Annotated in this window: 53 protein-coding genes, 4 tRNA genes, 2 rRNA genes and 4 pseudogenes (1 of these 63 only partly in view); 49 read left to right on the forward strand and 14 right to left on the reverse strand. The window is 56.5% G+C overall.

The window, feature by feature from the left end; genetic code table 11:
- The 6 genes from HMPREF9334_RS00005 to typA all read left to right on the forward strand — a co-directional run.
- A 23S ribosomal RNA gene (locus tag HMPREF9334_RS00005) occupies positions 1-501 on the forward strand; the annotation flags it as partial.
- Between the two features lie 80 nt (positions 502-581).
- Positions 582-698 (forward strand): 5S ribosomal RNA (gene rrf, locus HMPREF9334_RS00010).
- Between the two features lie 52 nt (positions 699-750).
- Positions 751-826: transfer RNA gene (locus tag HMPREF9334_RS00015), tRNA-His, on the forward strand.
- A 1-nt stretch (position 827) separates the two neighbouring features.
- Positions 828-903 (forward strand) — tRNA-Trp (locus HMPREF9334_RS00020).
- 140 nt (positions 904-1,043) lie between these two features.
- Positions 1,044-1,601 carry a hypothetical protein gene (locus HMPREF9334_RS00025; RefSeq protein ID WP_006691456.1) on the forward strand — a complete coding sequence of 186 codons (558 nt, stop codon included), beginning with the start codon at positions 1,044-1,046 and terminating at the stop codon, positions 1,599-1,601.
- Between the two features lie 151 nt (positions 1,602-1,752).
- A complete protein-coding gene (typA, locus tag HMPREF9334_RS00030) occupies positions 1,753-3,570 on the forward strand; it encodes a translational GTPase TypA (protein WP_006691457.1) in 1,818 nt (605 codons plus the stop codon).
- Here typA and HMPREF9334_RS12395 read toward each other — a convergent pair.
- Positions 3,571-3,696: pseudogene (locus tag HMPREF9334_RS12395) on the reverse strand (secretion protein HlyD); the annotation flags it as partial. It lies immediately after the preceding gene.
- Positions 3,697-3,891: 195 nt separating this feature from the next.
- Here HMPREF9334_RS12395 and sepF point away from each other — a divergent pair.
- On the forward strand, positions 3,892-4,434 hold the full coding sequence (gene sepF / locus HMPREF9334_RS00035; RefSeq protein WP_006691458.1) for a cell division protein SepF: 543 nt from the start codon (positions 3,892-3,894) through the stop codon (positions 4,432-4,434).
- A gap of 98 nt (positions 4,435-4,532) precedes the next feature.
- Here sepF and HMPREF9334_RS12400 read toward each other — a convergent pair.
- A pseudogene (locus HMPREF9334_RS12400) lies at positions 4,533-4,675 on the reverse strand (secretion protein HlyD).
- A 137-nt stretch (positions 4,676-4,812) separates the two neighbouring features.
- On the opposite strand from HMPREF9334_RS12400, the gene rpsB reads away from it, so the two are divergent.
- The 21 genes from rpsB to HMPREF9334_RS00140 all read left to right on the forward strand — a co-directional run bounded on the left by rpsB (position 4,813) and on the right by HMPREF9334_RS00140 (position 26,212).
- Positions 4,813-5,523 carry a 30S ribosomal protein S2 gene (rpsB, locus tag HMPREF9334_RS00040; RefSeq protein WP_006691460.1) on the forward strand — a complete coding sequence of 237 codons (711 nt, stop codon included), beginning with the start codon at positions 4,813-4,815 and terminating at the stop codon, positions 5,521-5,523.
- Between the two features lie 69 nt (positions 5,524-5,592).
- Positions 5,593-6,459 carry a translation elongation factor Ts gene (tsf, locus tag HMPREF9334_RS00045; protein WP_006691461.1) on the forward strand — a complete coding sequence of 289 codons (867 nt, stop codon included), beginning with the start codon at positions 5,593-5,595 and terminating at the stop codon, positions 6,457-6,459.
- A gap of 121 nt (positions 6,460-6,580) precedes the next feature.
- On the forward strand, positions 6,581-7,306 hold the full coding sequence (gene pyrH, locus HMPREF9334_RS00050) for a UMP kinase (protein ID WP_006691462.1): 726 nt from the start codon (positions 6,581-6,583) through the stop codon (positions 7,304-7,306).
- The gene (frr, locus tag HMPREF9334_RS00055; protein WP_006691463.1) at positions 7,303-7,860 is read left to right on the forward strand and encodes a ribosome recycling factor; all 558 of its coding nucleotides are present in this window, start codon (positions 7,303-7,305) and stop codon (positions 7,858-7,860) included. The genes pyrH and frr overlap by 4 nt, the downstream gene beginning before the upstream one ends.
- A 296-nt stretch (positions 7,861-8,156) precedes the next feature.
- Entirely contained in the window at positions 8,157-8,969 is an 813-nt protein-coding gene (locus HMPREF9334_RS00060) for an undecaprenyl pyrophosphate synthase (protein WP_006691464.1), read from the forward strand.
- Entirely contained in the window at positions 8,966-9,787 is an 822-nt protein-coding gene (locus HMPREF9334_RS00065; protein ID WP_006691465.1) for a phosphatidate cytidylyltransferase, read from the forward strand. The genes HMPREF9334_RS00060 and HMPREF9334_RS00065 overlap by 4 nt, the downstream gene beginning before the upstream one ends.
- Positions 9,788-9,814: 27 nt before the next feature.
- The gene (rseP, locus tag HMPREF9334_RS00070) at positions 9,815-10,855 is read left to right on the forward strand and encodes an RIP metalloprotease RseP (protein WP_006691466.1); all 1,041 of its coding nucleotides are present in this window, start codon (positions 9,815-9,817) and stop codon (positions 10,853-10,855) included.
- Positions 10,856-10,862: 7 nt separating this feature from the next.
- Positions 10,863-11,942 (forward strand): flavodoxin-dependent (E)-4-hydroxy-3-methylbut-2-enyl-diphosphate synthase, encoded by a 1,080-nt coding sequence (gene ispG, locus HMPREF9334_RS00075; RefSeq protein ID WP_006691467.1) that lies wholly within the window; start codon positions 10,863-10,865, stop codon positions 11,940-11,942.
- On the forward strand, positions 11,939-13,651 hold the full coding sequence (locus tag HMPREF9334_RS00080; protein ID WP_006691468.1) for a proline--tRNA ligase: 1,713 nt from the start codon (positions 11,939-11,941) through the stop codon (positions 13,649-13,651). The genes ispG and HMPREF9334_RS00080 overlap by 4 nt, the downstream gene beginning before the upstream one ends.
- A 114-nt stretch (positions 13,652-13,765) precedes the next feature.
- Entirely contained in the window at positions 13,766-14,212 is a 447-nt protein-coding gene (locus HMPREF9334_RS00085) for an Hsp20 family protein (RefSeq protein ID WP_006691469.1), read from the forward strand.
- A 39-nt stretch (positions 14,213-14,251) separates the two neighbouring features.
- Positions 14,252-15,040: a CheR family methyltransferase gene (locus tag HMPREF9334_RS00090; RefSeq protein ID WP_006691470.1), complete on the forward strand. Its 789-nt coding sequence runs from the start codon at positions 14,252-14,254 to the stop codon at positions 15,038-15,040.
- Positions 15,037-15,951 (forward strand): phenylacetate--CoA ligase family protein, encoded by a 915-nt coding sequence (locus HMPREF9334_RS00095; RefSeq protein ID WP_006691471.1) that lies wholly within the window; start codon positions 15,037-15,039, stop codon positions 15,949-15,951. The genes HMPREF9334_RS00090 and HMPREF9334_RS00095 overlap by 4 nt, the downstream gene beginning before the upstream one ends.
- Positions 15,952-15,955: 4 nt before the next feature.
- Entirely contained in the window at positions 15,956-16,669 is a 714-nt protein-coding gene (pyrF, locus tag HMPREF9334_RS00100; RefSeq protein ID WP_006691472.1) for an orotidine-5'-phosphate decarboxylase, read from the forward strand.
- Positions 16,669-17,244, forward strand: coding sequence for an orotate phosphoribosyltransferase (gene pyrE, locus HMPREF9334_RS00105; protein ID WP_039957183.1), 576 nt, complete (start codon positions 16,669-16,671; stop codon positions 17,242-17,244). Before pyrF ends, pyrE begins: the two co-directional genes overlap by 1 nt.
- 5 nt (positions 17,245-17,249) lie before the next feature.
- On the forward strand, positions 17,250-17,945 hold the full coding sequence (locus tag HMPREF9334_RS00110) for a hypothetical protein (protein ID WP_006691474.1): 696 nt from the start codon (positions 17,250-17,252) through the stop codon (positions 17,943-17,945).
- 7 nt (positions 17,946-17,952) lie between these two features.
- Positions 17,953-19,185 carry a methionine gamma-lyase family protein gene (locus tag HMPREF9334_RS00115; protein ID WP_039957184.1) on the forward strand — a complete coding sequence of 411 codons (1,233 nt, stop codon included), beginning with the start codon at positions 17,953-17,955 and terminating at the stop codon, positions 19,183-19,185.
- A 401-nt stretch (positions 19,186-19,586) separates the two neighbouring features.
- A complete protein-coding gene (locus HMPREF9334_RS00120) occupies positions 19,587-20,705 on the forward strand; it encodes an ABC transporter ATP-binding protein (RefSeq protein WP_006691476.1) in 1,119 nt (372 codons plus the stop codon).
- The gene (locus HMPREF9334_RS00125) at positions 20,698-22,353 is read left to right on the forward strand and encodes an ABC transporter permease (protein WP_006691477.1); all 1,656 of its coding nucleotides are present in this window, start codon (positions 20,698-20,700) and stop codon (positions 22,351-22,353) included. Before HMPREF9334_RS00120 ends, HMPREF9334_RS00125 begins: the two co-directional genes overlap by 8 nt.
- Before the next feature lie 219 nt (positions 22,354-22,572).
- Positions 22,573-23,610 carry an ABC transporter substrate-binding protein gene (locus tag HMPREF9334_RS00130; protein WP_006691478.1) on the forward strand — a complete coding sequence of 346 codons (1,038 nt, stop codon included), beginning with the start codon at positions 22,573-22,575 and terminating at the stop codon, positions 23,608-23,610.
- A gap of 111 nt (positions 23,611-23,721) precedes the next feature.
- The gene (locus HMPREF9334_RS00135) at positions 23,722-25,452 is read left to right on the forward strand and encodes a sensor histidine kinase (protein WP_006691479.1); all 1,731 of its coding nucleotides are present in this window, start codon (positions 23,722-23,724) and stop codon (positions 25,450-25,452) included.
- Positions 25,430-26,212 carry a response regulator transcription factor gene (locus HMPREF9334_RS00140; protein ID WP_006691480.1) on the forward strand — a complete coding sequence of 261 codons (783 nt, stop codon included), beginning with the start codon at positions 25,430-25,432 and terminating at the stop codon, positions 26,210-26,212. Before HMPREF9334_RS00135 ends, HMPREF9334_RS00140 begins: the two co-directional genes overlap by 23 nt.
- Positions 26,213-26,281: 69 nt before the next feature.
- Here the strand turns inward: HMPREF9334_RS00140 and HMPREF9334_RS00145 are convergent, their stop codons facing one another.
- Positions 26,282-26,626 carry a cupin domain-containing protein gene (locus tag HMPREF9334_RS00145; RefSeq protein WP_006691481.1) on the reverse strand — a complete coding sequence of 115 codons (345 nt, stop codon included), beginning with the start codon at positions 26,624-26,626 and terminating at the stop codon, positions 26,282-26,284.
- Positions 26,627-26,799: 173 nt separating this feature from the next.
- Positions 26,800-26,925 carry a secretion protein HlyD gene (locus tag HMPREF9334_RS12405; protein WP_071985964.1) on the reverse strand — a complete coding sequence of 42 codons (126 nt, stop codon included), beginning with the start codon at positions 26,923-26,925 and terminating at the stop codon, positions 26,800-26,802.
- A 67-nt stretch (positions 26,926-26,992) separates the two neighbouring features.
- Here HMPREF9334_RS12405 and HMPREF9334_RS00150 point away from each other — a divergent pair, with 67 nt between their 5' ends.
- From HMPREF9334_RS00150 to HMPREF9334_RS00190, 9 genes are all read left to right on the forward strand, one after another.
- Entirely contained in the window at positions 26,993-27,349 is a 357-nt protein-coding gene (locus tag HMPREF9334_RS00150; RefSeq protein ID WP_006691482.1) for a hypothetical protein, read from the forward strand.
- A 73-nt stretch (positions 27,350-27,422) separates the two neighbouring features.
- Complete coding sequence (priA, locus tag HMPREF9334_RS00155; protein ID WP_039957038.1) at positions 27,423-29,837, forward strand: replication restart helicase PriA; 2,415 nt, start codon at positions 27,423-27,425, stop codon at positions 29,835-29,837.
- 125 nt (positions 29,838-29,962) lie between these two features.
- Positions 29,963-30,826: a 4-(cytidine 5'-diphospho)-2-C-methyl-D-erythritol kinase gene (gene ispE / locus HMPREF9334_RS00160; protein ID WP_006691484.1), complete on the forward strand. Its 864-nt coding sequence runs from the start codon at positions 29,963-29,965 to the stop codon at positions 30,824-30,826.
- Between the two features lie 15 nt (positions 30,827-30,841).
- Entirely contained in the window at positions 30,842-31,579 is a 738-nt protein-coding gene (locus HMPREF9334_RS00165) for a GntR family transcriptional regulator (protein ID WP_006691485.1), read from the forward strand.
- A gap of 27 nt (positions 31,580-31,606) precedes the next feature.
- Entirely contained in the window at positions 31,607-32,971 is a 1,365-nt protein-coding gene (gene glmU / locus HMPREF9334_RS00170; RefSeq protein WP_006691486.1) for a bifunctional UDP-N-acetylglucosamine diphosphorylase/glucosamine-1-phosphate N-acetyltransferase GlmU, read from the forward strand.
- A 205-nt stretch (positions 32,972-33,176) separates the two neighbouring features.
- Complete coding sequence (locus HMPREF9334_RS00175) at positions 33,177-34,130, forward strand: ribose-phosphate diphosphokinase (protein ID WP_006691487.1); 954 nt, start codon at positions 33,177-33,179, stop codon at positions 34,128-34,130.
- Positions 34,131-34,199: 69 nt separating this feature from the next.
- The gene (locus HMPREF9334_RS00180) at positions 34,200-35,063 is read left to right on the forward strand and encodes an NAD(P)/FAD-dependent oxidoreductase (protein WP_006691488.1); all 864 of its coding nucleotides are present in this window, start codon (positions 34,200-34,202) and stop codon (positions 35,061-35,063) included.
- 33 nt (positions 35,064-35,096) lie between these two features.
- On the forward strand, positions 35,097-35,789 hold the full coding sequence (locus HMPREF9334_RS00185) for a Crp/Fnr family transcriptional regulator (RefSeq protein WP_006691489.1): 693 nt from the start codon (positions 35,097-35,099) through the stop codon (positions 35,787-35,789).
- 22 nt (positions 35,790-35,811) lie between these two features.
- Positions 35,812-36,513: a hypothetical protein gene (locus tag HMPREF9334_RS00190; RefSeq protein WP_039957041.1), complete on the forward strand. Its 702-nt coding sequence runs from the start codon at positions 35,812-35,814 to the stop codon at positions 36,511-36,513.
- A 107-nt stretch (positions 36,514-36,620) separates the two neighbouring features.
- On the opposite strand, the gene trpA is transcribed toward HMPREF9334_RS00190, so the two are convergent.
- The 4 genes and pseudogenes from trpA to HMPREF9334_RS00205 form a co-directional block, all read right to left on the reverse strand.
- Positions 36,621-37,406 carry a tryptophan synthase subunit alpha gene (trpA, locus tag HMPREF9334_RS00195; protein WP_006691491.1) on the reverse strand — a complete coding sequence of 262 codons (786 nt, stop codon included), beginning with the start codon at positions 37,404-37,406 and terminating at the stop codon, positions 36,621-36,623.
- The gene (gene trpB / locus HMPREF9334_RS12350) at positions 37,403-38,590 is read right to left on the reverse strand and encodes a tryptophan synthase subunit beta (RefSeq protein ID WP_039957185.1); all 1,188 of its coding nucleotides are present in this window, start codon (positions 38,588-38,590) and stop codon (positions 37,403-37,405) included. Before trpB ends, trpA begins: the two co-directional genes overlap by 4 nt.
- A gap of 6 nt (positions 38,591-38,596) precedes the next feature.
- Positions 38,597-39,373, reverse strand: a pseudogene (trpC, locus tag HMPREF9334_RS12355) (indole-3-glycerol phosphate synthase TrpC); the annotation flags it as partial.
- A gap of 116 nt (positions 39,374-39,489) precedes the next feature.
- The gene (locus HMPREF9334_RS00205; protein ID WP_006691493.1) at positions 39,490-40,101 is read right to left on the reverse strand and encodes a phosphoribosylanthranilate isomerase; all 612 of its coding nucleotides are present in this window, start codon (positions 40,099-40,101) and stop codon (positions 39,490-39,492) included.
- 115 nt (positions 40,102-40,216) lie between these two features.
- Between HMPREF9334_RS00205 and HMPREF9334_RS00210 the strand changes: the two genes are divergently transcribed.
- The 9 genes from HMPREF9334_RS00210 to HMPREF9334_RS00250 all read left to right on the forward strand — a co-directional run bounded on the left by HMPREF9334_RS00210 (position 40,217) and on the right by HMPREF9334_RS00250 (position 48,257).
- Positions 40,217-40,291 (forward strand) — tRNA-Arg (locus HMPREF9334_RS00210).
- Between the two features lie 125 nt (positions 40,292-40,416).
- Positions 40,417-43,086 (forward strand): acetate and sugar kinases/Hsc70/actin family protein, encoded by a 2,670-nt coding sequence (locus HMPREF9334_RS00215; protein ID WP_006691494.1) that lies wholly within the window; start codon positions 40,417-40,419, stop codon positions 43,084-43,086.
- Positions 43,087-43,112: 26 nt separating this feature from the next.
- Positions 43,113-43,406 (forward strand): late competence development ComFB family protein, encoded by a 294-nt coding sequence (locus tag HMPREF9334_RS00220; RefSeq protein WP_006691495.1) that lies wholly within the window; start codon positions 43,113-43,115, stop codon positions 43,404-43,406.
- Positions 43,407-43,564: 158 nt separating this feature from the next.
- Positions 43,565-44,284: a serine O-acetyltransferase gene (gene cysE / locus HMPREF9334_RS00225; protein WP_039957043.1), complete on the forward strand. Its 720-nt coding sequence runs from the start codon at positions 43,565-43,567 to the stop codon at positions 44,282-44,284.
- Positions 44,285-44,293: 9 nt separating this feature from the next.
- On the forward strand, positions 44,294-45,721 hold the full coding sequence (gene cysS, locus HMPREF9334_RS00230) for a cysteine--tRNA ligase (protein ID WP_006691497.1): 1,428 nt from the start codon (positions 44,294-44,296) through the stop codon (positions 45,719-45,721).
- A gap of 6 nt (positions 45,722-45,727) precedes the next feature.
- The gene (locus HMPREF9334_RS00235; protein WP_006691498.1) at positions 45,728-46,225 is read left to right on the forward strand and encodes a Mini-ribonuclease 3; all 498 of its coding nucleotides are present in this window, start codon (positions 45,728-45,730) and stop codon (positions 46,223-46,225) included.
- A complete protein-coding gene (gene thyX / locus HMPREF9334_RS00240) occupies positions 46,215-46,853 on the forward strand; it encodes an FAD-dependent thymidylate synthase (protein ID WP_006691499.1) in 639 nt (212 codons plus the stop codon). The genes HMPREF9334_RS00235 and thyX overlap by 11 nt, the downstream gene beginning before the upstream one ends.
- Before the next feature lie 14 nt (positions 46,854-46,867).
- Positions 46,868-47,731, forward strand: a complete 864-nt coding sequence (gene rlmB / locus HMPREF9334_RS00245; protein ID WP_006691500.1) for a 23S rRNA (guanosine(2251)-2'-O)-methyltransferase RlmB — start codon at positions 46,868-46,870, stop codon at positions 47,729-47,731.
- On the forward strand, positions 47,724-48,257 hold the full coding sequence (locus tag HMPREF9334_RS00250; protein WP_006691501.1) for an NYN domain-containing protein: 534 nt from the start codon (positions 47,724-47,726) through the stop codon (positions 48,255-48,257). The genes rlmB and HMPREF9334_RS00250 overlap by 8 nt, the downstream gene beginning before the upstream one ends.
- 57 nt (positions 48,258-48,314) lie before the next feature.
- Here HMPREF9334_RS00250 and HMPREF9334_RS00255 read toward each other — a convergent pair whose 3' ends face one another.
- From HMPREF9334_RS00255 to HMPREF9334_RS00275, 6 genes and pseudogenes are all read right to left on the reverse strand, one after another.
- Positions 48,315-49,763 (reverse strand): TrkH family potassium uptake protein, encoded by a 1,449-nt coding sequence (locus HMPREF9334_RS00255; protein WP_006691502.1) that lies wholly within the window; start codon positions 49,761-49,763, stop codon positions 48,315-48,317.
- Positions 49,764-49,769: 6 nt separating this feature from the next.
- A complete protein-coding gene (locus HMPREF9334_RS00260; protein ID WP_006691503.1) occupies positions 49,770-51,209 on the reverse strand; it encodes a TrkH family potassium uptake protein in 1,440 nt (479 codons plus the stop codon).
- Positions 51,209-52,558, reverse strand: a complete 1,350-nt coding sequence (gene trkA, locus HMPREF9334_RS00265) for a Trk system potassium transporter TrkA (RefSeq protein WP_006691504.1) — start codon at positions 52,556-52,558, stop codon at positions 51,209-51,211. The genes HMPREF9334_RS00260 and trkA overlap by 1 nt, the downstream gene beginning before the upstream one ends.
- Before the next feature lie 66 nt (positions 52,559-52,624).
- Positions 52,625-52,760 (reverse strand): annotated as a pseudogene (locus HMPREF9334_RS12410) (secretion protein HlyD).
- Between the two features lie 61 nt (positions 52,761-52,821).
- Positions 52,822-53,031, reverse strand: coding sequence for a hypothetical protein (locus HMPREF9334_RS00270; protein WP_006691505.1), 210 nt, complete (start codon positions 53,029-53,031; stop codon positions 52,822-52,824).
- Between the two features lie 16 nt (positions 53,032-53,047).
- Positions 53,048-54,571, reverse strand: coding sequence for a Y-family DNA polymerase (locus HMPREF9334_RS00275; protein WP_006691506.1), 1,524 nt, complete (start codon positions 54,569-54,571; stop codon positions 53,048-53,050).
- 115 nt (positions 54,572-54,686) lie between these two features.
- On the opposite strand from HMPREF9334_RS00275, the gene rfbB reads away from it, so the two are divergent.
- From rfbB to HMPREF9334_RS00290, 3 genes are all read left to right on the forward strand, one after another.
- The gene (gene rfbB / locus HMPREF9334_RS00280; RefSeq protein WP_039957047.1) at positions 54,687-55,694 is read left to right on the forward strand and encodes a dTDP-glucose 4,6-dehydratase; all 1,008 of its coding nucleotides are present in this window, start codon (positions 54,687-54,689) and stop codon (positions 55,692-55,694) included.
- A gap of 75 nt (positions 55,695-55,769) precedes the next feature.
- A tRNA-Ala gene (locus HMPREF9334_RS00285) sits at positions 55,770-55,845 on the forward strand.
- A 110-nt stretch (positions 55,846-55,955) separates the two neighbouring features.
- Positions 55,956-56,295 carry the start of an ABC transporter ATP-binding protein gene (locus HMPREF9334_RS00290; RefSeq protein WP_006691508.1) on the forward strand. It continues 431 nt past the right edge of the window, so only the first 340 of its 771 coding nucleotides appear in the window; its start codon is at positions 55,956-55,958; its stop codon lies off the right edge, out of view.

A 56,295-nucleotide genomic window follows, 5' to 3' on the forward strand; every position in this document is an offset into this window, starting at 1 on the left:
AAAGAGAGTGGAATTGCCATCGCTCAACGGATAAAAGCTACCCTGGGGATAACAGGCTAATCTCTCCCAAGAGTCCATATCGACGGGGAGGTTTGGCACCTCGATGTCGGCTCATCACATCCTGGGGCTGAAGCAGGTCCCAAGGGTTGGGCTGTTCGCCCATTAAAGTGGTACGTGAGCTGGGTTCAGAACGTCGTGAGACAGTTCGGTCCATATCCATCGCGGGCGTAAGATACATGAGGGAGGCTGCTCCTAGTACGAGAGGACCGGAGTGGACGGACCAACGGTGTACCGGTTGTCCTGCCAAGGGCACGGCCGGGTAGCTGCGTCCGGAAGGGATAAACGCTGAAAGCATCTAAGCGTGAAGCCCGTCCCGAGATGAAGTATCTCATTCCTATAAGGAAGTAAGACCCCTTGAAGAAGACAAGGTAGATAGGCTGGGTGTGGAAGCACAGCAATGTGTGCAGCTGACCAGCACTAATCGGTCGAGGGCTTGACTACATTCTAAGGTAGTTTTACCCAATACATTTGCAAGGAAGTTTCTTCTGTGAAGTTTTGAGTGAGCAAGACTCATTCAAGCATGCGGTGATGATGCCTGAACGGTTCCACCTGTTCCCATTCCGAACACAGTAGTTAAGCGTTCAAAGGCCAATGGTACTTCGTTGGAGACGACGTGGGAGAGTAGGTAGTTGCCGCAAAGGGACTCGTGAATCACGCGCGGTTCACGAGTTTCTTTATAAAATTTATATGGCGGCTTTGGTGAAGCGGTTAACACACTGGATTGTGGCTCCAGCATGCATGGGTTCGATCCCCATAAGTCGCCCCATAGGGGTATAGCTCAATTGGTAGAGCAACGGTCTCCAAAACCGTAGGTTGTGAGTTCAAGTCTTACTGCCCCTGCCACTTTGATTTTAACCGTACCGTTTATGATGCGGTTTTTTTGTGCTCTCATCTACTTTTTCTTGTCAAAGATATGATAATAGTGTAGAATGACAAAAAGCAAAATGTGTGTTTTGCTGTGAGTTGAAGGAGGAGATAAATCTATGAAGAGATTCGTACAGATGGCACTTGTTCTGTGCCTGACACTTTTTGCTGTGCAGGCAGGGGCATCCCCTTACTCGGATAAGGTGACACTGCCAGAGGGGGCTGTCATCACGAATGTAAACCGCTTGGCGATTGGTGCTCCTCTCTATGTGCAGGTGGAGGATACGTCTCCCTCGCTTGAGATTCTGACACAGGTGGTTTCGGATGCCGGACGCATTACGCGTGCGAATGTTGTGAGCTATGATGCTATAGCAAATGCGCTTCAGGCGGATAAGAGCATTGATCTCAAAGTCCTCCCGCGTCGTGAGGCGGCAAAGGTCTTTAAGGAAAACGTAGCGTCCTATGCGGATGCCTATGTCATCCTGACGGTTGCAAACAACAGCCGTACGACGTTCTTCTTCGATGTCTATCGCTCCGGTTCGAACGAGCTGCTTTATACCTACGAGGTGCGTGCGAACAAGTCGGATGGAGACACGGTGGCTGTTTTCACATCCCTCTCTGAGCAGTTCTACAAGAACTGGCAGCGTTCGGTGGAAGCGCAGAATAAGGGGAAATAATAGATACTGTCCAAGCTCCCATTCATTTGGGGGCTTTTCTTTTGTGAAAATTATAGCAGCAGATCATAAATGTGTTGACAAACTCTCACAGCTATAATAAGATAGACAAGCTATCTTTTGTACGGAAATTTTGGGGAGGCACATTTTATATATGGCGACGAATGAAAAGCTGCGCAACATTGCAATTATCGCACACGTCGATCACGGTAAGACGACGCTGGTCGATGCAATGCTGCGTCAAAGTCACGTCTTTCGCTCGAACGAGCAGGTCAATGAGCGCGTGATGGACTCGGGAGATATCGAACGTGAACGCGGAATCACGATCCTCTCGAAGAATACGGCGATTCTTTACGATGACATCAAGATCAACATTGTGGATACGCCGGGACACGCGGACTTTGGCGGTGAGGTGGAACGTGTTCTCAATATGGTGGACGGCGTTCTGCTGCTTGTCGATGCATTTGAAGGCCCGATGCCGCAGACAAAGTATGTGCTGCGTAAGGCACTTGAGCAGAAACTGAAGCCGATTGTGGTCATCAATAAGATTGATCGTCCTGACCAGCGCGTGAATGATGTCTACGACGAAGTGCTTGAACTGTTCATGGAACTGGACGCGGACGACGATCAGCTGGACTTCCCTGTGATCTATGCAACGGCACGCGACGGTATTGCAAAGTTCAAGATGGAGGATGAGAGCGATAATCTGGAACCGTTGATGCAGACGATTGTGAAGGAGATTCCGGCACCGCAGGGCGATGCAGAAGGTCCTCTGCAGATGATGGTGACAACGCTTGAGGCGGATGATTATGTGGGACGCGTGGCGATTGGTCGGATCATCCGCGGTACCGTGCGCCCCAATCAGAATGTCGTTATCATCAGCGGCGATCATGAGACGAAGGCAAAGGTCGGCAAGGTCTATGTCTATCAGGGGCTCAAGCGTGTCGATGTGAATGAAGCGAGTATGGGCGAGATTGTCGCTCTGACGGGTCTTGGCGATGTCAGCATTGGCTATACGGTAGCGGATGCGGAGAATCCGGAGGCCCTGCCGACAATCAACATTGATGAACCGACCCTCTCGATGACGTTCGGTGTCAATACGAGTCCGTTTGCGGGACGCGAGGGGCAGTTTGTCACCTCGCGCCACATTCGCGATCGCCTCTTTAAGGAGGTCGAGACAAATGTTGCAATGCGCGTCGAAGAGACAGATTCGGCGGATGTGTTCAAGGTCTCGGGGCGCGGTGAACTGCACCTCTCCATTCTGATCGAGCAGATGCGCCGCGAGGGGTACGAGCTGCAGGTCGGCAAGCCCGAGGTTGTCTACAAAACGATCAACGGACAGAAATGCGAGCCGATGGAGAATCTGACGGTCGAGGTGCCGCAGGAATACATGGGCTCGGTTATGGAGGCCCTTGGCACGCGCAAGGCGGAGCTGTCGAACATGACGGAGCTGTCGGGCTATATCCGCATGGAGTTCTTCATCCCTGCGCGTGGTCTAATCGGTTTCCGCTCGGAGCTGCTGACAAGTACAAAGGGCAATGGCATCATGAACCATATCTTCCACGGATATGTGCCATACAAGGGAGATATGAGCGGCCGTTCGCACGGTTCATTGGTGGCGTTTGAGCAGGGAGAGACGACGGGTTACGGTATTTTCTCACTGCAGGATCGTGGGACGATGTTCATTTCGCCGGGGCAGCAGGTCTATGAGGGCATGATTGTCGGCGAGAATGCGCGTGATATCGACATGGACATCAATCCATGCAAGAAGAAAAACGTTACGAATATGCGCACGTCCGCCTCGGATGAGGCGATTCGTCTCACACCGCCGCGCATCCTGAGTCTTGAACAGGCGCTTGAATACATCAACGACGATGAGCTGGTTGAGGTGACGCCGGAGAACATTCGTCTGCGCAAGGCGATTTTGGATCGCACGGCACGAGGGCGAGCAGCAAAGAATGCACGCAAGTAAAGGAAGCACTGATAAATTCAGTCGCGCCATCTTGACGTATCTTTTTTGCCCGCACTGTGTCGACAAATCCTCCACATAGCCCTTGCTATGCGTCCGGTTTGTCTCCTTGTTCGGACGAAAAAATCTACGCCAATCTGTCGAACTTCATTTTATCAGCGATTCCTAAAATGATATAAAAGTCCTGGTGTATACGGGAAAAAATCATTTTTAGACAATAACCTTGCATTTCTGAAAGAAATGTGATAGTATGTCTCCGTTAGTAGAATGCATAGTTGTCTCTCATTGCATTTGAATTCATATCTACGAGGAAGGAAGAGGTAAATGAGTGCGAGTTCGTTGATATCACGTGTGAAGGATATGGCTTCGCACGTCGTGGACACTTTTTTCCCTTCCGATTCGTATGAGGATGAGGAAGATGTGATGGAGTCCAATGCAGAACCCACTGCACAGATACATCAGGCGGAATATGCTATGGAGCAGCGTCGAGTTGTCAACGGCGGTACGGTCTCTTTTTCGGGAGCATCCTATGGAGCATCTACATCGACTCCACGAACACCGTCGACGGGGGATGGAGGCGGTACACCGCTGACCGTACATACAACAAAGGTCGCAGAGCTCAAAGTACGCATTCATCGTCCACGTCGTTATGATGATGTTGGGGCGGCGGTAAAGCAGCTCAAACAGGGGATAGCTGTGACGGTCAATTTTGACTGCCTGAACGGGCCCGAGCGTCGGCGTGTCTGTGACTTTTTGAATGGTGCGTGCTATGTCCTTCACGGAACAGCACGCGTGATATCGAGTACGATTATCCTCTATGCTCCGAAGGGCGTGGATGTGACTGAGATGGTTGCCAAGCCTCTTTAATTTGTTTTATATGAATTTTATAGGGATGGGGAGCTGTGTGCTCTCCATTTTTTTGTAAAAAAATACCACTAGGGCGTTGTCACGCTGTGTTTCTTATGCTATAATGTTCCGCAGTGTTTAGGAAGCACTGATAAATTCAACACCGTCATCTTGGCACGTTTTTTCGCCCTACCTGTGTCGAAAAATCCTCCACATAGCCCTTGTTATGTGTCCGGTTTGTCTTCTTGGCAGGACAAAAAATTAGCGCTCATCTGACGAACTTCATTTTATCAGCGATTCCTTAAAAATCACGCGTTTCCGATAGTTGCTCTGTGCCGCGCCAGTCGCGGTGGTGCAGCGGATGAGGGGCGCGGAAGGAACAACAGGAGGTATACTCACATGGCAGTAATTTCTATGAAGCAGCTTCTGGAGGCAGGTGTCCACTTCGGACATCAGACCCGCCGCTGGAATCCGAAGATGGCGCGTTACATCTTCACGGAGCGCAACGGGATCTACATTATTGATCTGCAGAAAACGGTGCGTAAGGTGGATGAGGCATACAACTTCCTCCGCAGCGTTGCGCAGGAAGGCAAGTCCGTTCTTTTCATTGGCACGAAGAAGCAGGCGCAGGAGGCAATCCGCGAGGAGGCTCTGCGTGCAAATATGTTCTATGTCAACGAGCGTTGGCTCGGCGGCATGATGACGAACTTCCAGACGATCCAGCGTCGTATCCACCGCCTCAAGACGCTTGAGGAGATGGAGGAGAACGGTACGTTCGAGCTGCTGACGAAGAAGGAAGTACAGGGCCTTCGTCATGAAAAGGAGAAGCTCGAGCGCTATCTGGGCGGCATCAAGGATATGAATCGTCTGCCGGGTGCGCTCTTCGTTGTCGATCCGCGCAAGGAGCGCATTGCGGTTGCTGAGGCACGCAAGCTGAACATTCCCATCGTTGCCATCGTCGACACAAACTGCGACCCGGACGAGATTGACTACGTGATTCCGGGCAATGATGATGCGATCCGTGCGGTGAAGCTTCTCACGGGCTGCATGGCAGATGCTGTGCTTGAGGGCAATCAGGGCGGTGCACCGGAGACGGCTGCGGCTGAGTAAAGAATGAAACGAGGGGTAAGGGAGTTTATCCCTTACCCCTTTTTTGTGAATGTATTGGGAGGACCTACAATGGCAATTAGTGCTGCAATGGTAAAGGAGCTGCGTGAGCGTACGGGCGCAGGGATGATGGACTGCAAGAAGGCGCTTGCCGAGACCGACGGCGATATGCAGAAGGCGATTGACTATCTGCGTGAGAAGGGCATTGCAAAGGCGGAGAAGAAGGCCGGACGCATCGCGGCAGAGGGGGCTGTGACGGCATACCTTACGGCGGATGCGAAGGTTGGCGCGATCGTCGAGATCAACTGTGAGACGGACTTTGCGGCGGGCAACGAGCAGTTCCGTGAGCTGAGCGCGAAGGTCGCAAAGCATATCGCAGAGACGAACCCCGCGGATCTCGACGCACTGAATGCGAGCCAGCTCGACGGCAAGGATGTCGCCGCCCTCATCACCGAGGCAACGGCGACGATTGGCGAGAAGATCTCGCTGCGCCGTTTTGCACGCTATGAGAGTGCGGGCCGCGTCGCGACGTACATCCACATGGGCGGAAAGATTGGCGTTCTCGTGGAGCTTTCGGGTGGCGACGAGCAGCTCGGCAAGGATATCGCAATGCAGATTGCAGCGGCATCGCCGCTCGCGATTGACCGTTCCGGGGTAACGGCAGACCACATTGAGCATGAGAAGGAAGTGCTCCGCAAGCAGGCGCTTGAAGAGGGCAAGCCGGAGAAGATCATTGAAAAGATGGTCGAGGGGCGCATCAACAAGTTCTATGAGGAAGTCTGTCTGCTTGAGCAGAAGTTTGTAAAGGATCCCGAACAGAAGGTTTCGGCGGTGCTCGGCAGTGTGGAGGTCAAGGCATTCACGCGCTTCCAGCTCGGTGAGGGCATTGAGAAGAAGCAGGAAGATTTTGCTGCGGAGGTTGCTGCACAAATGCAGTAAGATCATGAAGTGAAGGGGCTGTTGTGCAAAACGCATTTTGCGTCGCACAGCGCCCCTTTTTTGCAGACATCCAGGGGAAAATATGCTATAATGGCGCAAAGAACAGACAGGAGGAGTCATCGTGGAAGCGAAATATCGCCGTGTCGTCTTGAAACTTAGTGGAGAGGCTCTGGCAGGAGATCAGGGCTTTGGAATCAACCCTGCCGTTGTCGAGGAGATTGCTGCACAGATTAAAAGGGTGCGTGATCATGGCATCGATGTTGCCATTGTGGTCGGCGGCGGAAATATCTGGCGCGGGCTTGCGGGCAGTGCAAAGGGCATGGATCGCACAACGGCGGACTACATGGGCATGATGGCGACGGTGATGAATGCACTCGCGCTGCAGGATGCACTCGAAAAGCAGGATGTCGACACGCGTGTCCAGAGCGCGATTGAGATGCGCCAGGTGGCAGAACCGTACATCCGTCGTCGCGCGATTCGTCACATGGAGAAGGGGCGTGTGGTGATCTTCGGCGCGGGGACAGGCAATCCGTATTTCTCGACCGATACGACGGCGGCGCTGCGTGCGGCTGAGATTGAGGCAGATGTGATTCTCATGGCGAAGAAGGGGACGGACGGAATCTATGACTCCGACCCGAATAAGAACCCGAATGCAAAGCGTTTTGAAACGCTTGCCTACATCGATATCCTCAAGAGAGGGCTTGCGGTCATGGATGCGACAGCAACGAGCCTGTGTATGGAGAATAAGATTCCCATTGTGGTGTTTAATATTGATGAGTACGCAAATATTGCACGTGCCTCATTCGGAGAGGCGATTGGAACGACCGTAGGAGGCGAAGCCGTATGATAAAGGATATTCTCGCGAAGCATGAGGCAAGTATGAACAAGGCGATCGAGGCACTTCGCCGGGAGTTTTCGTCTCTGCGTGCGGGGCGGGCAACCCCGAATCTTCTCGATAAGGTGATGGTTCCCTATTACGGAACGCCGACATCGGTCAATCAGCTTGCGAAGGTGACGGTGCCCGAGCCTCATATGATTGTCATTACGCCGTGGGAGAAGTCTATCCTGCACGAGATTGAGATTGCAATCTCGAAATCCGATCTCGGACTTTCGCCGAATTCGGACGGTACGGTGATCCGCCTTGCGATTCCGCAGCCGACGCAGGAGCGCCGTAAGGAGCTCATCAAGACGGTCGGGAAGAAGACGGAGGAGGCGAAGGTTGCCCTGCGTAACATCCGCCGCGATGCAAACGAGGCGATCAAGAAGCTCGAAAAGGACAAGGAGATTAACGAGGACGAGTCCAAGCGTGGGCAGGACTCTGTGCAGAAGCTCGTGGACAAGTTCGTCAAGCAGATGGAAGAGATGCGTGCGGCGAAGGAAAAAGAGGTCATGGAGATCTGATGGCCGACCTCCGTTTGGCGCGTCCATGGGACGCGGTCCGATCGGTATGCGTGACAGCCGGCATATTGTATCAGATGAAAGAGACACGATCCCCACGCAATTTTTTTGCGGTGGATGAGACGGCACATTATGTCGTTCGTGTGCAAGAGCGCGACGGCAACTGTGTCTTTACACGAACCTTTGCACCAGCGCGAAGTCCCTCAGTCGCTGCGTATGAGAAAGACTTTTGCTGAACGGATCAGACTTTCGGCAATCGTCGGAGGAGGCAGAGTGCGAGCAAGTTAGAAGGGATCATGATGTGGAGAAAGATATTTGGCGGTGGAACGAAAAATTCTGTCGCCACGGGGGAATCTGTTTCGCCCGGTCTCACGGTTGAACGTGCAAGTATGCCGCGCCATATCGCGATTGTTATGGATGGAAACGGGCGTTGGGCAAAGGCACAGGGGAAATCGCGCTCGGCGGGACATGAGGAGGGGGCTCGCACGCTCAAGCGGATCGTGCGTGCTGCTTCGGATATGGGGATTGAGGTGCTCACGGTCTACGCGTTCTCCACGGAGAACTGGAAGCGTCCACAGCGCGAAGTCGATTTCCTCCTGCGGCTCTTTGACTCCTTCTTGGAGAAGGAGCTTGCGGAGATGCACGCAGAGAAGGTGCGCCTACACTTCATCGGCCGACGCGACCGCTTTTCCGAGCGCTTTCAGCGTCGGATGGCGGATGCCGAGGCACTTATGGCAGGGAATACGGGCATTCACTTCAATCTGGCGGCGAACTATGGCAGCCAGGACGAGATCGTGCGTGCCGTACGATCCATCGCCGAACGCACGGCAGCAGGAGAGCTTGCTCCGGAGGAGATTGATGAGGTCCTTTTTTCCAATGCGCTTGATACGGCGGGCGATCCGCCTGTCGACCTCTTCATCCGTACGAGCGGAGATCTTCGTCTGAGCAATTTTCTCCTCTGGCAGTCGGCGTATGCGGAGCTTTACTTTACGGATACACATTGGCCGGATTTCACGCCGGAGGAACTGGCGCGTGCCATTGCGGATTTTGCGGGGCGCAGCCGCCGCTTCGGCGGACTGGACGCCGAGGAGCAAATGGGAGGCAGGCTTTGATTACACGCATTATATCGGGAGTTATCGGTATTGCCCTCGCTGCTTATGTGATTCAGGCGGGAGGGCGTACGTTTGCGATTAGCGCGGCGGTGCTCGCCGTACTCGCATGGTTTGAGTATGTGCGTGCTTTTTCACGCCGCGGCGGAAATCCCACACTCTTTACGGGGGTACTCGGTATCGGCGGTATACTGTACGGTGCATACCTCGGGCAGCTCGATATCATCCTGCTTGCGGTGATGGCTTCTACCGTGCTTGCGCTCATTACGTCGGTACTGCTGCGCGGTGACGTATCCGTTCCGGATATAGGTATCTCCGTGGCGGGCATCGCTTATATCGGGCTTCCGTTTGCACATCTCATCATGTTGCGCGATCTCTCGGGGATGCGTTTCGTAACGCCAATCGAAACGTTCGATCTTGGAACGGCGATGATCTGGATCATGTTCATCGGAACGTGGGCGAGCGACAGTTTTGCCTACTTCGCGGGACGTGCGTTCGGCTCGCACAAACTAGCACCTGCGATCAGCCCGAACAAGACGATTGAAGGTTTTTTCGGCGGTCTTATCGGAACGATTGCAGCAATGGTGGGACTGGGGTATCTCCTCCATATGCCGCTCACGTATATGGCGGGGCTGGGTGCTGCGATTGCCGTGCTCGGTATGTTTGGCGATCTAGTGGAGTCGCTGATGAAACGGCATACGGGCATCAAGGACTCGGGCGCGATCATTCCCGGACACGGTGGCATATGGGATCGCTTTGACAGTATTCTCTTTACGGCACCGCTCGTCTACTACTATACCATGTACGTTGTCCTGCGCTGATGCGCCGGTCATCATAAAGGAGCTTGGATGTTAGAGAAAATTCTTGCGACGGTCTTTGTCTTCGGACTTCTTGTCTTTGTGCACGAGCTTGGTCATTTCATCACGGCAAAGCTGACGGGTATGCGCGTGGATGAGTTCGCCATTGGATTTGGCCCGCGTCTTGTGCGGTTTCGCTATGGCGAAACTGTTTACTCGATCCGTATCGTGCCGCTTGGTGGATTCAACGATATCGCGGGCATGGCGGCGGACGACAACGACGCAGGGGAGCGCGGCTACTGCCGCAAACCAATCTTGTCGCGCATGATTGTCATCCTTGCAGGATCGGCGATGAACTTCATTCTGCCGGTGGTGCTCTTCTTCGGCATCTTCTTCTTTGCAGGGGTGCAGACACCGAACCCAGCACCTGTGCTTGGCACGGTGCTCGCGGATAATCCTGCAGCGAAGGCAGGACTGATGGCGAATGACCGCATCGTTGCAATCGACGGCAAACCGATTGAGACGTGGCAGGAGATGGTGGACGCGATTCGCATGAATCACGGGGCAGTGCCCCTGACCATGCAGGTGGATCGCCAGGGGCAGGAGCTGACGGTCAGTGTGACCCCGCATTACGACGCATCGCATGACCGTGGTGTCATTGGCATCGTGAATGCGTATGAGACAGCCTACCCCGGGTTCTTCCAGTCCGTCTCAATGGCCTTTGAGCGTACGACGATGATTATTGTCATGATGCTCGATGCGCTTTACCGTATCGTTCTTGAACTGTCCGGCTCGGAGCTTGCCGGTCCCATTGGCGTGGCGCAGATGGCGGGCGAAGTCGCGGAGATGGGAATTGTGCCGCTGCTGAATTTTGCGGCACTGCTCAGTCTGAACCTTGCAATCATCAACCTACTGCCCGTACCGGCACTCGACGGTGGGCACTTCTTAACGCTCTGTGTCGAGGCGGTGCGCGGAAAGCCGCTCAGCCCAAAGGTCATGCACTACATTCAGAATGCGGGCGTGGGGCTTATCGTCGTGCTCATGCTGCTCGCGATGAAGAATGACGTGATGCGTATCTTTGCAGGAGGCTGACCCTCTCATGGCAAATTATGAGCGCCGCAGAACGCGGCAAATCCATATCGGAAATATCCCCATCGGAGGCGATGCGCCGATCTCTGTACAGTCCATGTGCAATACAAAGACGACGGATACGGAGTCGACCGTTCAGCAAATCCGTGAGCTTGCAGCGGCAGGCTGCGATATTGTGCGCGTCGCCGTACCCGACATGGCAGCGGCGAAGAATCTCGGCAATATTGTGCAGCAGGTCAAGACACCGCTCGTCGCCGACATCCACTTTGACTACAAGCTCGCGCTTGAGGCGATGGAGCAGGGGGTTGCGGCATTGCGCATCAATCCCGGCAACATCGGTGGGACGGAGCGCGTGAAGAAGGTGGTTGCGGCGGCACGCGCGGGGGGTATCCCCATCCGCATCGGGGTCAATGCCGGCTCGCTTGACCACAAGCTGCTCATGAAGTATGGCGGCGTTACGGCGGAGGCTCTTGTAGAGTCTGCGATGGAGCATGTGCGTGTGCTCGAGGAGTTGGACTTCTATGACATGAAGATTTCGCTCAAGGCGCACGATGTGCCGCTGACACTCGCGGCGTACCGCCTCATGAGCGAGCGTGTCGACTACCCGCTGCATCTCGGCATTACGGAGGCGGGTACGGCGGGGACAGGAATCATCAAGTCCGCGGTCGGTGTCGGTGCGCTGCTCGCGGAGGGCATCGGCGACACCATCCGAATCTCGCTCACGGGCGATCCCGTGGTCGAGGTGCGTACGGCGAATGAAATCTTGAAGGCACTCGGGCTTAAGGAGTACGGTCCGACGCTCGTTGCGTGTCCGACCTGTGGGCGCACGAGCATCAACCTCGTGGAGATCGCCGAGAAGGTCGAAGAGCGTCTGCGCGGGATGGAGGACCCCATCGAGGTCGCAGTGATGGGCTGTGTTGTGAATGGCCCCGGCGAGGCGCGCGGTGCGGATGTCGGCATCGCGGGCGGGAACGGCGAGGGGCTGATCTTCCGCAAGGGCGAGGTCATCCGCAAGGTGAAGGAAGAAGAATTGCTGTCCGAACTGTTTCGGGAAATTGATGCAATATTGGAGGAACGCAAATCGTCATGAGAGCTACGAATCTGTATGCCCCTACGCTCAGAAATACACCTGCCGAGGCGGAGATAGCAAGCCATCAGCTCATGTATCGAGCAGGGCTAATCCGCAAATCGGCGGGCGGCATGTATAGCTATCTGCCGCTCGCATGGCGTACGATCCGCAAGATTGAGCAGATCATCCGCACAGAGATGGACGCAGCGGGCGGACAGGAGATCATGATGCCGATTCTCCAGCCGTCCGAACTCTGGGAAGAGAGCGGACGTTGGGGTGCATACGGTGCGGAGATGATCCGCGTCAAGGATCGCCATGACCGGGAGTTCTGCATGGGGCCGACGCATGAGGAGATGATTACAGCACTCGTGCGTGATGAGCTGCGTTCGTACAAGCAGCTGCCCGTCCTGCTCTACCAGATTCAGGACAAGTTCCGCGACGAACGTCGGCCGCGCTTTGGCGTTATGCGCAGCCGCGAGTTTATTATGAAAGACCTTTATTCTTTCGATAAGGATGTCGCGGGGATGAACGAGTCCTACCGCAAGATGTCGGTTGCGTATACAAATATCTTCACGCGCTGCGGACTGGACTTCCGCGCCGTGGAGGCGGACAGCGGCGCGATCGGCGGCGGGCATTCCGAGGAGTTCACCGTGCTCGCGCCCGAGGGCGAATCGCGCATTGCGTGCTGCGATGCGTGCAGTTACGCGGCGAGCGATGAGAAGGCGGCACTGCGTCCGATTGCCGCACTCGATGAGGCGGAACTGCCGCTTGAGAAGGTGGCGACCCCTCATACGAGCACGATTGCGCTGCTTGCAGAATACCTCAAGATTCCCGTGGAAAAGACGATTAAGGCGGTCGCCTATCAGACGGAGGACGATACCCTCATTCTCGCATTCCTGCGCGGTGACCACGAGGTGAACGAGATCAAGCTCGCGAACGCCGTTCCGGGCGCACGTGAGCTGCGCATGGCGGATGAGGAAGCGATCCGTGCGGTTGGCGGCTGTCCCGGCTTTATGAGCCCTATCGGCATTGCAGAGGGCACGCATATCGTCGTCGACGAGACGGCGATGTGGATGCACAATGCCGTTTCGGGGGCAAACGAGGTGGATTTTCACTATATGAATGTGAATCCGAAGCGCGATTTTGGGGATGTGACGGTGGCGGATATTCGCCTTGTCGAAGAGGGGGATGCGTGTCCTGTCTGCGAACAGGGACATCTCCACATCGGGCGCGGCATCGAGGCGGGGCAGATCTTTGCCCTTGGGACGAAGTACAGTGAAGCGATGGGCGCGACCTTCCTTGACGAGGCGGGCAAGGCACAGCCCATGCAGATGGGATGCTACGGTATCGGCGTGGGGCGTACGATGGCGGCGGCGATCGAGCAGAACCATGATGAGCATGGCATCATCTGGCCGCGTGCGATTGCGCCGTATGAGGTCGTTGTCGTCGCAGTCAATGCCAAGGTGGAGGAGCAGCTCGCGTACGCCGAGGAGATCTACGAGGAACTCCGTGCGGCGGGGGTCGATGTACTGCTGGATGATCGGCGTGAGCGTGCGGGCGTGAAGTTCAACGACTGCGATCTGATCGGCTATCCCGTACGCATCGCCATCGGGCCGAAGACCATCGAGAACGGCAGCATCGAGGTAAAGGTACGCCGAACGGGCGAGCTCGTGAACTTTGCACGCGATACCTACTTGAAGGGCGTGCAGGATATGCTTGCAACGCTTTGAACGATTTTAGGGCGGCGTTTTCATGCGTCGCCTTTTCTGCACGCATATTGAAAAGAACGCCCTTTATTGCTATAATGAAAACGTAGATAATCGTCAATGTTGGAGGTGGTCGCTATGTTTCGTCCATTGCCGTTCAATTTGAGAGAGAATGCCGAGAAGGGGCAGGAGATCCTTGGGAAGGCTCTTGAGACCGTGATGGAGCATTCGTTTAACCCGCTCGACAAGGTGGGGGGGATGCTCTTTCCGTTCCGCGTCGATGTGATTGACTGCGAGAACGCATATGAGCTGTTTGCGGAACTGCCCGGCTTTACGAAGGAGGCAATCGAGGTCTCCTACAACGAGGACGGGAGACTCAGGATCAAGGCGGAGCGCATTGTGCCGGAAGAGTCCGAGACGAAGTATCTCTGCCACGAGCGCAAGGCGGGCACGTTCGAGCGTTCCTTCCTCATCGACGATGTGGATGAGGCGGAGGTGTCCGTATCCTATGAGGCGGGGATTCTGCATGTCATCCTGCCGAAACTTGAGGTGAAGAAATCCTGCCGGGTCTTTACGATCCAATAAGTATTAAAGATGTAGGGATATGTGAGCGGAGGGGAATATATGTCGGAAGATCGCGACTGGGAGCAGTTCAAGCAGAAGTTAAAGGCAAAGACGGAGATTGATCTCGATCTCTACAAAGAACCGCAGATGAAGCGGCGCATCAACAATCTGATTACACGCGCGGGATACAAGGGCTGTGTCGAGTATTTCGACCATGTCTGTGAGAATAAGGACGATTTTGCGGCGTTTATCGAGTATTTGACGATCAACGTGTCAGAGTTCTTCCGCACGCCGGAGAAGTTCAGCAAGCTCGAGACGGATGTCATTCCCGATCTCATGACACGTTCGCCGAAGCTCAATATCTGGAGCGCAGGCTGCTCCATCGGTGCAGAGCCGTATTCGCTCGCAATCATCATGAAGGAGATGACGCCGACAACACGCCATCGCATCCTTGCATCTGATCTCGATATTGAGATTCTCGCAAAGGCCAAGCGCGGTGTCTATACGGCGGATGAGATAAAGAGTATGTCACCGGATCGCCGCCGCAAGTATTTCGATGAGGACAACGGTCATTTCGCCGTGAAGCAGGAAATCAAGAATATGATCGAGTTCAAGCGGCACAACCTGCTGCGGGATAAGTTCGAGACGGGCTTCGATTTGATCCTCTGCCGCAACGTCGTCATCTACTTCACGGATGAGGCAAAGGATCAGCTCTATCGCCATTTCTTCGAGGCACTCAAGCCCGGTGGGATTCTCTTTGTCGGGGCGACGGAGTCGATTCTGAACTTCCGCAAGATGGGCTATACGAGCTTTCAGCCGTTCTTCTACCAGCGGCCGCTTGAGTCATGACGGCGGCTGTGCTTACGGAAGAACAGCGGCTCGCGTTGCTTCTGCGCCAGATCAAATGGGCAGAGGAGAAGACGGTGTTTTACCGTGATACCTTTGCACACGCGGGGATTCGTGCCGCGTCCGTCACATCGTTTGCGGACATGGCGCGTCTGCCGTTTTTGGAGTGTGCAGCAAAAGAGGGGGCGGATGCCCCTTTTTTCATGCTCACACTGCCACATTCGGGGCTTCTCCGTATCAGTGGCTTGCATGATGGTATGGGAGCGGGACAGATCCACTGCTACACGCAGGGGGATGTCGCACGGCAGGTTCAGACCGCGACAGATATGCTTGTCGTGTGCGGGGTAAACCGTGCGAGTACGGTGCTCCTTGCGGGTGATTTCACGGATAGCCGCACACTCGATCTCCAATATGCCCTTGACACGATCGGTGCAGCAGTTCTGCCGTGCACAGCCGGGACTGCCGCTGATCTGCTGTGTGCAGTGGTGCCAGATACCGTCATCGCATGGGAGCACGAGCTGCCCGCGATTGCGGAGGCAATGGGCGACCTGAGTCTGAACCGCCTGATTACAATCGGAACACATCTTGCACCGCAGGAATTTGCGCGGGAGATGGCGGAGTGTATGGGCGCACGGCACGGACATATCTTCACACGTGCGCAGATAGGGGCGCTGATCGGCGGTTCTTGTCCTGCGGGTGAGGGCATCCATCTTGAGGAGCGGCTGTTTTTTGCCGAGGTTGTGGATGGTGTGGGGCAGTGTTCGCATGCGGATGGGGCGCGGGGGGAGCTTGTCCTCTCTACCCTTACCGCAGAGGCAATGCCTGTTTTGCGCTATCGGACGGGACTTTTGGTGCGTTTTGTACGCGAACAATGCAGATGTGGGGATGCGCGTCTGCGCATCATAGAGGAGTGAAAACATGGCAGATGATCGGTTGATTGCGGCACTGGATGTACCGACGCGTGCAGCAGCGGAGCAGCTTGTCACACGTCTTGGTGACAGTGTCAGCTGCTACAAGGTGGGCATGGAGCTCTTCTATGCACTTGGCGGAGATATTGTTACATGGCTGAAGGGGCGAGAGAAAAAGGTGTTTCTTGACCTGAAGCTGCACGATATTCCGAATACGGTCGCGAACGGACTGTGTTCGCTGCTGCGGCTTCGTCCCGACATCCTGAATGTCCATACTGCCGGCGGGCTGCGGATGATGACAGTTGCGCGTGAGGTACTGCACGCGGCGGCAGACAGGGAGGGGATATCCTGCCCGAAACTGATCGGCGTGACCGTGCTCACGAGTATGGATGCAGAGGACTGGGGCGGGCTCGGACATACGGGCACGATTGCAGACGCGGTACTGCGCCGCGCACAGCTTGCACAGAGGGCGGGGCTGGACGGTGTGGTCGCATCACCTGCCGAGACGGAGGCGATTCGCCGCACCTGCGGCGATGATTTCCTGATTGTAACGCCCGGCATCCGACCCGCAGGTGTTGCGCATGACGATCAGCGGCGCGTGATGACACCGGCAGGGGCAATCCGTGCGGGTGCGTCGCAGATTGTGGTCGGACGTGCGATCTATGCAGCAGAGAATCCACGCGCAGCTGCGGAGGAGATTTTGAAGGAGATGGAATCTGTATGATGACGCAGGAAGAAGTACGTGCCCTGCTTGTGCAGACGGGCGCGATCATGGACGGACATTTCTTGCTGACCTCGGGGCTGCACAGCCCACACTACGTTGAGAAATTCAATGTGCTTCAGCATCCGGAATACACAGCGCAGCTCTGCGCGGCGATGGCGGAGAAGTTCAAGGACGCAAATATTGAAACGGTGGTCGGTCCCGTGACGGGCGGTATTCTGCTCGCGCATGAAACGGGAAAGTCCCTCGAGACGCGCGCAATCTTCACGGAGCGCGTGGACGGCAAGATGACGTTCCGACGCGGCTTCTCTCTGCGCGAGGGCGAGCGCGTACTCATCGTTGAGGACATTGTGACGACGGGCGGCTCGATCAAAGAGGTCATTGATGTGGTGAAGGCAGCAGGTGCTGTTCCCGTTGCCGTTTCCATGCTCGTTGACCGCAGCGGCGGCAAGGCGAACTTCGGCGATGTGCCCGCGACTGCGCTTCTCACGATGGAGGTCGAGACCTACGCACCTGAGAACTGCCCGCTCTGCGCGAAGGGGATTCCCATGACAAAGCGTGGTCGAACGGGTAAGTAAGGAAAATGGCTGAGGAGTTTACAGAGAAGATCGACGCAGCGCTTGCAGCCTGGACGGTGCTCGATGATCTGCCCGCCGAACTCAATGGGTTCGTCCTCTCGAAGCAGCGGCAGGAGAGCGAGGGGCAGTACGATTTCTTTCGCTACGATCAGACGCAGGAACATCGCGCTGTTGTCGGCTTTTACGATGCCGCAACCACTTCGTACAAGCTGCGCGTCGAGATCGGTGTCGTACGCTTTGCCCTGCCATCCTTTGTTTACGGAGATTTGGAAGCGTTCGGTATGGAACTTCGCCGTTCGCTCCCAAACGTGATGACGGAGCTTCATGCAGATACGCTTCAGATGCAAGAGTTGCTGCCTGTGCGCGAGAGTATTGAGACGTGGGCGTACGGTGCGGAGCTTCCCGAAGAGATCGAGGGGTATACGCTCTTTGTCCGTCCGTCCGCACCGGCACAGCTTACGAACGGCTCCTTCCTCATCATTGACTATGTGAATTTTGCACGAGGGAATGATGTCGGGATCTATTACAACTGCTATCGGAATGAGTTCTTTGGTGAGTATCATGTAGGCGGGATGCCATATGTCAGCTACTCGTTTGATGCAGCGAATCTTGAGGAGTTGGAACAGCGGCTGAAACTGCAGCTTGTGCGATATCTGCGTACGGCGACGGAGCAGTGGGAAAAGGAACAGAATGGAAAGTGAGGAAAATGTGCAGAGGGACGAGTTAGGCGCGCTGCGCACACAGATCATCGAGCGTGCGCGGGGCGTGTTTGCGCATATGGACGAGGTTGCGGAGTTCAATACGCAGAAGGTATTGGATGCCATGCGGGAATGCCGCGTCTCGGATGCGCATTTCGGGGTGAGTGCGGGCTATGCGTACAGCGATCTTGGGCGCGAAAAGCTTGACGAACTCTACGCCCGCGTCTTTGGTGCGGAGCGGGCACTTGTACGGACGCAGTTCGTCTCGGGGACACACGCACTCGCAACGGTGCTGTTCGGCATTCTGCGCCCGAACGATCAACTCGTCTCCATCACGGGGGCTCCCTATGATACGATGCAGACCGTCATCGGCTGGGCGCATGAGAGCAGTGGCTCTTTGAAGGAGTTTGGCGTTGACTACGACGAGCTGCCCATGCAGGACGGTCGCGTGGACATGGACGGCATTGAGCGCATTGTGACAGCACGGACGAAGGTTGCACTGGTGCAGCGTTCGCGCGGCTACAGCGAGCGCGAGCCACTCAGTATCGAGGATATCCGCGCGGTCAGCACACGGATCAAGGCAGTGAATCCCAACTGCATTATCTTCGTGGACAACTGCTACGGGGAGTTCGTCGATACGATTGAGCCGACGGAGCTCCCTACGGTCGATATTATGGCGGGCTCGCTCATCAAGAACCCCGGCGGCGGAATTGCGCCGACGGGCGGCTATATCGCGGGGCGCAGTGAACTTGTGGAGATGGCATCCTATCGCCTGACCGCGCCGGGGATGGGGGACGAGCTTGGCGCAAGTCTCATCTCGAACCGTCTGCTCTTTCAGGGGCTCTTTCTCGCACCGCACGTCGTTGCACAGGCACTCAAGGGAGCGGTTTTTGCCGCAGGGATCTTCGAGGGACTGGGCTGTCGCACGTTCCCTCGCTTTACGGACGCACGCAGCGACATCATACAGGCGATTGTGCTCGGGGATGCGGAACGGATGAAGGCATTTGCACGCGCGATTCAGGCGATGTCGCCTGTGGACGCATTCGCCGCGCCCGAGCCGTGGGATATGCCGGGCTATGCCGACCAGATCATCATGGCGGCTGGGACGTTCGTGCAGGGCGCGTCAATCGAGCTGAGCGCGGACGGCCCCATGCGTGAACCGTACTGCATCTATCTGCAGGGCGGGCTGACGTTTGAGCACGCGGCACTTGGCGTGATGGCGGCGGCGGAAGCAATCCTGTGATTTCTGTTTCTGTATGTGCGTGTGTGCTCCACGCAAACACCTCGTTACACAAGTGGTCGCACACTTATCTGCCTAAATACCTGCGGACTTCTTAAACGCGCTTCGCTTGGACGAAAGAAGTCCGCAGGGGGCAGAACGTGTGCTTTTCCCCTTGTTTCACTAGGGTTTGCTTTGGCACACATCGCTGCGCATCCCAAGTTACATCCATATCCAAAATCTCTCATCATAGGATTGCTTCCTATTGATGGGGGATTTTTAGTTTATAAGTAAGTTCAGTTTTTCGGATATTTTTGCAGATTTACGGATATTCTTTTGCTATTTCTTTTTGTATACTATAAATAATCAGACGAATAAAGAACGAAAGGATTCGATGCTGCTAAAAACAATTTGGAGGGGATTCGATGAGTGTAGCGATTAACATTGAGAACGCTGTGAAGAAGTATGGCGATCTCACAATCATTCCGGGGATTACAGAGCACATTCGCAACGGTGAGTTCTTCACCCTGCTCGGACCATCCGGCTGCGGAAAGACGACGCTCCTGCGGATGATCGCAGGGTTCAACAGCATTGAGGGCGGGGATATCCTCTTCAATGAGCAGAGGATCAACGATATTCCCGCGCACAAACGGAACATCGGCATGGTTTTCCAGAGCTACGCGATCTTCCCGCATCTGACGGTGCGGCAGAATGTGGAGTACGGACTGAAGCTGCGCGATGTGCCGAAGGCGGAGATGAAGGAGAAGGTCGACCGCATTCTTGATGTCGTTCAGATTGCGGACTATCAGGATCGCCTTCCCGAACGTCTTTCGGGCGGACAGCAGCAGCGTGTGGCACTCGCGCGTGCCATCGTCATCCATCCGAGTGTGCTGCTCATGGACGAACCGCTCTCGAACCTCGACGCGAAGCTGCGCATCGAGATGCGCTCCGCGATTCGTGAGGTACAGAAAAAGGTCGGCATTACGACGGTCTATGTCACGCACGATCAGGAGGAGGCACTCTCCATCTCCGACCGTATCGCCGTCATGAGCAAGGGCGAGATCCAGCAGACGGCACAGCCGCAGACGATTTATGAGCGTCCGTGGAACATCTTCGTCTCGACCTTTATCGGACACTCCAACCTGTTCTATGGGCGTGTGCAAAAGCCGGGCGATCGGGTGTGCGTCACCTTCCGCAACGGCTATGAGATGCCGATGGAGAATCTCGGTGCGGAGGCGAAGGACGGCATGGAGGTTGTGATCTCCGTACGTCCCGAGGAACTCTCGATCCAAGACGACGGGCTCCCGTGCAAGGTGAAAACAAAGGTATTTCTTGGAAAATACATCAACTACAGTCTGGACTTCGACGGCGAAATGATCTTGCCGGATCAGGCATCGCTTGAGTTCTCACAGGATCTTGGGCATGCGACGCGGCAGCTCGAGGTCGGGGATACGGTGCACCTGCGTCCGAATGCGCTCAAGGTCAACGTATTCACTGCAGACGGCTCGCGCAATATCCTGAAGGATGTGGTGCGCTATGAGTAAGCTGAATTTGCGCTGGGACTTCTGGACCGGCATCACGGTTCTGTCCATCGCCGTCTTCGGACTCTTTCTGATCTACCCGCTCTTCTCTCTGTTCTCTTCGGCGTTTCAGGATGCCATGACGGGGGAGTTCACACTCGAACATTTCAAGCATTTCTTTGAGCGGAAATACTACTATCAGTCGATGATCAACAGCTTTAGCGTGACGGCATGCGTGACCATCCTCGCGATCATCATCGGAACGGCACTCGCGTACTTTATGACGATCTACCGCGTGCGCTTCAAGAGCGCACTCGAGATCTGCATCATCATCTCGCTTCTCTCGCCGCCGTTTATCGGCGCGTACTCGTGGATTCTGATCGGCGGGCGCAGCGGCATGCTGACGCAGTGGCTGCAGGAGACGTTTCAGTATGAGTTCCCGTCGATCTACGGTTTTACGGGGATTTTGCTCGTCCTGACGCTCAAGCTCTATCCGTTCATCTACCTCTACGCAGCGGGTGCGATGAAGAACATCGACTCAGCACTGATCGAGGCGGCGGAAAGTCTCGGATGCAGCGGCATCCGCAAGGTGGTGACGGTCATCGTACCACTCATCACACCGACGATCCTCGCGGGTGCGCTCATGGTCTTTATGAACGCAATGGCGGACTTCGGTACACCGATGCTGATCGGCGAGGGGTTCAACGTCATGCCGGTCATGATCTACTCGGAGTTCATCAACGAGGTCGGCGATCAGGCGAACTTCGCGGCGGCGATGGCGGCAATCATGGTCGTCATCACTTCGACGATCTTCCTGCTGCAAAAATACGTTGTGAGCCGCAAGTCCTTTACGATGAGCTCGCTGCGTCCCCTTGAGGTAAAGGAGATGAGGGGTGCGGGCAATGTCCTGATGCATGTTCTCATCTATCTGCTCGTCGCTGTTTCGATGATCCCGCAGCTCGTTGTCATTTACACCTCCTTCCTTGAGACACGGGGGGCAGTCTTTACGGGCGGCTATTCGCTCGACAGCTATACGACGATCTTCAGCAGCCTCGGTACGGCCATCTCGAATACCTATCTATACAGTACGGCGGCGATCCTCATCATTGTCTTCCTTGGCATGACGGTCGCGTATCTGACGACGCGGCGCAAGAGTATGCTCACGGACATCATCGACACGCTCACGATGTTCCCGTACATCATCCCCGGCTCTGTTCTGGGTATCACCCTGCTGCTTGCGTTCAACGAGGAGCCGATCCTCCTCTCGGGCACGGCACTCATCATCATCATCTCGCTCGTCATTCGGCGGTTGCCGTATACGCTGCGCTCGAGCTCGGCGATTCTCTATCAGATCAGCCCGAGCATCGAGGAGGCGTCCATCAGCCTCGGGGCTTCGCCGCTCAAAACCTTCTTTAAGGTGACGGCTGTTATGATGCTGCCCGGTGTCATGAGTGGTGCGATCCTCTCGTGGATCACGGCGATCAACGAACTCAGTTCCTCAGTCATTCTGTTCACGGGCGCGACCAAGACGATGTCCGTTGCCATCTACACGGAGGTCATCCGCGCGAGCTACGGAACGGCAGCGGCACTCTCGACCATCCTCACGCTCACGACGATCGCTGCAATGGTGACATTCTTCAAGGTGTCGGGCAGCAAGGATGTGACACTGTAGGGTTTTCAGGAATCGCTGATAAAACAGTCTCTCAGATTGGCGTAGATTTTTTCGTCCGAACAAGGCGGAAAACCGGACGCAGAGTGGTGCTCTGTGGAGGATTTTCTGCCGAAGTGCGGGCAAAAAAGATGCGTCAAGATGGTAGTGCTGAATTTATCAGTGCTTCCTTAGGCAAAAGCCTTTTTCATAGATGGTTTTCTGTCAAAAGGAGGTCTTTTCATGAAGTTCAAGAAAATGTTTGCCGTTCTCGCAGCATCGCTGATGCTGGGCGGCGCGCTCACCGGCTGCGGCGGGGGCGGCGGAGAGAAGAAGGCGGCATCGGCAGATGACAACTCCCTCGTCATCTACTGCCCGCATCCGCTGACGTTCATCAATCCCCTTGTCGAGGAGTTTGAAAGGCAGAGCGGCGTGAAGGTCGAGGTCATTGCGGCGGGCACGGGTGAGCTCCTTAAGCGCGTCGAGTCCGAGAAAGCGAATCCGCTCGGTGACATCTTCTGGGGCGGCTCGCTCAACACAATGAAGCCGAAGGCGAATCTCTTTGAGGACTACACGTCGAAGAACGAGGATCACATCCAGGCTGCGTTTAAGAACACCGAGGGGCCGATGACGCGTTTCACGGATATCCCGAGCGTCATCATGGTCAATACGAACCTCATCGGCGATGTGAAGGTCGAGGGCTACGAGGATCTGCTGAATCCCGCGCTCAAGGGCAAGATTGCATTTGCCGATCCGTCCAAGTCCTCCTCCTCCTATGAGCACCTCATCAACATGCTCTACGCAATGGGCAATGGCGACCCCGATAAGGGCTGGGACTATGTGGAAAAACTCTCGCGCAACCTCGACGGCAAGCTGCTCTCCGGCTCCTCTGCGGTCTACAAGGGCGTTGCGGACGGCGAGTATGCTGTGGGACTCACGTTTGAAGAGGGCGGCGCGAAGTACGTTGCGGACGGCGCGCCGGTCAAGCTCGTCTACATGAAGGAAGGCGTTATCTCCAAGCCGGACGGCATCTACATCATCAAGAATGCAAAGCACATGGAGAACGCGAAGAAGTTCATTGACTTCATCACGAGCAAGGAAGCGCAGAGTATCATCACGGCGCAGCTCCACCGCCGTTCTGTGCGTGACGATGTCGATCCACCGGTCGGACTTCTCCCGAAGGATCAGATCAAGATCATCGATGATGATGAACAGGTGGTCGAGAAGAACAAGAAGGCATGGCTCGATAAGTTCAAGGATATCTTTACGAGCGTGCAGTAAGAACAGCTGGGTAAGAGACAATACCGGAGGGGGCATCCTTCCGGTATTTTGTGTTTACAGAGATTCTGTTATAATAGAAAATAATCGAATTTCGCAGGAAGGAGGATAGAGATGCGACGTTTTCAAGATGAGGTGCGCAGTGTTCTCCTTAAATATGCGCTTGTTCCTGGCTTTCTCATCGCGCTTATCTGCATCCTGCTCGCGGCAGTCTATTGGGAGCGGAACGTCGCGGCGCGTACGGCGGACGAGGCACACGTCGCGGGTGAGATCTTCACCGAGATGACGCATGACTATGAAGATCGTGCGGCGGCGATTGCGATGAACGGGACGGAACTGCTCGCCGGGGACGCTGAGGAACGCCGTCTGTATTTTGAGCGGCTGTATGCGGAACTGAATCTGCATGGCAGACTGCCACGGTTTTTTCTGCTGAATGCGGACAGGGGCGTTCTTTTCCAAACGCGGAGTGACTTCCCGTCCTATCTTGCACCGCCGACGGAGAATTGGGGCGTGCTCTCGCGCATGGACGGACAGATGGGCTGCGTGGAGGAATTCATCCCGCACAGTGACCGCGAATGGGATTATGTTGTCGGTCAGGCGATCCGTCCGGTCGCGGCACAATCTGTGGCAGCTGCGGGAACCGTGGAGGGCTATGCCGTCTTTGTCGTATCCATGCGCGAGCTCGAGAAACGGCTGCAAACGGGTGAAAAGATGCACTTTATCATTGTCAACCGCGAGGGGCGCGCACCCTTTTCCACGATGACCATTTTCCGCGACCCCGTCTTTTACAAAATTGCCCCCGAACTTGTAAATGCGCATGGGCTCTGTGAGGTGGGAGGACAACAATTCTATGTGGCACAGGAGCAGGTGCTCGATGGGCGTTTTACGATCTATGCAGCCCTGCCCGTCGGCAGCCGCATCGCCCAATTTGCGACGGGTACGGCGATTCTCCTCGCCGTGTTCCTCCTGATGGTGCCGTTCATCTTCTTCCGTGTGCGGCGGGAGACAGCGGAGAAAATGCGTGCAATGGATGAGATCGTCGATGCGTTCCGTGCCGTTCGGCATGGGAATCTGGATCGGGAACTCGCCATTTGCACGGGTAACGAGTTCGAGGAGATCGCGGGCGAATACAATCGTATGGTGCAGAGCCTTGTCCGTCTCATGCAGGAAAATGAAGAGAAGGCACGCGCAAGTGTCATTTCCGAGCTGCGTCAGCTCGAATCGCAGTTTAATCCGCATTTCCTCTTTAACACACTCGAAAATATTAAATTTATGACGAAGCTCGACCCTGACGCTGCAACGCGCATGATCACCGCACTCTCGGCACTCCTCCGCTACAGCATCGACAATCGTGTGCAGCGTGTCCTGCTCGCTGAGGATATCCGTCATCTCGGCAACTACATCGAGATCCAACGGCAGCGTTTCGGCGCACGTCTCACATACCGGCAGGAGATCGCGGAAGCGGCGGGGAAGTGCCTCGTGCCGAAGCTGCTCCTGCAGCCTGTCGTGGAGAACGCCATTCATTACGGGGCAGATGCAGAGGGCGCGATTCATATCACCACGCGGATTATGATTGCAAACGGGAAGATGCAGATTGTCATCGAGGATACGGGCGTTGGGATGGCGGAGGAAACGCTGGCATCGCTGCGGCGGATGATGCGGCGCGGAGAGAACCGCTCCGTGCATACCGGGCTCTACAATATCCATCGGCGCATTCAGCTGCTCTACGGCGTGGAATACGGGATGCAGATCGAGCGGCGAGCGGAGGGCGGCACGCGTGTCACGATGGTGCTGCCTGTGAACGTCGGAAAGGAGGAGGGCAATGCTACGTATTCTGATCGTTGAGGACGAGGAGATCATTCGTCGGGGACTGATCTCCGTGATTGACTGGGCAGGGATGGGCTGTCGTGTCATCGGCGATGCGCCGGACGGTCTAGTGGGTCTCAAACTCCTGCGCACGGAGCGTCCCGATGTTGTGCTCACCGATATCCGTATGCCGCGTATGGACGGTATCGCGATGGCGGAGCGTGCACGCGCGGAGGGAATCCTGCCGCAGCTTGTCTTTCTCACAAGCTATGCGGACTTCGACTATGCGAAGAAGGCGGTTCAGCTGCACGCGGCAGATTATCTGCTGAAACCTGTCGATGAGGTGGAGCTTGCTGCCCTTATGCGGCGGATTGCAGAAGATGGGGTGGTGCAGGAAGTGATGCCGCAAAATGTGGAGAGTATGGACTGGCAGCGGTACTTCTCGGACGGGTCACTCAACCCCTATGTGCGGCACGCGATAGAGCGTATCCGCACCGACTACCGCGAGAAACTCAGCATCGAAGTACTCGCCGAGAAGGCGGGTGTAAGCGCGAGCTATCTCAGCCGCAAATTCAAGGAAGCGACGGGGCAGACCTTTCTTGAATGCTTGACGCGCACGCGTTTACAGAGTGCCGTGGCACAGCTTCGCTCGGGTAAGTACCGCGTCTACGAGGTTGCGGAGGAAAACGGATTTGGTGACTACAAGAATTTCTGTACGGTGTTCAAAAAATATATGAAATGTTCGCCGCGTACGTTTTTGCAGGGGACAGGGGGGAGGTTGGCGCAGGAGGATGAATAGGAATGCAAAATACCCGCAGCATTTTGCTGCGGGTATTTGCGTTCAGGGATAAATGTGCTGATATATATATTACGCCGCAGGGAATGCGACGACAAGCAGCATCTTGAACGGCGTTTCCTTTGCCGCATAGACGGAATGCGGATGAGTTGCAGGCATGACGATGCTCTCACCCGCCTTGAGCGTATAGGTTTCGTCATCGATCGTGATGATGCCCTCGCCCTCGAGTGCCGTGACAAGCGCGTCGCCCGTCGATGCGTGTGTGCTGATGCCCTCGCCCTTGGCGAACGCGAAGAGCGTGACACCGAGCCCCTTGTTCTGAACGAGCGTCTTGCTGACGACCTGTCCCTCTGCGTATGCGACCTGATCCTTGAGCAGGAGTGCTTGTTGATGCTGGATATTGTTTAGGATTGCCATGATGTTTCCTCCTTGTGTGTTGTGAGAATTTCTGTGCATATTATACACAGAATATCCTCTAAAGAATGTGACCAAAGCCACAAATCCGAGAGGAACACTCGGATTTTGAAAAATCAAAAATTTTTCCAGTTGTCAAACGTGACCCTTTGTCCTATAATAACGAATAGATTGTTTTAGGGAAGCACTGATAAATTCAGCCGCGCCATCTTAGCGCATCTTTTTTGCCCGCACTGTGTCGACAAATCCTCCACATAGCTTTGGCTATGCGTCCGGTTTGTCTCCTTGTTCGGACGAAAAATCTACGCCAATCTGACGGACTTCATTTTATCAGCGATTCCCTAGTCAGAGAATTGAGGAGGATGAAGGATGGCGTTGGATCGCAGTGCTGTGATCGATGAGGTGCAGAAGCTGGTCGATGCGCCGTCGGTCTACGAAGGACTGAAGGCGAAAGCAGAGGTGTTTCTGGAGGCGGTGGACACGCCACAGGAAAAATCTGCGTTTCGGACACTCATTGATGAAATAAAGAGCGATGTACTGACGATCGATCAGCTCATCAGCTTCACGGAGTCAGCGGACGGTGTCGCACTGTTCGGTGCGCAGAGAGCCGGAGAGTATAATGCTGCGGCAAAGCAGGCGAAGGAGCAGGGGGAAGATACCTGTATCTGCCCTGCGTGTCAGGCCGGCAAGGAGATCCTTGCGAATCAGGCGGCGATTGTCTCGTAGTCGTGGTGTATGGAAAGGAGCTGTTGCACGAATGCATTCGTGTAACGGCTTTTTTGGTGAAGAAAGTGAACATATGACCGTTGCGGATGTCTATATCAACATTCCGGTCAAGAGCATCCGACAGGAGTTCACCTATCTCCTGCCGGAGCGGCTTGCGCAGGTCGCGGCAGGGTGGCGTGTCTTCGTCCCGTTCGGCAGCGTGCGCAAGGAGGGGTTCGTCACCTGTGTGCGCACCTATGATGCAGCGCGGGATGGACAGCATGCGCTGAAGGAAATCATCGATGCGGTGGATGAGGAGGCATGGTTTTCCCCCGAGCTTCTTGCCGCCGCACAGGAGCTGTCGGACTTTTACCTTTGTTCGGTGGCGGAGATCATGCGTCTCTTTATGCCGGGCAAGAGCGGTCTCAGAATTTTTCCTGTCTATGCAGCGGCGGAGGATGGGGATGAGGGGCACCCCATCCTTGTGGATGCGCGCGTCCATGCCGTCTATCGACATCTGCGTGAGCACGGCAGTCAGCGCATGGCGCAGCTGCGGCGGGAATTTCCTGCGGGAGAGGTCGAGCTGTGTGTGGAAAAACTTCTGCGCTATGATCTCGTGCGCAAGGAGTATGAGGCGGATAAACGCGACAAGGCGCAGTATGAGAAGTTCTATACTGCGGGGGAGATTACGGACGATCTGCTCGCGGGACTTACGCGAAAGCCGGCGCAGATGCGGACACTTGCCCTCTTTCGGGAGCAGGGCACATACACGCGTACCGAACTCGATGAAAAAGGAATCTCGCTCGCAACCATCAAGAACCTCGTTGCAGCCGGATATCTGACCGAGCACCTGCGGCGCAGGCTGCGCTCCAGCTATGGTACGGGGACGGCGGGGGCATATGCCGAGGAGCTGACGGAGGCGCAAACATCGTCAGTCACGCAGTTGCACGCGGGCATTGCGGAGGGCGCGTTTCGTGGCTATCTGCTCCACGGGGTGACGGGCAGCGGCAAGACGCGTGTCTACATCGAGACGGCGCGCGCCGTGCGTGCGGCGGCGCGTCAGGTGATCGTGCTTGTGCCGGAGATTGCCCTGACGGGGCAGCTTGTCACGGCGTTTCAGGAGGTGTTTGCAGACGATATTGTCGTCCTGCACAGTCAGCTCTCGCTTGCCGAGCGCAACGACGCGATCTTTCGCGTGCGGCGCGGAGATGCGGGCATCATCCTCGGTGCGCGTTCGGCACTCTTTACACCGGCAGCCGATGTCGGTGCAATCATCCTCGACGAGGAGCAGGATATGTCCTACAAACAGGACGAGTCGCCGCGTTACCATGCGCGTGTGGTCGCAGAGATCCTCGCGCGGCGGCACGGGGCGATCCTCGTGCTTGGCAGCGCGACCCCCTCGCTTGAATCCTACGCGCGGGCACGAGCGGGGGAGCTGACGCTCCTCTCGATGCCCGTGCGCATCGGCAGTCAGCCGCTGCCCGAGGTGCGTGCCGTCGATATGCGCGAGGAGCTGCGGCGCGGGCGGCGCACGATCATCTCGCCCGCCCTGCGCGAGCTCCTCACGGAGACAATTGCGCGCGGCGAGCAGGCAATCATCATGCTGAACCGACGCGGCTACGCGACCTTTATCATGTGCCGCTCCTGCGGAGCCGTCATCACCTGTCAGGAGTGCTCACTGCCGCTCGTCTATCATGCGAACGGTGCGCTCGTTTGTCACCACTGCGATCTGCGTGCCCCCGTGCCCGATACCTGTCCGAAATGCGGCAGCCGTTACATCAAATACTTCGGCTCGGGCACGGAAAAGCTCGAGGAGGAGCTGGGGCAGATTCTTCCCACAGCACGGATTGTGCGCATGGATCGCGATACGACGGGACGTAAGCTGGCGCATACGGAGATCCTGACGCAGTTTCGGCGGCGTGACTTCGATATCCTGCTCGGCACCCAGATGGTGGCAAAGGGACATGATTTGCCGGGCGTGCAGTCGGTCGGCATCATCAGTGCGGACGCGAGCCTCAACCTGCCGGATTTCCGTGCGGCGGAACGCTGCTTTATGCTCATCACACAGACGGCGGGACGCGCAGGGCGGCACGGCGCGCGCGGTGCGGTCATCGTACAGACCTACAACCCTGAGCACTATGCCGTGCGTGCTGCGCTGCGGCAGGACTACGAAGCGTTTGCGGCGCAGGAGCTTGTACTTCGCAGCGAGCTCTTCTATCCGCCGTACAGCCGTCTCGTGAAGCTGCTCTTTCGAGATCCGCAGCGTGCGCGTGCGTGGAATGCAGCAAACGAGTTCGTCGCTGCAGCGCAGACGGCGTTTACAGGAACGACAGGGGGCACGGTGATCGGGCCCTCGCCCGCACTGATCGAGCGGGAGCGCGGCGCGTATCGTTTTATCGTACTCATCAAGACAGACGCGCTTGCAGTCGTACAGAACTTCTTGCGTACACGCGGACTGCATCTGCGCGACGATGTTGCGATTGACATCGATCCCATCGCAATTTTTTGAAAAATAATAGAAAAACCTATTGAATATAATTGGAAATCCTGTTAATCTGGAAATAGAAGGAAAGACAGATGATATGCGAAGCGGCATGAATCTTTTTCCTTGGAGCAATGGAGGAATGACTTCCTATGGTGACGACTCTCGGACGGGCGAAGATCAATCTGACGCTCGACATTCTGGGACTTCGGGATGACGGGTATCACGAGATTGCGACGGTCATGCAGTCCCTCGCACTCGCAGATACGCTTACGTTCACGCGGCAGGAGGAGGGAATCACACTGACCGTGGATCTGCCGGGGCTTGAGGCAGATGAGCGCAATCTCGCCCACCGCGCCGCTGCACTTATTATGAAGGAGTGTGGTCTGCGTGGCGGTGTTCATATTGCCATTGCAAAGCGTATTCCCGTTGCCGCAGGGCTTGCGGGCGGGAGTGCGGATGCGGCAGCGACACTGCGCGGGATGAATGAACTCTATGCACTTGGACTTTCCGATGATCGGCTCTGTGTACTTGGTGCGCAGCTTGGCTCGGACATCCCATTTGCCCTGATGGGCGGAACCGTACTTGCGACGGGGCGCGGTGAGATCATGCAGGCACTTCCGGATTTTCCCGCGACTCACGTCGTGCTCGCAAAACCTCCCGTTGCTGTGTCGACACCGTGGGCGTACCGCAGTTACGATGCACACCCGCCCGGATTTCATCCGGACAATGCGGCATTTTTGGAGGCACTCGAACGCGGCGATCGCATGCGGTGCGCAGAGCTTGTCTGCAATGTGCTTGAGCCTGTGACCGAGGCGGCACATCCCGTGATCGCTGACTATCGCGCGCGGATGCGTGCACACGGTGCGCTTTGTGCAATGATGTCGGGCAGCGGGCCAACGGTGTTCGGACTCTTTGCGGATGAACATGCGGCTGTGGAGGCGGTAGAGACATTTCGCAGGGAAACGGATGCCGAAATATGTCTGACGCATACGGCGGGCAGATACGGGGAGTAACAGGAGAGCCATACTATGCAAGGAAAACTATCACCGGTTGTTGTCAACAGCTACCAGCCGCTTCGCGAAATTGTCTGTGAGGTGCTGCGCGATGCCATTCGCGGCGGGATACTGAAGCCCGGCGAATGGCTCAAGGAGAACGATCTCGCGGACGAACTTCTCGTCAGTCGTACACCTGTACGCGAGGCGATCCGAAAGTTGGAACAGGAGGGCTATGTCGTCACCGTTCCGCGGCGCGGTGCCTACGTCGCAAGTGTATCCATTCGTGACATCAATGAGATCTTTGAGATTCGCGCGGCACTTGAGGCACTTGCCTGTGAACTCGCGGCGGAGCGGATCACCGATGAAGAGCAGGAGCGTTTGGAGCGCCTCCTCGTCGGCATCGGACGCGCCATCGAGGAGCATGATATGGAGCGCATCGTGCGCACGGATATCGAGTTTCACGAGCTTCTGTATCAGGCAGCGCGCAACGAGCGTCTACTCATCATTATCGGTAATCTGCGCGAGCAGCTCACGCGGTTCCGTACAATCTCGATGTCCTATCCGGGACGACTCAAGGCGACCCTCGAGGAACATCGTGCGATTGTGGATGCGATCGGCTCGGGCGACGCGCGCCATGCACGCAAGGTCGGCGCGCGACACATGGAAAATTCGGAGAAGACCCTGCTTTACGCCATTGAGGAGCAGGAAAAAAAGACAGGTACCACCTTGGTGAGACGCAAGGGGAAAAAGAGTCAGGAAGACGCCGAGTAGGCGCTTCCGGAGAACGGGAGGGGCATAATGTTGGATTTTATAACGGTCATACTGGCAGCAGGCAAGGGCACGCGCATGAAGTCAAAGCTACCCAAAGTCCTGCACCACGCGGCAGGGAAATCTATGCTGCAGCACGTCATTGACGCGGCAGACGCGGCAGGTGCACGGCGCAACATTGTGGTCACGGGCTTTGGCGGCGATGTGGTGCGCGAGAGCATCGGTGACAGTGTGGAGTATGTGGAGCAGCGTGAGCAGCTCGGTACGGGACACGCCGTCCTGCAGACGAAGGAGCTGCTCGCGAAGGAGCATGGAACCATCATGGTGCTTTGTGGAGATACGCCGCTCCTGACAGCGGAGCTTTTGGCGCGCTTCCATGAGGAGCATGTGCAGACGGGCGCAAAGGCAACCGTGCTCACGGCGATCATGCCGAACGCAAAGGGCTACGGGCGCGTTATCCGCCGCGAAAATGGCGAGGTGCTGAAGATTGTCGAGCACAAGGACGCGACGCCGGAGGAGCGTGAGATCCACGAGGTCAATGCGGGCATCTACTGTTTTGATGCACAGGCCCTCTTTGCCGCGCTCGCAAAGGTGACGAACGATAATGCGCAGGGCGAATACTACCTGCCCGATGTGCTCAGTATCCTCCGTGACGCAGGGGAGAAAATTTGGGCGGTCACAGCAGACAACTATGAGAGCACGCTCGGCATCAACTCGCGCAGCCAGCTTGCCGTGGCGGAGCGGATTCTGCGCCGCCGCAAGGCCGAGGAACTGATGGCGGACGGCGTGACGATTATCGATCCGCATACGACGTTTATTGATGCCGAGGTGCGCGTCGGCATGGACACGGTCATCTATCCCTTTACCTTCCTCGAGGGGGTCACGGTCATCGGAGAGGACTGCGTCATTGGCCCAAATGTCCGCTTTCAGAATATGGTTGTCGGCGACAATGTCAAGGCACACTATGTTTACGCGCACGACGCCGAGGTCGAGAATGGCGCGGAGCTTGGGCAGTTCAACCACATCCGCCCCGACAGCCACATCGGTGCGGGCGTGAAGATGGGCAATTTTGTCGAGGTGAAGAACTCCAACATCGGTGCGGGCTCGAAGCTGCCGCATCTCTCCTACATCGGGGACTGCGACCTCGGTGCGCACGTCAACATGGGCTGCGGTACGATTACGGTCAACTACGACGGCAAGCAGAAGTTCCGCACGGTCATCGAGGATAACGCCTTCGTCGGCTGCAACTCAAACCTCGTCGCACCCGTTACGGTGGGCGAGGGTGCGTATGTTGCTGCCGGGTCGACGATCACGCGCGACGTCCCGGCCGGCACGCTCTCCGTGGCACGTGCACGCCAGAAGGAGATCGAGGGCTGGACCGACAGACGAAAATGAGACTCGTACATGATCTACGCGTATGGTTCTGGACACTGCGAAAAAGGCGGAGGACGCTCTTCCCAAAATAAATCATGCGTGTTATACTATAAATAGTTCTTGTGTATTCTATTTATAGGAAGTACTGATGTAAAACTCGTCGAACCGGTAGAGTTTGATCGGTGCTTTTCATGTGACGCATCTGGTTTTTAGGAGGAACAGAGAGATGAGTTTTCCGACCGACAACGTATGCATCCTGACGGGGAATGCGAATCCCCAGTTGGCAAAGGATATCGCGGAGCGTATCGGCATACCGCTCTGCGAAGCATTCGTCGGGCACTTCAACAACGGTGAGATTCAAGTGATGATCGAGGAGAGTATCCGGGGAAAGGATATCTTCATTATCCAGTCGACCAGCTTTCCTGTGAATGACAACCTCATGGAGCTGCTGATTCTCACAGATGCGTGCAAGCGTGCGTCGGCACACAGCATTACGGCGGTTGTTCCGTACTATGCCTATGCACGTCAGGATCGTAAGACGCGTGGACGCGAGCCGATCTCGGCGAAACTCGTTGCGAACCTCATGACGACGGCGGGGGTATCCCGCGTTGTCACCGTTGACCTTCATGCGGGACAGATTCAGGGATTCTTCGATATTCCAGTGGATCATCTCGCTGCTGCCCCCGTACTCGCGAGCTACTTCCGTGAGCAGGAGATCGAGGACCTGGTCGTCGTTTCACCGGATCTTGGCGGTGTCACGCGCGCGCGTATCATGGCGGATTTCCTCCATGCGCCGATTGCGATCATCGAGAAGCGCCGCCCCTGCCCCGGGTGTGCGGAGGTCATGAACCTCATTGGTGAAGTTGAGGGCAAGACCGCGCTTCTCATCGATGATATCGTCGATACGGCAGGGTCACTTTGCGAGGGGGCAAAGGCACTCCATGAGCGCGGGGCAAAGCATGTGCTTGCGGCGTGTTCGCACGCCATCTTGAGCGACCCCGCAGTCGAGCGGATCAATGCCTCCGTGATCGACCAGCTTGTCATTACCGACTCCATTCCGGTTCCTCCTGAGAAACAGTCCGATAAACTCGTCACACTCTCTCTTGCACAGTCTCTCGCGGATGTTATTGTGCGTATCCAAAGCCATCGTTCGGTGAGTCTGCTCTTTAATCATCACTGATTTTTCGTACACATGAGAAAGAGACGTTTAAGGTGCGTCTCTTTTTTCATATCATTTGTAGGAGTATTTATGCACGTTATCATCATCGGTTCTGGTCCGGCAGGAGTCTCTGCCGCTCTCTATGCGCGGCGCGGTGGCGCAGATGTGACGGTTGTCACGAAGGGGGCAGGTGCACTCAGAGCTGCCGAGCTTGTCGAAAACTATTATGGGTTCGATGTACCCATCACAGGGGCAGAACTTGAACGACGCAGCATTGCGGGCGCAAAGAGGCTCGGTGTTGTGTTTGCGATGGATGAGGCGATGTCTGTTTTGCCGAGGGATGATGGGCAGGGCTTTCGCGTGGAAGGGGGACGCTCTGCGTACGAAGGAGATACTGTTATCCTTGCGGCTGGTGCTTCACGCAGTATGCTTTCCGTACCGGGACTGCAGGAGTTCGAGGGACGCGGGGTTAGCTTCTGTGCAATCTGCGATGCGTTCTTTTATCGTGGGAAGAATGTTGCTGTTATTGGTGCGGGCGACTATGCGCTGCATGAGGCGGAGATTCTTCTCCCTCATGCAGCGCGGCTGACGCTTTTGACGAATGGTGCTGCGCCGGATATTCGTGTTTCGGACGGGATTACAGTGGAGCAGCGTGTCATCTCTCGTATCGCGGGAACGCGACGTGTCGAGCGCATTGTCTTTGATGATGGCACGGAGATGACGGTGGATGGCATATTTTTGGCGAGTGGTACGGCAGGAAGCTTTGAACTTGCGCGAAAGCTCGGTGTACTGCAGCGTGACGGCAAGATCGTTGTGGACGCACAGATGGAGACGAATGTCCCAGGCATCTATGCGGCAGGGGACTGCACGGGTGGGCTGCTGCAGATTGCAAAGGCGGTCTATGAGGGGGCGGCGGCAGGGCTTGCCGCCGTGCGCCATCTGCGTCGGCAGTAATACCCGTACAGAGGGAGAAAGGGGGGGACAGAGATGTTGGAACATGCTTCGGAAAGCCGCCATTTTCGCGACTATATTGAGCAGTTTGACCTGTGGAAGGGTCTGACAGCGGCGCAGCGGGATGAGCTGATCGCGCATACGCGGTACAGCTGCTATGCAAAGCGTGAATTTATCCACCGAGGAGCACTTGCACACTCGGGGACACTGCACGTGATCTCTGGATCCCTGCGCATCTATCTCATCTCCGAGGAGGGGCGCGAATTCACGCTTTATATTTTGCGCGACGGGGATATTGGTCTTATGTCAAGCATATCGCACCTCAATTCTGTTCCGTGTGATATTGCAATTGAGGCCGGAAAGAATACGGAGCTCTTCATCTCTGATACAATGGCGGTACGCAGTATTTTCGCGGAGAACATTGATGTGCGTGCCTGTGCCTACGAGTATACCATCGCACGTCTCTCGGAAATGCTGTGGAAGCTCCAGCAGATGATCTTCCTGTCGGCAGATCGTAGACTTGCGCGGTTTTTACTTGCTGAATCGGCGCGTACGGCAGGAGATGAGATCCGTCTGACACATGAGGAGACGGCACAGTATCTTGGTACGGCGCGAGAGGTGGTCAGCCGGCTCATCCGCGAGTTCAGTCAAGAAGGGCTTGTGGAGACCGCTCGCGGACGCATCCAAATTTTGAACCGTGCGGCACTCAAGGAGCGTGCAGGGGCATGAGTGCTATTTCTCGGAGGAGTCTATGTTGATCTATGTTCTGTTAGTGCTTGTCATCTTGCTGCTCATCATCCTGTTTCGCTATCTGCCGCACCGCATCTTTTTGATCTTCGTCATACTGCTCGCGGTGGTGGGCGGCATCCTCTTTTATATGCAGACGGCGGATCGTGCTCCGGAGCCGCTGACCATCGAGGAACGTGCGGTGATTGCCCACGATCAGGAACTCTTCACGCCGTGGTGGGGGATGTATCAGAAGCAGATCGCAGAACTTGACCGCAACTGGACGCGCTACTATCAGGTTCTCGCAGATGCAAAGGCGGGTGAGACCACGCTTGCGATTACGCACATGCGCCTTATGGATCTGGAACGGGATATGCAGGAACTGCACACTCGTTTCGAGAAAAATGCACCGCCGACGGAGCTGTCAAACCGTGTCTATGATCCGATTGCTATCATTGTGAGCAAGACGGACGATTATATCGCTGCCGAGCAGAAGGCAATCACGTTGACGCGTGCCGCCGCAGATCCCACAGCGATGAAGGAGCAAAATCCAGCCGCACAGGCGCGTCTCTTGGAGCTCGTTATGCTGCGCGAATCTCCCGTTGCACTTTTTATCGGTGACGAAGTTGGTGCCATTCGAGACTATTTCGCACCTGTCTCTGCCGTTCATGAGGGTGTGGGGACGGCAGAGGTACAGGAATCCGACTCCAAAACAGAAGATAAATAGAGCCTGCTGTACGAACTTTTCGGATTCGTGCAGCAGGCTTTTTTATGAGTGTGGGATAAGGCAGAAAACTGTAAGCCAATCGGATGGGCTGTTTTATCAGTGATTCTCTACGCATCCAATGCTTTTCGCATATTGGCAATCAGCTGAATACCGCCGTCGATATCGCCGTCGATGATCTGTTTCACTACGGCACTGCCGACGATGACACCGTCCGCCTGCTTGGCTGCACGCGCCGCCGCCTCGGGCGTGCCGATCCCGAAGCCGATCGCGAGCGGTACCTCCGTATAGCGGCGTGCTGCCTTGCAGACAGAGCCGATGATGGAGTAGTCGATCTCCTTGACCCCCGTGACACCGTAGTTCGAAATGCAGTAGATGAAGCCGCGTGCATCCCTGCACGTCTCCGCCATGCGTTCCTCGGTTGTGCCCGGTGTAATGAACTCCGTGAGGGTAAAGTCATGCGCGGCGCATATCCGCCGCATATCCGCTGACTCCTCGTGCGGTACGTCGGGGAAGATCACGCCGTCCATACCCGCCGCTTTGAAGTCCGTGACGAACTGCTCGAAGCCGTAGTGATGCACCATGTTGATGTAGCCCATGCCAATGAGTGGAATCTCGGAGTGTTTCCGAATCTCTTTGACGACTTCGAGTGCCTTCTTTATCGTCATGCCATTCCGGAGGGCGATGACGCTCGCCTCCTGAATGACAGGACCATCTGCCATCGGGTCGGAGAAGGGAAGCCCAAGCTCGATCACATCTGCTCCCGCCGCCTCGGCGCGGCGCACGATGTCCACGGTCGCCTCTGCGCTCGGGCAGCCCGCCGTCACATAGATGTAAAGTCCTGTGCGACCTTCTGCGCGCAGTTTTGCGAGTTTTTCATCCAGACGCGTGCTCATGCGATATCCTCCCCCAGTTCCTTTGCGACCATCTGCACGTCCTTATCGCCGCGTCCCGAAAGACAGACGACAACGTTCTCGCCTGCCTTCGTCTCCGGCATGAGTTTTTCAAGATACGCAAGCGCGTGCGAACTCTCAAGCGCGGGGATGATGCCCTCGATACGCGAGAGCCGCTGAAATGCAGCCAGTGCCTCTTTATCCGTCACGGAAACGTAAGTAACAATTCCCTGATCCTTGAAATAGGAATGCTCCGGCCCGACGCCGGGGTAATCCAATCCCGCCGAGATGCTGTACGCCTCCACAACCTGTCCGTCCTGATCCTGAAGGAGATAGCTGTATGCACCGTGGAGAATGCCGGGCGTGCCCGCGCCGCTGAGGGTCTTGGCGTTGTCACCGTCCGCGTCGCCGCGCCCGCCGCCCTCGACACAGAACTTCTTGACCTCTGCATCGTTATGGAAATCGTAGAATGTCCCGATGGCGTTGCTGCCGCCGCCGATGCACGCGACGAGGTAGTCGGGCTTTGCGTCAAAACGCTCCTTTGCCTGTGCGCGGATCTCCTCACCGATGACCTTCTGGAAGTCGCGTACCATCTCGGGATACGGGTGCGGACCGACCGCCGAGCCGATGACATAGTAGGTGTCCGTGATGTTCGTCGCCCAGTAGCGGATCGCCTCACTCGTCGCATCTTTGAGCGTCCCCGTGCCGCTTGAAACGGGTATGACCGTCGCCCCGAGGAGGCGCATACGGAACACGTTGAGCCGCTGACGTTCGACGTCGACCGCGCCCATGAAGATGTGGCACTCCATGCCGAAGAGTGCAGCGACCGTCGCCGTCGCGACACCGTGCTGCCCCGCCCCCGTCTCCGCGACGATGCGCTTCTTGCCCATACGCTGTGCGAGAAGTGCTTGTCCGAGTGCGTTGTTGATCTTGTGTGCGCCCGTGTGCAGGAGATCTTCGCGTTTCAGATAGATATTCGCCTTGCCGTAGTGCTTCGTCAGCCGCTCGGCAAAGTAGAGGTTCGTCGGACGCCCCGCATAGTCGCGCAGATAGCTGCGGAACTCTGTGAGGAAGGCATCATCCTCGCGGTATTTCAGATACGCTGCCTCAAGTTCGTTCAGTGCGGGCATCGCAATTTCTGGCACATACTGCCCGCCATAGTCGCCAAATCTTCCCTTCTTACCCATATACCATTGCTCCTTTATATTTACCAATTCTCTTGCAAATACACCCACATCTGCCGCCCGCACAAGCCCCTCGCCCACGAGCACACCCTTGCAGCCCGCCGCATGGACGCGCAGAGCATCCGCACGTGTGAAAATGCCACTCTCGCTGATAATCGTGCGCTTCATATCTGCATACGGCAGGAGGTCGAGCGTCGTCTGAACGCTCGTCTCGAACGTCACAAGATTGCGGTTGTTGATGCCGATGAACTCCGCTGGTGTCTGCTGTGCAATCGCGAGATCGGCGCGGTCATGCACCTCTACGAGAGCATCCATGCCGAGACTCCATGTGAGGTAGAGCAGCTCCTTCAGCTGCTCGGGTGTCAGGATGCGCACGATGAGGAGAACCGCATCCGCACCGAGTGCACGCGCCTCGTAGACCTGATATGGGTCGATGATGAAGTCCTTGCGCAGGAGCGGCGTATCCACACGCGCACGCACCGCCGCAAAGTCCTCATTGCTCCCAAGAAAATGCGGGTCGGTATGCACGGACAGCACCGCTGCCCCTGCTGCCGTATAGATGTCGGCAAGTTCTGTGACACTGTGCACGGTCGTCAGCCGCCCCTTTGCGGGCGACTGTAATTTGCACTCTGCTATGAGACCCCAGCCTCGCCATCGGAAGTGCTCCGCCATGCGGAACGTACCGCATGGGAGATTTTCTTTCAGTTCATCGAGCGGGCGGCGTTTCTTTGCATCCGCTACGATGGCGCGCTTCTTTTCGACAATTTCGGCTAATATATCGCGCATACTGCACCTCCTTCGGGCCTCTATAATATTCTGCGTCATGCGACGTATTCCCCCATTCTAGTGGAGGACATCGCATTTGTCAAATGCGATGATGGCAAGCTACTCCAAAGCAAACCCTAGTGGAAGTTTCGTACCACTTCCATAAAGACTCTGATTTTTTCCTCGGACTTCCCTCCGTCCTTCTCAAGTCCGCCCGATACATCCACGCCGAACGGTTGAAAGATTGCAGCGACTTCTCCGACATTCTCCGCCGTGATACCGCCCGCAATCAGCACGGGCTTCGTCACGCGTGCGATCTCCCGTGCCGCCTCCTGCCAGTGGAATGTCGTTCCCGTACCGCCCGCTGCTCCCTGCACATAGCTGTCCACAAGGATCATCTCGGCAGGGTACGCGTTCGCCGCATCCGCATCGAAATCATTCCCGTAGCGATATGCCTTGATCACAGGATACTGCGATTCCTTCGCCATCTCCGCCGTCTCATGCCCGTGCAGCTGCACATAGTCCAGACCCACGAGGCCGGCAATCGCATTCACATCCGACATCGGTGCATCCACAAAGACACCGACTTTCTTTACGTGACGCAGTGTGCGTGCAATCTCCCGTGCAGCCTCGGGTGCGATATAGCGCCGACTGCTTTCCGCAAAGATAAAGCCGATATAGTCCGCCCCTGCTTCCTCCGCTGCACAGGCCGCCGTGATCGTCCTCATTCCGCACATCTTCACACGCATAGCATCGCCTCCCGTTCGTATTCCATCATCTTAGGGACAGACCCGCCGTTTGTCAACTTCTAAAAAACTATTGACAAAAGCCCCATTTTGGTGTATCTATTTGAAATAGTGTTGCGCGCTCGTAGTCCAGTGGATAGGACGTTAGCCTCCGGAGCTGAAAGCGTGGGTTCGACTCCCGCCGAGCGCACCATTTGCAATTTTGTCCTGCGGATGTTCCGTAGGACTTTTTATTATGTGTATCGAAAAAGGATTTTGATTGACCGTGCAGAATATTTACTCTAAGAGAATTTAACTTTTTCGTTAGGAGATGAATGAATGGCGCGAAAAGAGGTGCAGACAGCGGTGCGGCCGGTGCTCATGCGCAGCTTGCATTTGAAAAAGAATGCCTTTCGGCAGTTTTTTTATGAGAGCTCGCTTCGATTCGGACAGCAGATCGGAAGGGATATCGCGGAGCTCAAGGATGAGACAGCATCCATTGTCAATAAAAAGTATATGTTCTCGCTCGCGACGGAGAAGAGCGGAGCGCAGAGCTTTCTGAAGTGGATTGCAGACGAGTTCAATGCGGAGGATGTCTCCCATGAGCAGGAGGAGCGTCTGCGCCGCTTCGTGGCGGAGTATCCGAAGATCCGTTCCTACATCCGCATCGAGGAGGATCAGCTGCTCTTTGACCACAACCGCTTTGCCGAGGATGTGGTGGCGGGGCGGTTCAAAGAGACGATCTTCGGAATGACGTTTGATATCCAGAGTGTAATCGAGACGGCGATCAATACTGGGTCGGTTGCCCTTGATTTCTCCATTGAGCCGTTTAAGAAAGAGCTGCTCTACGTCGATTACGTACGCGCAAACATTCAGCCGTATGCAGAGCGTCTGCTGACGGATATGAGCCTCGGGCACTGGGATCTCTATGAGGAACTGACGGAGGAGGGCCGTGAGGACAGCGTCTGCCTGCGTCTGCCATCGACGGATTTCCTCGTGGCACGACCGCCGCAGATGGATGTCATCATGAACGGCACCTGTGCAATCGACTTCGGTACGCGCAGTACCGTTGTGGTCTGCCGCGACCGTGAGGCACGTCTCCTGCGCATTGGCAAGGGCGACTACGAGAACGAGCCGACGCTGCAGGATTACGAGAATCCGACGGCGATCGAGCTGATTGACATCGAGAAGTTCAAGCAGCTCTACCGTGCGCGTGAGGGGCGGCCGCTGACAGAGTGGTCGCAGGTCACGGCGTCGCATCAGGCGGCGGACGCGATTTTCGAGCGGCAGTCCACGGAGGGCATTGCCGTGTACTACTCCGTGTTCAGCGAGCTCAAACGCTGGACGCGCGATACGGCGAACTCACCAATCCTGAAGGATCGGCGCGGCTACATCCAAGAGGTCAAGCCGTACGCGGAGACGCAGCCGCTCGATGCGGGCGGGTTCGACCCGATCGAGATCTATGCCTACTATCTCGGTCTCTACATCAACAATATGCACCGCAACATCTACTTGGACTATATCCTGTCCTTCCCCGTGGGCTATGAGAAGAGCGTGCGGGAGCACATCCGTATGAGTTTCGAGCGGGGGCTTCGGAAGACACTGCCGAAAGCGCTGCTCGATGATGCGGAGATGATGCGTCGCTTCCGCGTGTACGACGGTGCGAATGAACCCGCAGCGTATGCGATCAGTGCCCTTGAGGCTTACGGGCTCGAGCCGAAGCGCGTGGGTGAGGAGGTCGCCTACGGGGTCTTTGACTTCGGCGGCGGCACGACGGACTTTGACTTCGGCGTGGAATACGTACCCGAAAACGGGCGGCGCAAGTTCGTGATCGAACAGTTCGGCTTTGGCAGCGATATGTATCTTGGCGGCGAGAACATCCTCGAGCTCCTTGCCTACGAGGTGTTCAAGGACAACCTCGCGGAGATGCGTACGCATAAGATCACGTTTGCACTGCCGCCCGAGGGGGAGACGTTCGCAGGGGCGGAGGCTCTCGTGCGCGAGACACGCGATGCCGCATCTCATCTGAACAACAAGATTCTCGCCGAGCGTCTGCGCCCCTTCTGGGAGCGTGGTGCAGGCTATGAGGAGTTTGCGGCGGGGGATAGCTTCGATACGAAGATCACACTGTTCTCGTCGGAAAAGACGGGGAATGCGGGCAACCGTGCCGAGATTCGTCTGCACATCGATGTGCGTAAACTCGAGCGCACCCTTGAGGATCGCATTCGACGCGGTGTCGAGAACTTCTTCCAGGCGATGGCGACCGCGTTCAAGGGACGTGATGTGCGTCAGATCCACATCTTCCTCGCGGGAAACTCGTGCAAGGCTCCGATGGTTCGCAAGCTCTTCGACGAGTATATTGCGCGTCAGATCAAGGCGCTGCATACCGTGCAGTCTGCCTCGGCGGAGAAGCCGGAGGCTGCAGGCGGGAAAAAGACGGATGCAGCGCCTAAGGGGGCACAGGCGCAGAGCAAGGATGCGCCGTTTCTCCTCTATCTGCCGCTCGGCATGGAGGATAGAGAGCAGGGCGCAAAGGTCCTGCATGATGGCTTTGATCGCCTGCGCACGGGCAAGACGGGCGTTGCATTCGGACTTCTCCGCTGCCGCAAGGGCGGGAAGGATGTCAAGATCATTAACAAGAATGTGGATGAGCATGACGAACTTCTCTTCCCGTATTTTCTCGGCAGCTTGAACGAGCGCGGCTGCTTCAAGGTGGACATCGATGCGCGTGTCGACTACGGCGTGTGGACGTATTTCACCTATGCGGACGAGGATGAGTTTGAGCTCTACTATACGCAGGAGCCACGTGCGCTGAAAGGCGCTATGAAGGCCGCTGAGGTGCGTATGGTGCGCTGCATGATCGATGCGGATGACGTGAACGACGACGATGCCGTCGGTGTCTACATCCGCAAGAAGTCCCCGAATACGATTGAATACACTGTTGCCTCGGAGAAGAGCCTTGGGGCAAAGAGCTACAAGGGCACGATCTACACTGTGCGTTTGGGGTGAATCGTACATCGGAAAGGAGCGCCGTGATGCAACACTTACCGTTTAAGAACTACATGGAGGATGCTGTCGCGCATATGCTGAAACGCCTTGCGCCGCAGTATCCCGAGATCTGTATGTGCGACCGCTGCCGCACGGATATGATGATGATTGCGCTGAACAATCTCCCGCCGCGCTACGTCTCCACGCACAAGGGGGACGTGCTTAAACGCGCCGAGGGCATGGAGCTCCAATACGAGGTGGAGGTCTTGACCGAGACCATGCGTGCAATGCAGATTGTTGGCGGACAGCCGCATCACGGACGCAACGAAGAGGGCATCTGATTCATTGCGTATTTGAAACACCCGCAGATAAAATTTGTCAAGCGGGTGTTTTTTTGCTAAAATAAAGGAGAAATCAAAGGCGATCTGCGCGTCGGCGTCTCTGAAGAGGCGCGGGCGCATTTCTTTTGTTGTCTGTGTGCGATGGAGAGGAAGCTATTATGTTCGCGAGGCTAAGGCGTGATATCCGCGTTGTCTTTGAGCGCGATCCTGCGGCGCGGAGCACGATTGAGGTCTTGCTCTGTTACGGTGGTCTGCACGCGATCTGGCTGCACCGCATAGCGCATGCACTCTATGTGCGTGGTTGGGTGCTGATCCCGCGCCTAATCTCCAACTTCGGGCGATTTCTAACAGGCATCGAGATCCATCCCGGCGCAAAGATCGGCGAAGGACTCTTCATCGACCACGGCACGGGCATCGTCATTGGTGAGACGGCGGAGCTTGGGCGCAACGTCACGCTCTATCAGGGCGTGACGCTTGGCGGTACGGGGAAGGAGAAGGGCAAGCGTCATCCGACGCTCGGCAGTAATGTTGTTGTCGCCTCGGGGGCGAAGGTGCTCGGCTCGTTCACTGTAGGTGACCATGCGAAGATTGGCGCGGGCTCTGTTGTGCTGCGACCCGTGCCGGCCCATGCGACCGTGGTCGGCATCCCGGGGCGCATTGTCATGATGAACGGGCAGCGCGTTCGTACGGAGGCGGATTTTCTGCGGGCGCGGGAGCTCTCGCTCGAATGTGACGAGAGCGCAGAGGAGCTTGCACGCGAGCTGGACGTCGATCTCGATCACGATATGCTGCCCGATCCAGAGGCGGAGATGATCGAGCAGCTGCGGCAGGAGATCGACGTGCTGAAAGCCCGTCTCTCAGCGTTGGAACAAAAATAGGGGGTTATCATGCTTACCGTTTACAATACAATGACGCGAAAAAAAGAAGAATTCCACCCGTTGCGGGAGGGGGAGGTCAGCATCTACTGCTGCGGTGTGACACCGTACAACGATCCACACATCGGAAATGCACGCCCCTTTGTCACATGGGATGTCATTCGCCGCTATCTTGCACGCAAGGGCTACAAGGTACGCTACATCCAGAACTTCACAGATGTGGACGATAAGATCATAAACGCCGCCAACCGCGAGGGCGTGACGTGGAAGGAGATCTCCGACCGCTACATCGCAGCGTACTTCAAGGCGATGGATGCGCTGAATGTGCGCCGGGCCGACGTGTTCCCACGCGTCTCCGAGACGATGGCGGACATACAGCGTATGATCGAGACGCTGATTGCACGCGGCTATGCGTACGTGACGGAGGCGGGGGATGTCTACTACCGCGTAGAGGCGTTCGATCACTATGGCTGCCTCAGCGGGCGCAGTCTCGACGATATGGAGGCGGGTGCACGCGTCGAGGTCAACGCAGCGAAGGAACACCCGATGGACTTCGCCCTCTGGAAGGCGGCAAAGCCCGGCGAACCCTCGTGGGAGAGTCCGTGGGGGAAGGGCCGTCCCGGCTGGCACATCGAGTGCTCGGCGATGTCCGTGAAATACCTCGGCGATGTCTTTGACTTCCACGGCGGCGGCAACGATCTCATCTTCCCGCACCACGAGAACGAGATTGCACAGGCAGAGCCGTGCATTGACGGCGACGAGAAGTTTGCGCGTTATTGGCTGCACAATGGATTTATCACGATCGACAACGAAAAGATGTCGAAGTCGAAGAACAATTTCTTTACGGTGAAGGATATCCTCAAGGAGTTCCCGGGGGAAGTCATCCGCTTCTTCATCCTACAGACACATTACCGCAGCCCACTTGACTTCAGCGACGAGCGGCTGCATGAGGCACAGACGGCACTCGACCGTCTGCGCAACGCGAATGCAGTCATTGCAGAGCTCTCGGAGCGTGCAGGCACGGCGGACACGGCGGCAGGGCTGGCTGCACAGGCAGAGACGTTCCTGCACGACTTCGATGCGGCAATGGACGACGACTTCAACACGGCACTCGCTATCAGTCAGATGTTTGGGCTTGCCAAGGAGATCAACCGCTACCATCAGGAGATCGAGCGCGGCGCTGCATTTGATGCGGCGAACTTTGGTCGGGCGGCGGATGCCTATCATGCGATGGCGGTGATCATCGGCATCTTTGAGCAGGAGGAAGCGACGGCGGACGATGGGCTCACGGATGCGCTGATGGAGCTCATCATCGGGATTCGGCAGGAGGCGCGTGCGGCGAAGAACTGGGCGGTTGCGGACAAGATTCGCGATGGGCTCAAGGAGGCGGGCGTCGTGCTTGAGGATACGCCGACGGGCGTGCGCTGGAAAAGGGCTTGAACGCGCATGAAGTTTGAACGGTTCCAACAGCTTGTACGCATGATGTTCCTGCCCGATGAGACGGGCAATATCCGCACACGTTACGAGAATGTCGATGCGTCAAACGTACATCCGCTTGTTCTCGCATACGTAGGCGATGCCTACTTTCACCTCTATGTGCGGATGCGTCTGCTCTCCTACGAGCAGACGCAGGTACAGGCACTTCATTCGTTCAGTGCACAGATTGTTTCGGCGGCGTGGCAGGCACGTGCCTATCGGGGCATTTCGCCCATGCTCACGGAGGAGGAGCAGACGATCTATCGGCGTGCACGCAACACGAAAAGTCATGCGCCGCGCAGTGCATCCGTTGCGGACTACCACGCGAGCACGGGCTTTGAGGCATTGCTCGGTAGTCTCTACATCCGTGAGGAGCACGAGCGTCTTGAGGAACTCACAGAGGCAGCATTTCAGATCATCGCAAAAGAGATGATGAGTATTCAGCAGGAGCAAATACATGGAAATTAAACTGATCTCAAAGACACCGAACTATCTAAAGACCTGCTGGACGGCAGCGCGGACGTGCTACAGTGCAGACTCTCCGATCGAACTCCTAACGGAGGAAAAGACGGACGAGGAGATGCTGCGTCTCTTGGAGCGCATTATGACGAGCAAGCACCTCTCGGTGGTCGAGCACTGCTCCATGACGTTTGCTGTCAAGGATGTCTCGCGTACGCTGCTTGCACAGTACAGTCGTCATCGCATCGGTGTTTCCCTGAGTGTGCAGAGTCAGCGTTATGTTTCCGAGCAGTCCGGAAAGCAGGCGGACGGACTTTTTGGTCATGTCGTTCCGCAGACTGTTTCAGAGAACGAGGCAGCGTACACGCGCTATATGGCGTGTATGCGTGAGATTCAGCAGGCGTATGACGATCTGCTTGCCATGGGGGTTGCAAAGCAGGATGTACGATTCGTCCTGCCGGGCGGTGCGTGTACGAATTTTGTCACGACGCTTAACCTGCGTTCCTTTATGGATGTGTACGAGAAGCGTGTTCTGACCCCGGGTGCACAGTGGGAGATCAAGGAGATGATGCTCCGTATGCGCGACCTCCTTGTCGCGACGGAGCCGTGGCTCGAACGTTTTATCCCGCGCGGGTGAGGCAGGGGGACGAAATGAAAGCGAAGGAACAACGCGCGGACAGGCGGACAGAAAAACGCGGTGAAAAACACGCCGAGAAGCACGGCGAGAAAATTGCAGAGACGCGCACGGCGGAGCAGCCTACGCATATTCTTGCCGGCCGTCATGCGATTGTCGAGGCAATCAAGGCGGGGCGCGGTATCAACCGCATTCTGCTCGCGGACGGTCTGCATGGCGGAGCCGTGTATGAGCTGCGCGATCTTGCGCGTGCGCACGGCATTACTGTAGATACCGTTGGACGAGCAAAACTGGATGCCGTCGTTCCTGATGGGGTGCGCCATCAGGGAGCGATCGCCTATGTCGCGCCCGTCGCCTATGTCGCCGTCGAGGAGATCATTGCTGCGGCACGGGAGCGCGGCGAGGAGCCGCTGCTGCTCCTCCTCGACGGCATCGAGGATCCGCAGAACCTCGGTGCACTGCTGCGCACGGCGGATGCGGCTGGCGTGCACGGGATTCTCCTGCCGCGCCGACACAGCGTTCCCCTGACGGAGACGGTTGCACGCGTCTCGGCGGGGGCACTTGAGTACGTCCCCGTTGCCCGCATTGGCAACGTTGCGCAGACCATGCGTGCGCTCAAGGAACAGGGCTTTTGGATTGCGGGTGCGGACATGGCGGGGGAGGAGACCTATGACCGGGCGAACCTCACGGGAGCCCTCGTGCTCGTCATTGGCAGCGAGGGGCACGGCATGAGCCGGCTCACGCGCGACCTCTGCGACTTTACCGTGCGTCTGCCGATGCACGGCAAGATCAATTCGCTCAATGCCTCGGTCGCGGGGGCGATTCTCATGTATGAGGCACTGCGTCAGCGCACGGCGAAGGCTGCGGTGCAGCATGGCTAGACAGCGTGCGTGCGCGTACTATCTCGTCGACGGCTACAACGTCATCAACGCATGGCCGGAACTCATGCGTCTGCGTGGCAATCTCGACGAGGCACGCGATGTCCTCGTGCATATCCTCACGGAGTACGGCGCGTTCGAGAACTACGAGATGACGGTGGTGTTCGATGCGTTCTTTACCGAGGACGAGGAGCACGAGCTGCAGATCACCGATCGTATGCGGGTTATCTACACGGGCGCGGGTGAGACGGCGGACAGCTGCATTGAGCGCCTTGCGTATATGGCGGTGCGTGTGGGACGCGAGGTGTATGTTGTCACTTCTGACGGTGCGGAGCAGAGCGTCATTCTTGGTGCGGGGGCGTACCGCATCACCTCGCCTGAGCTGCGCCGTTCGGTGAAGAAGGCAAAAAAACAGATGAAAGCGGAGTACATGAATCCGCACATCCAGCCGCTCGCCCGCAGCGAACTGCATGAGAGAATTGACCGCGACACGCTTGCGCGCCTTGAGGAACTGCGGCGCAGGAAATAGGAAGCGAAAAGCCTCTTTGAGCCACAAATGGCTCAAAGAGGCTTTTCGTGTGCCGATTTACCACCGCTTTGTCTTGCGCCAGAACGAGGGGCGCAGGAGGATGAGCAGCGTGAATATTTCAAGTCTGCCAAGCAGCATGGAGAGACAGAGGACCGCCTTTACAAAGTCCGAGAGTGGTGCATAGGTGGAGGTTGCGCTCACAATGCCGAATGCGGGACCGATGTTGCCGAGCGTTGTGATGGCGACGGCGACCGCATCGAACGGGAGCAGACCGTCCATGGTGAGGAGGAATGCTGTTACAAAGATGATCGTGAGGTAGAGAAAGAAGAACGTCCCTGTACGCAGGAGCATCGCACTGTCCACATGCGCACCACTGAGCGAGATATCAACAACACGGTGCGGATTTAGCTTCTGGAGGATCACGGCGCGTGCATTGCGAACCAGGAGGATGATACGTGCAACCTTGATGCCGCTCGCAGTAGAGCCTGCGCAGCCGCCAATCATCATAAGAAGGAGCAACAGCAGCTTTGAGAACGTTGGCCACGTCTCGAAGTCTGCCGAGACAAAGCCCGTCGTCGAGAGGGAGGTCACCTGGAATACGGCGACGCGTGCGGCAGAGCCGACGTTCAGCCCCATTTCTACAATGAGGTTCAGTGCAACGAGCAGCATCGCGACGAGAATTATGCAAAGGTAGGTGCGGAACTCCGTGTTGCGGAGAATGACGAACGGTCCCTTGACCCATGCGCGGTAGTAGAGGGAGAAACTGCCGCCTGCGAGAAACATGAAGAGGGCAGTCCACAGCTCGAACGCAAGACTATGAAAGTGCATCGTGCTGTCATCGTATGTCGAGAAGCCGCACGTCCCGATGGTTGACATCGCGTGCGTGATTGCAATGCTGAAATCTACGCCGCAGAGCATAAAGATGACCGTTGTAAACGCCGTAAATATAAGGTAGATTTTGAAGAGCGCCATGGTCATATCACGCAGCCGCGGCATGACGCGATCCATCGTCGGTCCCGCGCCCTCGGCGTTATACATATAGATTGTACTTGCACCGGACTGCGGGAGGAGCGCGATGAAGATGACGATGATGCCAAGACCGCCGATCCATGCCGTCATCATCCGCCAGAACAGGATGCTGTAGGGGAGATTCCCGAGCGAGGAAAAGACGGTCGCTCCCGTCCCCGTGAAGCCCGAAATACTTTCAAAGAGCGCGTCGAGAAAGCCGAGGTAATTGCCGAGGAGATAGGGGAGCATTCCGAGAAATGTCCCTGTGAACCACCCGAACGCCGTAATGGCAATGCCTTCGCGTGCCGTTAGTTCCTCGGCTGGTTTTCCATAGCGGCGGAATCCGACCCCGAGGAATGCACTGACGAGGACCGACAGCATGAACGCCTCGCGGCTCGGCTCATCCCCATAGACGGCGAGTGCCAGTGGAATCGTAAGAGCTGCCGCCATTGCAAAGGAGAGGCGTGAGAGAATGTAGTTGACCGTATAGATATTCATAGTGTTCTACCACTTATGCCCTGTATCCTCGAAGAGTGAGCCGAGGAAGAGGAAGAATGCAAAGAGTTCGATGCGCCCGAGGATCATCAGCAGACTGCATATGATCTTCGTCCATGCGGGCAGCATCGCAGCCGTATCGAGATCCGTGAGCGAGGCGACACCGCCTGTTGTCGTGAGACACGAGACCGTCAGTGCAATCGTCTTGATGGGGCTGAGACCCGCGAGGGCGATGAGGAGGCTGCTGAGGGAGAAGACAGCGGCGGTGATGAATGCGAGTACGAGAATTCGCCCCGCAGAGTGCAGGGGAACGATTTCGCCGCCCTGTCGTACGGCGAATACCATGTGCGGATGGAGCGTACGCAGGAGTTCCGTCCGAGCGAGGGAGAAGAGCACAAGCACGCGCGATATGCGAAATCCGCCCGCCGCCGACCCCATGCAGCCGCCGATGATCGCAAGCAGGATGAGCAGCAGCTCAGAGCCGTTGTGAAACGGGATCTCCTCCTGCAACATGAGCCCGTTTGTCGAAAGAAAAGAGATGGCGTAAAAAAAACCGTAACTGAGTGCGCCCGTGAGCGTTTGTGTGCCGTGCAGGATCGGAGGCACAGAGAGTAATGCACCCGCACCGAGAAAGAGTACGAAGAACGCACGCAGCTCCATGTGACGTGTGAGTGCCGTCTCTGCCCTGCGGTGCAGCATTTGCCGAAGCGTGAGGAGTGGAAGTGCGGAGAGCAGAGCGACGAACCCTGCTCCGAACATGAGCAGCGGCTTGGGCGAAAGACCACCCGTCATTGGTCCCGCGCCCGAGGAGATTGTAAAGAGTGCGAGGATAAATGCGGGAAAGACCTCGTCGCCCGCCGCGAGATAGATCAGGACGGAAATGCCTGTGATTGCGATGTAGAGCATCGTCATTTCGCGCATGGGACGCGTCATGCGATTCCAGAGCGGGCTGAATAGGCGTTCCTGACGCACGCTGAAATCCATGCCGAAACATCCACCGACGACAGGCAGCACAGATACGAGAATGACGATAAAGAGCAGCCCCCCAAACCAGCTCATCAGCCCCCGCCAGAGGATGAGGGTGGGAGGGAGCGTATCCCCAAGTGCCGTCATGCCCGTCGTCGTAAGCGCGGAGATACACTCGAAGAATGTGTCTACGGGCGAGAGATGCAGCCCTGCCAGATGGAACGGCAGCATACCGAGCACGGCAAGCAGAAACCAGACGGCGAGGAGGAAGAGCGCACCCTCCTGTACCGAGAGCTGGCGCATATGGCTGCGTCCCATATTGCCGAACACCATGCCGAGGATGGCGGTCAGCACGCCGAGGGCGAGAAATGACCCCGCAAGCGGATCCCCGAACGCGAAGCCGTAGCCGAACGGGATGAGATAGAGCGGCGCAAAGACGTACGCCGTGCGCCCCATGAGCACCCAGAACAAATCAAAACGCATCAGTCGTCTCCAAAATAGGCAAGCGCCTTCTTTGCGAAACTTTTGAGGACAAAGAGGATGACGCGGTCACCCGGCTGGAGCTCTGTCATGCCATTGGGGATCGCTGCTGCCTCCTCGCGCACGTAGGCGCAGACCAGACATTCGCGCGGGAGATTCGCATTCATCAGCTTCTTGCCGACAACGGGAGCACCGGCACTGACAATCACCTCGAGTGCTTCGGCACGTGCGCCCTCCAAGAGCGTCACACGCGTCACATCGCCGCCGCGCGCGTAGGCAAGCACCTCGCTCGCCGAGAGCAGACGCGCCGAGAGTGCGATGTTGACACCGACCTTCTCCATAAGGTCGATGTACTCATTGCGGTCGACGCGCACAACCGTCTTGATCTTGTTGTTGGAAAGATGGCGGGCGAGGAGCGCCAGCATCAGGTTCAGCTTGTCATCCTCCGTCAGGCAGACAATGACATCCGCCTCGGCGACACCCTCCTCTGTGAGAAGGTCGATATCCGTGCCATCCCCGCAGATTGCAAGACCCGTGGTCAGCTTCTCTGCGAGCAGTTCGCAGCGCTCACGATTTCGGTCGATTACCTTTACCTGTACGTCCTGTCGCTCCAGCAGGAGTGCGAGCGCACGCCCTGTCCGCCCCGCTCCGATGATGGCGGCGCGTTTCAGCTTGTGCGTATCGCTCGGAACGAGGCTTTGGCTGAACTCCTCAATGCGTTCGGGCAGCCCTATGAAGTAGGCATTGTCCCCGGGGAGGAACATATCGTCGCCATGTGGAATAATCATGCGATGGTCGCGGAAGATCAGCCCTGCAAGTACGCCGTGCGGCAGTGTCAGCTCCTTGAGCGGTTTGCGGGCGATGGCGGAGCGGCGGCGGATGCGCGTCTCAAACAGGCGCACCTTGCCCTGCGCAAAGTCCTCCACGTTGAGTGCGGCGGGGGTCATGAGAATGCGAGAGATTTCGTTTGCCGTGATGAGCTCCGGGTTGAGCATGAGATCAATATCAAAATTTTCTTTGAGATACTGTCCTGCCTGTACCGTAACATTCATATCGCGGATGCGTGCGATTGTGTGTGTGATGCCGTGCTTCTTCGCGAGTACGCAGGCGACAATGTTCACCTCGTCGCTCTCCGTCACGGCGATGAGGATATCCGCGCTCTTGATGTCGGGATCGTTCATCGTGAGCGGACTTGCGATGTTCGCTTCGATTGTCAGCACGTCGAGCGTTGTTTTTGCCGCTTCGAGCTGGCTCTCCTCGCCGTCTACCACCACGACATCCATGCCCTCCTCCGAAAGAAGTGCTGCGATGCTGTAGCCCAGCCGTCCCGCTCCCGCAATTACAATACGCACAATGAGCCCCTCCTGCGTTACCAATTAAAATACAAAAAGTATACCATAGATTTGTGGCAAGTAAAACTAGGGAAGCACTGATAAATTCAGCCACGTCATCTTGACGTATCTTTTTTGCCCGTACTGTGTCGACAAATCCTCTACATAGCCCTTGCTATGCGTCCGGTTTGTCTCCTTGTTCGGACGAAAAAATCTACGCCAATCTGACGGACTTCCTGGTTCTTGTTACAACAAGGAAACAAATCTTGTGTCGGCCGCACAGATCAGCGGTTTCTTCCAAATTGTTGCGGTGCATCCATATACCCATTTGCGGCTTCCTCCTCCATGCGTTTGGCAGCGCTGTGCAGCCTTGTGAGCGCGGAGAATGGAGCGAACTGTCCCGCACGGTCATGGAGGGACATGGGGGGATGTGTCTTTGAGGTGGGGCGCGGCAGATGGATGATGTCTGCGTAGTCCTCGATTTTGCGCTGCATTGCATGCTCCTCTCTGTTATGCCTTGTGTCCGCCGATCTGAGCATTGCGCTGGCGTGCTGTTGCTCCGTCGAAGAAATTCGCTCCGCGCAGGATGGCGTTCTTTCCGTATGCTTTCTTGATGGCGACAATTGCCTCCTGCAGTGCCTTTTCCTTTGCCCGAGTGGCTTCCTCCTCGGGGGAGAGGGCATTTTCAGTCGCCTCCTCGGGGGTGAACAGCGACATCTGCTCGACGGTGGAGGCACGCTGCTCCTCCGTCATCAAATGCTGCGCGGAGACGGTGATGCGCCGGATGAGAAGCGCGGGATTGACGATCTCGTCAAAAAGCTCTGTCAGTGCCTTCATGATCGTTTGTGTCGATGTGCCGCGCTCGATGAATGTCCTGCCGTGTGCCGGCCACGGAACTTTTCTCCCATAGCGGTCTGTTCGGATGCGTCCGTGATAGTGGTCGCGTATCTCGGGGCGGGTCAGACATTCGATGTCATAGCCAATGGTGAGCTCGAGCCGGTCACTCGTGAGACGTTTTTCTGCGAGCTCGATTGAGATGATATCCGCCATCTCCCAGACAACGAGGCGTGCCTTCTGCGGCGTATATGGATGCTGCAGAACCTGTCCTCGGTGTATGCTGCGTGACTTCGGACGGTAGTTCTTGATGTCTTCTATACGTGTGGATTCATAGCCCCATGCGTGGTCGATCAGCAGCTCCGCCTGTACGCCGAAGAGGCGGTAGAGGAGCTCCTCGTTGTGGCATGTATTCGCCCTGCCGAGTGAGCAGCGTGCGATATCACCCATCGTATAGAGCCCATTCTCTTCAAGCCGCCGCGCGTAGCCTTTGCCGACGCGCCAAAAGTCCGTGAGCGGACGATGTGCCCAGAGCAGTCTGCGATAGCTTATCTCGTCCAGCGTCGCGATGCGTACACCGTCGGCATCCGGCTTCATGTGTTTTGCTACGATGTCCATTGCGACCTTTGCGAGGTAGAGATTCGTCCCGATGCCCGCGGTTGCCGTAATGCCTGTCTCGTGCAGCACTTCGCGGATGAGCCGCATGGTGAAGTCATGTGCAGAGATCTTTCCTGTGTAGAGATAGCTTGTCACGTCGATGAACACCTCATCAACGGAGTATATGTGGATGTCCGCAGGGGCAATATGCCGCAGATAGACCCCATAGATGCGCGTACTGTAGTCCATGTAGAGTGCCATGCGCGGTGGGGCTATGTGATAGGCGATGCCGAGCTCAGGATGCGCTGCGAGTTCTGCCGCGTCCGTTGTTTCGCCTGTGAGCGTTCTCTGTGGGGCTCGGTATCTGCGGCGTGCGTTTGCCTGCTCGATGGCGCGGATGACCTCGAATAGGCGCGGTCGACCGCCGATTCCGTGCGCCTTGAGCGCGGGGGAGACGGCGAGGCAGATGGTCTTGTTCGTACGGCTCTCATCCGCGACGACAAGATGCGTCGTCAGCGGGTTCAGTCCGCGCTCTATGCACTCGACCGAAGCGTAGAATGCCTTGAGGTCGATTGCGATATAGGTACGTTCCTTCGGTTTCATCGTCATCCCTCCTAGCGTGCAGTATAGCACGAATGTTTGTTGTTTGTAAATTGAAGAAGGAAAAAAAGGGGAGATGTCGAATCACACTAAGGAACAAGAAAAGGAGCGGAACGATATGAAGATCATTGTGACGGGCGGTGCCGGGTTTATCGGTGCAAATTTCATTTACCACGAGCTGCGTGAACATCCTGAAGATCGTATTGTCTGCTATGATGCGCTGACGTATGCGGGGAATCTGGCAACGCTGGACGCGGCGCGGAAGTATCCGCAGTTTTCGTTTGTGCGTGGGGACATCGCCGACCGTGCGGCGGTCTATGCGCTCTTTGAGCGAGAACAGCCGGACATCATTGTAAACTTTGCGGCGGAGTCCCATGTCGACCGCTCGATTGAAAGCCCCGAGATTTTCTTGCAGACGAATATCATTGGGACGAGTGTACTGCTCGATGCCTGCCGCAAGTACGGAATCAAACGGTATCATCAGGTCTCGACGGACGAGGTATACGGTGATCTTCCGCTCGACCGCCCCGACCTGCTCTTTACGGAGGAGACACCGCTCCATGCGTCCAGTCCATACTCCTCGTCCAAGGCATCTGCCGACCTCCTCGTGCAGGCGTATGCGCGTACCTACGGCGTGCCCGTTACCATCTCACGCTGCTCAAACAACTACGGTGCGTTCCAGTTCCCCGAGAAGCTCATCCCGCTCATGGTAATTCGTGCCATGCACGGGGAGAAACTGCCCGTCTACGGCGATGGACGAAATGTGCGCGACTGGCTGCATGTCGACGATCATTGCAGTGCCATCGACGCGATCCTGCGGCGCGGGACGGAGGGCGAGGTCTACAACGTCGGTGGACATAACGAGCGTTCGAACATTATGGTTGTACGTACGATTCTCGCTGCACTTGGCAAGGGGGAGGAGCAGATCAGCTACGTCGAAGACCGCAAGGGGCATGACCGCCGCTATGCAATTGATCCGACGAAGATCGGGCGTGAGCTCGGCTGGCAGCCCGCGACGAAGTTCGATGATGGCATTCAGACGACGATTGCGTGGTATCAGGAGCATGAGGCGTGGTGGGCGGACATCCTGAATGGTGCATATGAGAAGCGCAACGCGCAGGCATGACTGCGTGCCTGTGAAATTCAGCCTTGACAACGCACATGCTTTTCGCTATACTACCCTTTGTCAGCGCGTACGCGCGGGGGCATAGCTCAGCTGGGAGAGCGCTTGCATGGCATGCAAGAGGTCAGGGGTTCGATCCCCCTTGTCTCCACCATATTGAGAATGAACGGATGTGAGAGCAGGATCTCACATCCGTTTTTTGTCGCGTGGAGCTGTGTCATTCAATAGCTGGAAAATGACAATAAAATAGACTTTTGATAGTAAATGTGTAAGGGAGGCGATGGTGTGCTGTGTTTTTCGGGCGTGTCTGTGGACTATGGAGCGGGTGAGGATGCCGTACACGCGCTTGCGAATACTTCGCTCTGTGTGGAGCGGGGAACGGTGCTCGCACTCATCGGCGCGTCGGGCTGCGGCAAGTCGACGCTGCTGCGCGTGGGGGCGGGGCTGATCCGTCCGACGGCGGGCACGGTGACGAGCGAGGGGGATCCTATCGATCCGCGTATGCTGCGCATCGGTTTTCTGCCGCAGAACTACGGTCTGCTCGCGTGGAAGACCGTTCACGAAAACATCCTGCTCGGCGTGCAGATCAAGGGGGAATGGAATA

This window comes from Centipeda infelix ATCC 43532 (assembly GCF_000234095.1).
Taxonomy (GTDB): Bacteria; Bacillota; Negativicutes; order Selenomonadales; family Selenomonadaceae; genus Centipeda; species Centipeda infelix.

What these genes read in the sequence shown, in the direction of transcription:
- HMPREF9334_RS00095 (WP_006691471.1), top strand. Translation starts at nt 15,037, where the DNA reads ATGACGGCGGCTGTGCTTACGGAAGAACAGCGGCTCGCGTTGCTTCTG.
- HMPREF9334_RS00260 (WP_006691503.1), bottom strand. Translation starts at nt 51,209, where the DNA reads ATGCGTTTTGATTTGTTCTGGGTGCTCATGGGGCGCACGGCGTACGTC.
- trpB (WP_039957185.1), bottom strand. Translation starts at nt 38,590, where the DNA reads ATGGGTAAGAAGGGAAGATTTGGCGACTATGGCGGGCAGTATGTGCCA.
- HMPREF9334_RS00085 (WP_006691469.1), top strand. Translation starts at nt 13,766, where the DNA reads ATGTTTCGTCCATTGCCGTTCAATTTGAGAGAGAATGCCGAGAAGGGG.
- HMPREF9334_RS00130 (WP_006691478.1), top strand. Translation starts at nt 22,573, where the DNA reads ATGAAGTTCAAGAAAATGTTTGCCGTTCTCGCAGCATCGCTGATGCTG.
- HMPREF9334_RS00165 (WP_006691485.1), top strand. Translation starts at nt 30,842, where the DNA reads ATGCAAGGAAAACTATCACCGGTTGTTGTCAACAGCTACCAGCCGCTT.
- pyrF (WP_006691472.1), top strand. Translation starts at nt 15,956, where the DNA reads ATGGCAGATGATCGGTTGATTGCGGCACTGGATGTACCGACGCGTGCA.
- sepF (WP_006691458.1), top strand. Translation starts at nt 3,892, where the DNA reads ATGAGTGCGAGTTCGTTGATATCACGTGTGAAGGATATGGCTTCGCAC.
- HMPREF9334_RS00235 (WP_006691498.1), top strand. Translation starts at nt 45,728, where the DNA reads ATGAAGTTTGAACGGTTCCAACAGCTTGTACGCATGATGTTCCTGCCC.
- HMPREF9334_RS00135 (WP_006691479.1), top strand. Translation starts at nt 23,722, where the DNA reads ATGCGACGTTTTCAAGATGAGGTGCGCAGTGTTCTCCTTAAATATGCG.
- HMPREF9334_RS00180 (WP_006691488.1), top strand. Translation starts at nt 34,200, where the DNA reads ATGCACGTTATCATCATCGGTTCTGGTCCGGCAGGAGTCTCTGCCGCT.
- thyX (WP_006691499.1), top strand. Translation starts at nt 46,215, where the DNA reads ATGGAAATTAAACTGATCTCAAAGACACCGAACTATCTAAAGACCTGC.
- HMPREF9334_RS00025 (WP_006691456.1), top strand. Translation starts at nt 1,044, where the DNA reads ATGAAGAGATTCGTACAGATGGCACTTGTTCTGTGCCTGACACTTTTT.
- ispE (WP_006691484.1), top strand. Translation starts at nt 29,963, where the DNA reads ATGGTGACGACTCTCGGACGGGCGAAGATCAATCTGACGCTCGACATT.
- HMPREF9334_RS00175 (WP_006691487.1), top strand. Translation starts at nt 33,177, where the DNA reads ATGAGTTTTCCGACCGACAACGTATGCATCCTGACGGGGAATGCGAAT.
- rlmB (WP_006691500.1), top strand. Translation starts at nt 46,868, where the DNA reads ATGAAAGCGAAGGAACAACGCGCGGACAGGCGGACAGAAAAACGCGGT.
- HMPREF9334_RS00275 (WP_006691506.1), bottom strand. Translation starts at nt 54,571, where the DNA reads ATGAAACCGAAGGAACGTACCTATATCGCAATCGACCTCAAGGCATTC.
- HMPREF9334_RS00220 (WP_006691495.1), top strand. Translation starts at nt 43,113, where the DNA reads ATGCAACACTTACCGTTTAAGAACTACATGGAGGATGCTGTCGCGCAT.
- glmU (WP_006691486.1), top strand. Translation starts at nt 31,607, where the DNA reads ATGTTGGATTTTATAACGGTCATACTGGCAGCAGGCAAGGGCACGCGC.
- trpA (WP_006691491.1), bottom strand. Translation starts at nt 37,406, where the DNA reads ATGAGCACGCGTCTGGATGAAAAACTCGCAAAACTGCGCGCAGAAGGT.
- HMPREF9334_RS00145 (WP_006691481.1), bottom strand. Translation starts at nt 26,626, where the DNA reads ATGGCAATCCTAAACAATATCCAGCATCAACAAGCACTCCTGCTCAAG.
- HMPREF9334_RS00090 (WP_006691470.1), top strand. Translation starts at nt 14,252, where the DNA reads ATGTCGGAAGATCGCGACTGGGAGCAGTTCAAGCAGAAGTTAAAGGCA.
- HMPREF9334_RS00185 (WP_006691489.1), top strand. Translation starts at nt 35,097, where the DNA reads ATGTTGGAACATGCTTCGGAAAGCCGCCATTTTCGCGACTATATTGAG.
- HMPREF9334_RS00215 (WP_006691494.1), top strand. Translation starts at nt 40,417, where the DNA reads ATGGCGCGAAAAGAGGTGCAGACAGCGGTGCGGCCGGTGCTCATGCGC.
- cysS (WP_006691497.1), top strand. Translation starts at nt 44,294, where the DNA reads ATGCTTACCGTTTACAATACAATGACGCGAAAAAAAGAAGAATTCCAC.
- HMPREF9334_RS00110 (WP_006691474.1), top strand. Translation starts at nt 17,250, where the DNA reads ATGGCTGAGGAGTTTACAGAGAAGATCGACGCAGCGCTTGCAGCCTGG.
- HMPREF9334_RS00150 (WP_006691482.1), top strand. Translation starts at nt 26,993, where the DNA reads ATGGCGTTGGATCGCAGTGCTGTGATCGATGAGGTGCAGAAGCTGGTC.
- HMPREF9334_RS00270 (WP_006691505.1), bottom strand. Translation starts at nt 53,031, where the DNA reads ATGCAGCGCAAAATCGAGGACTACGCAGACATCATCCATCTGCCGCGC.
- priA (WP_039957038.1), top strand. Translation starts at nt 27,423, where the DNA reads ATGACCGTTGCGGATGTCTATATCAACATTCCGGTCAAGAGCATCCGA.
- HMPREF9334_RS00190 (WP_039957041.1), top strand. Translation starts at nt 35,812, where the DNA reads ATGTTGATCTATGTTCTGTTAGTGCTTGTCATCTTGCTGCTCATCATC.
- rseP (WP_006691466.1), top strand. Translation starts at nt 9,815, where the DNA reads ATGTTAGAGAAAATTCTTGCGACGGTCTTTGTCTTCGGACTTCTTGTC.
- tsf (WP_006691461.1), top strand. Translation starts at nt 5,593, where the DNA reads ATGGCAATTAGTGCTGCAATGGTAAAGGAGCTGCGTGAGCGTACGGGC.
- HMPREF9334_RS00140 (WP_006691480.1), top strand. Translation starts at nt 25,430, where the DNA reads ATGCTACGTATTCTGATCGTTGAGGACGAGGAGATCATTCGTCGGGGA.
- HMPREF9334_RS00120 (WP_006691476.1), top strand. Translation starts at nt 19,587, where the DNA reads ATGAGTGTAGCGATTAACATTGAGAACGCTGTGAAGAAGTATGGCGAT.
- pyrE (WP_039957183.1), top strand. Translation starts at nt 16,669, where the DNA reads ATGACGCAGGAAGAAGTACGTGCCCTGCTTGTGCAGACGGGCGCGATC.
- typA (WP_006691457.1), top strand. Translation starts at nt 1,753, where the DNA reads ATGGCGACGAATGAAAAGCTGCGCAACATTGCAATTATCGCACACGTC.
- rpsB (WP_006691460.1), top strand. Translation starts at nt 4,813, where the DNA reads ATGGCAGTAATTTCTATGAAGCAGCTTCTGGAGGCAGGTGTCCACTTC.
- HMPREF9334_RS00060 (WP_006691464.1), top strand. Translation starts at nt 8,157, where the DNA reads ATGTGGAGAAAGATATTTGGCGGTGGAACGAAAAATTCTGTCGCCACG.
- frr (WP_006691463.1), top strand. Translation starts at nt 7,303, where the DNA reads ATGATAAAGGATATTCTCGCGAAGCATGAGGCAAGTATGAACAAGGCG.
- ispG (WP_006691467.1), top strand. Translation starts at nt 10,863, where the DNA reads ATGGCAAATTATGAGCGCCGCAGAACGCGGCAAATCCATATCGGAAAT.
- HMPREF9334_RS00125 (WP_006691477.1), top strand. Translation starts at nt 20,698, where the DNA reads ATGAGTAAGCTGAATTTGCGCTGGGACTTCTGGACCGGCATCACGGTT.
- HMPREF9334_RS00205 (WP_006691493.1), bottom strand. Translation starts at nt 40,101, where the DNA reads ATGCGTGTGAAGATGTGCGGAATGAGGACGATCACGGCGGCCTGTGCA.
- HMPREF9334_RS00250 (WP_006691501.1), top strand. Translation starts at nt 47,724, where the DNA reads ATGGCTAGACAGCGTGCGTGCGCGTACTATCTCGTCGACGGCTACAAC.
- HMPREF9334_RS00255 (WP_006691502.1), bottom strand. Translation starts at nt 49,763, where the DNA reads ATGAATATCTATACGGTCAACTACATTCTCTCACGCCTCTCCTTTGCA.
- HMPREF9334_RS00080 (WP_006691468.1), top strand. Translation starts at nt 11,939, where the DNA reads ATGAGAGCTACGAATCTGTATGCCCCTACGCTCAGAAATACACCTGCC.
- cysE (WP_039957043.1), top strand. Translation starts at nt 43,565, where the DNA reads ATGTTCGCGAGGCTAAGGCGTGATATCCGCGTTGTCTTTGAGCGCGAT.
- rfbB (WP_039957047.1), top strand. Translation starts at nt 54,687, where the DNA reads ATGAAGATCATTGTGACGGGCGGTGCCGGGTTTATCGGTGCAAATTTC.